General features: G+C 58.8%; 55 protein-coding genes (2 of these 55 running past the window's edge). 29 read left to right on the top strand and 26 right to left on the bottom strand.

Going from position 1 to position 57009, the window contains the following annotated elements; genetic code table 11:
- On the bottom strand, positions 1-52 hold the 5' portion of the coding sequence (locus ACB039_RS12435; RefSeq protein ID WP_218408562.1) for a glutathione S-transferase family protein. It extends 566 nt beyond the left edge of the window; only the first 52 of its 618 coding nucleotides appear in the window; the start codon lies at positions 50-52; the stop codon falls past the left edge of the window.
- A gap of 279 nt (positions 53-331) precedes the next feature.
- Between ACB039_RS12435 and ACB039_RS12430 the strand changes: the two genes are divergently transcribed.
- A complete protein-coding gene (locus tag ACB039_RS12430) occupies positions 332-1090 on the top strand; it encodes a hypothetical protein (protein ID WP_371165783.1) in 759 nt (252 codons plus the stop codon).
- Between the two features lie 16 nt (positions 1091-1106).
- The gene (locus tag ACB039_RS12425) at positions 1107-1784 is read left to right on the top strand and encodes a DUF2987 domain-containing protein (RefSeq protein WP_371165782.1); all 678 of its coding nucleotides are present in this window, start codon (positions 1107-1109) and stop codon (positions 1782-1784) included.
- Positions 1785-1856: 72 nt separating this feature from the next.
- Here ACB039_RS12425 and ttcA read toward each other — a convergent pair whose 3' ends face one another.
- From ttcA to ccoN, 11 genes are all read right to left on the bottom strand, one after another.
- On the bottom strand, positions 1857-2765 hold the full coding sequence (gene ttcA / locus ACB039_RS12420; protein ID WP_042648240.1) for a tRNA 2-thiocytidine(32) synthetase TtcA: 909 nt from the start codon (positions 2763-2765) through the stop codon (positions 1857-1859).
- A 67-nt stretch (positions 2766-2832) separates the two neighbouring features.
- Positions 2833-3780, bottom strand: a complete 948-nt coding sequence (gene uspE, locus ACB039_RS12415; RefSeq protein ID WP_371165781.1) for a universal stress protein UspE — start codon at positions 3778-3780, stop codon at positions 2833-2835.
- 137 nt (positions 3781-3917) lie between these two features.
- On the bottom strand, positions 3918-4673 hold the full coding sequence (locus ACB039_RS12410) for an FNR family transcription factor (protein WP_043131810.1): 756 nt from the start codon (positions 4671-4673) through the stop codon (positions 3918-3920).
- A gap of 68 nt (positions 4674-4741) precedes the next feature.
- Positions 4742-5428: a sulfite exporter TauE/SafE family protein gene (locus ACB039_RS12405; RefSeq protein WP_041205801.1), complete on the bottom strand. Its 687-nt coding sequence runs from the start codon at positions 5426-5428 to the stop codon at positions 4742-4744.
- A complete protein-coding gene (gene ccoS / locus ACB039_RS12400) occupies positions 5412-5600 on the bottom strand; it encodes a cbb3-type cytochrome oxidase assembly protein CcoS (RefSeq protein WP_005329639.1) in 189 nt (62 codons plus the stop codon). Before ccoS ends, ACB039_RS12405 begins: the two co-directional genes overlap by 17 nt.
- Positions 5601-5735: 135 nt before the next feature.
- Positions 5736-8120: a heavy metal translocating P-type ATPase gene (locus ACB039_RS12395; RefSeq protein WP_371165780.1), complete on the bottom strand. Its 2385-nt coding sequence runs from the start codon at positions 8118-8120 to the stop codon at positions 5736-5738.
- An 89-nt stretch (positions 8121-8209) separates the two neighbouring features.
- Positions 8210-8698: a FixH family protein gene (locus ACB039_RS12390; protein WP_005329637.1), complete on the bottom strand. Its 489-nt coding sequence runs from the start codon at positions 8696-8698 to the stop codon at positions 8210-8212.
- A 125-nt stretch (positions 8699-8823) separates the two neighbouring features.
- Positions 8824-9801, bottom strand: a complete 978-nt coding sequence (gene ccoP / locus ACB039_RS12385) for a cytochrome-c oxidase, cbb3-type subunit III (RefSeq protein WP_042648242.1) — start codon at positions 9799-9801, stop codon at positions 8824-8826.
- On the bottom strand, positions 9801-9980 hold the full coding sequence (locus tag ACB039_RS12380; protein WP_005329633.1) for a CcoQ/FixQ family Cbb3-type cytochrome c oxidase assembly chaperone: 180 nt from the start codon (positions 9978-9980) through the stop codon (positions 9801-9803). Before ACB039_RS12380 ends, ccoP begins: the two co-directional genes overlap by 1 nt.
- An 11-nt stretch (positions 9981-9991) precedes the next feature.
- Positions 9992-10606, bottom strand: a complete 615-nt coding sequence (gene ccoO, locus ACB039_RS12375) for a cytochrome-c oxidase, cbb3-type subunit II (protein WP_005329630.1) — start codon at positions 10604-10606, stop codon at positions 9992-9994.
- 18 nt (positions 10607-10624) lie between these two features.
- On the bottom strand, positions 10625-12049 hold the full coding sequence (gene ccoN / locus ACB039_RS12370; RefSeq protein WP_005329626.1) for a cytochrome-c oxidase, cbb3-type subunit I: 1425 nt from the start codon (positions 12047-12049) through the stop codon (positions 10625-10627).
- A gap of 281 nt (positions 12050-12330) precedes the next feature.
- Here ccoN and ACB039_RS12365 point away from each other — a divergent pair, with 281 nt between their 5' ends.
- The 14 genes from ACB039_RS12365 to rmf all read left to right on the top strand — a co-directional run bounded on the left by ACB039_RS12365 (position 12331) and on the right by rmf (position 32826).
- Positions 12331-12789, top strand: a complete 459-nt coding sequence (locus ACB039_RS12365; protein ID WP_042648243.1) for a hypothetical protein — start codon at positions 12331-12333, stop codon at positions 12787-12789.
- A gap of 111 nt (positions 12790-12900) precedes the next feature.
- Complete coding sequence (locus tag ACB039_RS12360) at positions 12901-13359, top strand: GAF domain-containing protein (protein WP_005329612.1); 459 nt, start codon at positions 12901-12903, stop codon at positions 13357-13359.
- A 101-nt stretch (positions 13360-13460) separates the two neighbouring features.
- On the top strand, positions 13461-14102 hold the full coding sequence (proQ, locus tag ACB039_RS12355; RefSeq protein WP_371165779.1) for an RNA chaperone ProQ: 642 nt from the start codon (positions 13461-13463) through the stop codon (positions 14100-14102).
- A gap of 8 nt (positions 14103-14110) precedes the next feature.
- Entirely contained in the window at positions 14111-16123 is a 2013-nt protein-coding gene (prc, locus tag ACB039_RS12350) for a carboxy terminal-processing peptidase (RefSeq protein WP_041205797.1), read from the top strand.
- A 138-nt stretch (positions 16124-16261) separates the two neighbouring features.
- Positions 16262-18886 (top strand): aminopeptidase N, encoded by a 2625-nt coding sequence (gene pepN, locus ACB039_RS12345; RefSeq protein WP_371165778.1) that lies wholly within the window; start codon positions 16262-16264, stop codon positions 18884-18886.
- Between the two features lie 63 nt (positions 18887-18949).
- Entirely contained in the window at positions 18950-19171 is a 222-nt protein-coding gene (locus ACB039_RS12340; protein WP_005329605.1) for a DUF2835 family protein, read from the top strand.
- Between the two features lie 457 nt (positions 19172-19628).
- A complete protein-coding gene (locus tag ACB039_RS12335; protein ID WP_371165777.1) occupies positions 19629-24491 on the top strand; it encodes an NAD-glutamate dehydrogenase in 4863 nt (1620 codons plus the stop codon).
- Between the two features lie 46 nt (positions 24492-24537).
- Positions 24538-25548, top strand: a complete 1011-nt coding sequence (gene pyrD, locus ACB039_RS12330; RefSeq protein WP_371165776.1) for a quinone-dependent dihydroorotate dehydrogenase — start codon at positions 24538-24540, stop codon at positions 25546-25548.
- Positions 25549-25633: 85 nt separating this feature from the next.
- Positions 25634-26170: a cell division protein ZapC gene (locus tag ACB039_RS12325; RefSeq protein WP_371165775.1), complete on the top strand. Its 537-nt coding sequence runs from the start codon at positions 25634-25636 to the stop codon at positions 26168-26170.
- Between the two features lie 283 nt (positions 26171-26453).
- On the top strand, positions 26454-28625 hold the full coding sequence (gene rlmKL, locus ACB039_RS12320) for a bifunctional 23S rRNA (guanine(2069)-N(7))-methyltransferase RlmK/23S rRNA (guanine(2445)-N(2))-methyltransferase RlmL (RefSeq protein ID WP_371165774.1): 2172 nt from the start codon (positions 26454-26456) through the stop codon (positions 28623-28625).
- Entirely contained in the window at positions 28625-28855 is a 231-nt protein-coding gene (locus ACB039_RS12315; protein WP_323981223.1) for a glutaredoxin family protein, read from the top strand. The genes rlmKL and ACB039_RS12315 overlap by 1 nt, the downstream gene beginning before the upstream one ends.
- Before the next feature lie 68 nt (positions 28856-28923).
- A complete protein-coding gene (locus ACB039_RS12310) occupies positions 28924-30834 on the top strand; it encodes an ABC transporter ATP-binding protein (RefSeq protein WP_043131835.1) in 1911 nt (636 codons plus the stop codon).
- A gap of 8 nt (positions 30835-30842) precedes the next feature.
- The gene (locus ACB039_RS12305) at positions 30843-32489 is read left to right on the top strand and encodes a DUF3466 family protein (protein WP_371165773.1); all 1647 of its coding nucleotides are present in this window, start codon (positions 30843-30845) and stop codon (positions 32487-32489) included.
- Between the two features lie 157 nt (positions 32490-32646).
- The gene (gene rmf, locus ACB039_RS12300) at positions 32647-32826 is read left to right on the top strand and encodes a ribosome modulation factor (protein ID WP_005315693.1); all 180 of its coding nucleotides are present in this window, start codon (positions 32647-32649) and stop codon (positions 32824-32826) included.
- An 83-nt stretch (positions 32827-32909) separates the two neighbouring features.
- On the opposite strand, the gene fabA is transcribed toward rmf, so the two are convergent.
- The 3 genes from fabA to ACB039_RS12285 form a co-directional block, all read right to left on the bottom strand.
- A complete protein-coding gene (gene fabA, locus ACB039_RS12295; RefSeq protein WP_005329590.1) occupies positions 32910-33470 on the bottom strand; it encodes a 3-hydroxyacyl-[acyl-carrier-protein] dehydratase FabA in 561 nt (186 codons plus the stop codon).
- A 78-nt stretch (positions 33471-33548) separates the two neighbouring features.
- On the bottom strand, positions 33549-35525 hold the full coding sequence (locus tag ACB039_RS12290; RefSeq protein WP_202045767.1) for a Lon protease family protein: 1977 nt from the start codon (positions 35523-35525) through the stop codon (positions 33549-33551).
- Between the two features lie 80 nt (positions 35526-35605).
- Positions 35606-35968, bottom strand: a complete 363-nt coding sequence (locus tag ACB039_RS12285) for a helix-turn-helix domain-containing protein (RefSeq protein WP_371165772.1) — start codon at positions 35966-35968, stop codon at positions 35606-35608.
- A gap of 125 nt (positions 35969-36093) precedes the next feature.
- On the opposite strand from ACB039_RS12285, the gene ACB039_RS12280 reads away from it, so the two are divergent.
- The 9 genes from ACB039_RS12280 to ACB039_RS12240 all read left to right on the top strand — a co-directional run bounded on the left by ACB039_RS12280 (position 36094) and on the right by ACB039_RS12240 (position 42599).
- Positions 36094-36345 (top strand): hypothetical protein, encoded by a 252-nt coding sequence (locus ACB039_RS12280; RefSeq protein WP_290028176.1) that lies wholly within the window; start codon positions 36094-36096, stop codon positions 36343-36345.
- On the top strand, positions 36332-37801 hold the full coding sequence (locus ACB039_RS12275; protein ID WP_371165771.1) for a replication initiation factor domain-containing protein: 1470 nt from the start codon (positions 36332-36334) through the stop codon (positions 37799-37801). Before ACB039_RS12280 ends, ACB039_RS12275 begins: the two co-directional genes overlap by 14 nt.
- Before the next feature lie 27 nt (positions 37802-37828).
- Positions 37829-38149, top strand: a complete 321-nt coding sequence (locus tag ACB039_RS12270; protein WP_223949935.1) for a hypothetical protein — start codon at positions 37829-37831, stop codon at positions 38147-38149.
- A gap of 298 nt (positions 38150-38447) precedes the next feature.
- On the top strand, positions 38448-38660 hold the full coding sequence (locus ACB039_RS12265; RefSeq protein ID WP_371165770.1) for a Flexible pilin: 213 nt from the start codon (positions 38448-38450) through the stop codon (positions 38658-38660).
- Between the two features lie 192 nt (positions 38661-38852).
- Complete coding sequence (locus ACB039_RS12260; RefSeq protein WP_371165769.1) at positions 38853-40049, top strand: hypothetical protein; 1197 nt, start codon at positions 38853-38855, stop codon at positions 40047-40049.
- 3 nt (positions 40050-40052) lie between these two features.
- Complete coding sequence (locus tag ACB039_RS12255; RefSeq protein WP_111896847.1) at positions 40053-40367, top strand: DUF2523 family protein; 315 nt, start codon at positions 40053-40055, stop codon at positions 40365-40367.
- Between the two features lie 3 nt (positions 40368-40370).
- Positions 40371-41573, top strand: a complete 1203-nt coding sequence (locus ACB039_RS12250) for a zonular occludens toxin family protein (protein WP_371165768.1) — start codon at positions 40371-40373, stop codon at positions 41571-41573.
- Between the two features lie 50 nt (positions 41574-41623).
- On the top strand, positions 41624-41893 hold the full coding sequence (locus ACB039_RS12245; protein WP_371165767.1) for a hypothetical protein: 270 nt from the start codon (positions 41624-41626) through the stop codon (positions 41891-41893).
- A 538-nt stretch (positions 41894-42431) separates the two neighbouring features.
- Positions 42432-42599: a hypothetical protein gene (locus tag ACB039_RS12240; protein WP_371165766.1), complete on the top strand. Its 168-nt coding sequence runs from the start codon at positions 42432-42434 to the stop codon at positions 42597-42599.
- A gap of 227 nt (positions 42600-42826) precedes the next feature.
- Here the strand turns inward: ACB039_RS12240 and ACB039_RS12235 are convergent, their stop codons facing one another.
- The 4 genes from ACB039_RS12235 to ACB039_RS12220 form a co-directional block, all read right to left on the bottom strand.
- Complete coding sequence (locus tag ACB039_RS12235; RefSeq protein ID WP_371165765.1) at positions 42827-43225, bottom strand: hypothetical protein; 399 nt, start codon at positions 43223-43225, stop codon at positions 42827-42829.
- Between the two features lie 111 nt (positions 43226-43336).
- Positions 43337-43687 carry a DUF3653 domain-containing protein gene (locus ACB039_RS12230; RefSeq protein WP_371165764.1) on the bottom strand — a complete coding sequence of 117 codons (351 nt, stop codon included), beginning with the start codon at positions 43685-43687 and terminating at the stop codon, positions 43337-43339.
- 186 nt (positions 43688-43873) lie between these two features.
- Complete coding sequence (locus tag ACB039_RS12225; protein WP_197069610.1) at positions 43874-45124, bottom strand: site-specific integrase; 1251 nt, start codon at positions 45122-45124, stop codon at positions 43874-43876.
- Positions 45125-45440: 316 nt separating this feature from the next.
- On the bottom strand, positions 45441-45746 hold the full coding sequence (locus ACB039_RS12220) for a YebG family protein (protein WP_139750698.1): 306 nt from the start codon (positions 45744-45746) through the stop codon (positions 45441-45443).
- A gap of 224 nt (positions 45747-45970) precedes the next feature.
- Between ACB039_RS12220 and ACB039_RS12215 the strand changes: the two genes are divergently transcribed.
- From ACB039_RS12215 to rsmF, 4 genes are all read left to right on the top strand, one after another.
- The gene (locus tag ACB039_RS12215) at positions 45971-46615 is read left to right on the top strand and encodes a paraquat-inducible protein A (protein WP_371165763.1); all 645 of its coding nucleotides are present in this window, start codon (positions 45971-45973) and stop codon (positions 46613-46615) included.
- The gene (locus tag ACB039_RS12210) at positions 46593-47201 is read left to right on the top strand and encodes a paraquat-inducible protein A (protein ID WP_139750696.1); all 609 of its coding nucleotides are present in this window, start codon (positions 46593-46595) and stop codon (positions 47199-47201) included. The genes ACB039_RS12215 and ACB039_RS12210 overlap by 23 nt, the downstream gene beginning before the upstream one ends.
- Positions 47202-47256: 55 nt before the next feature.
- Complete coding sequence (locus tag ACB039_RS12205) at positions 47257-49809, top strand: MlaD family protein (protein WP_371165762.1); 2553 nt, start codon at positions 47257-47259, stop codon at positions 49807-49809.
- Positions 49810-49938: 129 nt separating this feature from the next.
- Entirely contained in the window at positions 49939-51369 is a 1431-nt protein-coding gene (rsmF, locus tag ACB039_RS12200; protein WP_139751744.1) for a 16S rRNA (cytosine(1407)-C(5))-methyltransferase RsmF, read from the top strand.
- A gap of 195 nt (positions 51370-51564) precedes the next feature.
- Here the strand turns inward: rsmF and ACB039_RS12195 are convergent, their stop codons facing one another.
- The 7 genes from ACB039_RS12195 to pabC all read right to left on the bottom strand — a co-directional run.
- On the bottom strand, positions 51565-51822 hold the full coding sequence (locus ACB039_RS12195) for a RepB family protein (protein WP_139751745.1): 258 nt from the start codon (positions 51820-51822) through the stop codon (positions 51565-51567).
- Positions 51823-52034: 212 nt separating this feature from the next.
- Positions 52035-53063 (bottom strand): site-specific integrase, encoded by a 1029-nt coding sequence (locus tag ACB039_RS12190; protein WP_371165761.1) that lies wholly within the window; start codon positions 53061-53063, stop codon positions 52035-52037.
- A gap of 287 nt (positions 53064-53350) precedes the next feature.
- On the bottom strand, positions 53351-54130 hold the full coding sequence (locus ACB039_RS12185; RefSeq protein WP_371165760.1) for a TatD family hydrolase: 780 nt from the start codon (positions 54128-54130) through the stop codon (positions 53351-53353).
- A gap of 18 nt (positions 54131-54148) precedes the next feature.
- Positions 54149-55096 (bottom strand): DNA polymerase III subunit delta', encoded by a 948-nt coding sequence (gene holB / locus ACB039_RS12180; RefSeq protein ID WP_005329570.1) that lies wholly within the window; start codon positions 55094-55096, stop codon positions 54149-54151.
- Positions 55081-55722: a dTMP kinase gene (tmk, locus tag ACB039_RS12175; RefSeq protein WP_041205780.1), complete on the bottom strand. Its 642-nt coding sequence runs from the start codon at positions 55720-55722 to the stop codon at positions 55081-55083. The genes holB and tmk overlap by 16 nt, the downstream gene beginning before the upstream one ends.
- Positions 55722-56723, bottom strand: a complete 1002-nt coding sequence (mltG, locus tag ACB039_RS12170) for an endolytic transglycosylase MltG (protein ID WP_005329567.1) — start codon at positions 56721-56723, stop codon at positions 55722-55724. The genes tmk and mltG overlap by 1 nt, the downstream gene beginning before the upstream one ends.
- Positions 56713-57009, bottom strand: the 3' portion of a protein-coding gene (pabC, locus tag ACB039_RS12165) for an aminodeoxychorismate lyase (RefSeq protein WP_371165759.1). It continues 510 nt past the right edge of the window; 297 of the gene's 807 nt are visible here — the last part of the coding sequence; its start codon lies off the right edge, out of view — the gene reads right to left on this strand; the stop codon is at positions 56713-56715. Before pabC ends, mltG begins: the two co-directional genes overlap by 11 nt.

Raw genomic sequence — 57009 nt, 5'->3', positions numbered from 1 at the left:
GCACCGCCATGGCACAGGTACCGGGGGCGAGATAGAGCGTCAGTTCGGACATTGCAGCTTTCCTTGTATGGGTTATCCGGGATGGACTGCGCGAGAGTGCGAGTCTGTCGAGTCTTGGTCATCCATCCTACGCCCATGCCGGGCGAGGGCCAAGCTAGGCAACCACGGGGCACGAATACCGGGCTGGCGACAGTGCCCTTGTCTGTGAAATCAACAGCTTTCTGAACGGAAGATAACAGGAAAAACGACTACGCATGCCCGGTCAAACCGCTATAATGTGCCACCTTGGAACAGTCGTATTTGAATGTTGGATAGTCAATTGAGTAATAGAATGCGGATCGGTGGAACCCTCGAACAGTCCCTCAGCCAGGGATACCGTCTGGAGCTGCAAGGGGTGTTGAAAGAGGCCTGGCAACAGACTCGCCGCACCGGTTTCGGTCTGGCGCTGGCCATCGCCGGGGTCATGGCAATCTGGATCCTGCTGAGCAACACCCTGCTGGCCCCCTATGTCAGCCAAGAAGGGGGTGACATGGACATGGCCCTGATATTGAGCCTGCTCATCACCGTCATCATGTCTCCCATGACCTCTTCCCTCGACATGCTGGGACTGCAGCAGTCGGTGGGCGTGCGGGCCCGTCCTAACCAGGTGTTCGACTTCTTCCGTCACTTTCTGCGTCTGGGCTCCCTGAGCCTGCTCGGCAGCCTCATCACCAGCCTGTTTGGCCCCCTGTTCGAGCTGCTGGGGCTGCCGGTGATGCTGGCTTTTGTTCCTTCTGCCCTGGTGGGCATGGGGCTGGTGTTCACCGTGCCTCTGGTGCTGGAGCGCGGTCTGTCGCCGGCCCAGGCCATCCTGGTCTCCCTCAAGTTGTTCGCCCGAGGCTGGCCCAGCATAGTGCTGCTGCATGGCGTCATGCTGGCGCTGTTCTTCCTGGCCCTCATTCCCATGGGCATAGGCCTCATCTGGGTGGCCCCCCTCTATTTCAACCTCAAGGGGATCCTCTATCGGGATCTGTGCGGGGTTGCCGTGGAGGTGACCGAAGTGGCGGACAATGCCGCCTCCGGGCAGGGGCCCGATCATTTCAACGCGTGATGCAAAAGGATGGCATATGAAGCTGGTTCGACATGGCATGGCGGCAAGTCTGCTGATAGTGCCGGCGCTGTGCGTGGCGGCGCCCTCGCTGGATCTGCAATACAGCACCTTCTACAGCCAGATGAAGACCTTTGCCAAGGGCGAGTTTGGTGATGCCAGGCTGGGGTTTTATCTGACCGATCCGCAAAGTGGCCAGCGCTGCGGGCTCGCCTCGGCAAGGGTCTCGACCCTGGATCGGGATGTTGCCGCCGAGGTGACTATCGACAGCGAGCTGCGTCTGCCCTATGACGACGATCTCAATCTCGACAAGGCGACCGTGGTGGTGACGCTGACCGAACCACATGCCACCTGTGACATGTCGGTGCAGGTGATGGCCGATGCGCCCCCAGCGTCGGATAGCCAGGGGTTCAGGGTGAGCGAGGTGGTGACACGCCAGCAGGAGATGCAGTCGCTGCTGGACAAGCTGGCAGGCATGGTGGGCAAGTACTTCCTGCCGGAGATGGCGGGGGTGCGGGTGACCCTGGTGCAGCCGAGCGGCACCGCCTACCTCATCGATGGAGCCCGTCAGCAACCACTCCCCTGGCAGGATGGCCAGCTGCTGCTTCGCAATGAGCAACTCGCCGATTTCGCGGCGGGCAGGTTGCAGCTTGCGGGAGAGATACTGCGACTGACCCCCTGGTTGCACAAGGGCTGAAAAAGCCGGGTGAAAGACAGATAAAGAAAAGGAGCGCATGGCGCTCCTTTTTCGTGGTGGCTGGCAGGGCGCTCAGCGCACCTCGATCACATCCAGCACGTCCATCTCGTCGATGTTGAGCAGGGGCGCGGTCGGCAGCTCGGGGGGATCGAATGCCTTGTCGCCGCCGTCGATGATGCCGGAGTCGCGGTTGATGCTCTTGAAGTCAAACAGCTTGTGATCGAGCAGGTGGCTCGGGATCACGTCCTGAATGGCGGTGAACATGGTCTCTATCCGGCCGGGGAATCGGCGATCCCAGTCCTGCATCATCTGCTTGATGGCCTTGCGCTGCAGGTTCTCCTGCGAGCCGCACAGGTTGCACGGGATGATGGGGAAGGCCTTGACCTCCGCATAGCGCACCAGATCCTTCTCCTTGCAGTAGGCCAGGGGGCGGATCACCACGTTCTTGCCATCGTCGCTCACCAGCTTGGGGGGCATGGACTTGAGCTTGCCGCCGTAGAACATGTTGAGGAACAGGGTCTCGAGGATGTCATCCCTGTGGTGGCCGAGGGCAATCTTGGTGCAACCCAGCTCTTGGGCGGTGCGGTAGAGAATGCCGCGGCGCAGGCGGGAGCAGAGGGCGCAGGTGGTCTTGCCTTCCGGCACCTTGTCCTTGACGATGGAGTAGGTGTCTTCCTCGACGATCTTGAAGTCGACGCCGAGGGTGGCCAGGTATTCCGGCAGCACGTGTTCGGGGAAGCCGGGTTGCTTCTGATCCAGGTTGACGGCCACGAGATCGAAATGGATGGGGGCGCTGGCCTTCAGGCTCATCAGGATGTCGAGCATGGCGAAGCTGTCTTTGCCGCCAGACAGGCACACCATGATCTTGTCACCCTCTTCAATCATGTTGAAGTCGGCGATGGCCTGACCCACGTTGCGCCGCAGGCGTTTCTGCAGCTTGTTGAAACTGTATTTCTCTTTGGCGTTAAGCTCTTCTAGCATGGCCTCAAACCCGGGACAAAAATAAGCGGCTTATTATAGCCATGTCCCGGGGGAGGGCAAGAAACGCTTATGCAGGATGACGCTTGTCATCCACCGGGCAGCTGTAATCGTCCGGTTTGAGGATCAGGATGTCGCAGTCGAGCCGATCGACCACATGCTCTGCCGTGTTGCCGAGCAGGGCGGCGGAGAGGCCGGTACGGCCGACGCAACCCATGATCATCAAAGTGGCCTTGAGCTCGTCCGCCATGTCAGGCAGCACCTCCTCCGGTAATCCTTCCGCCACCTTGGTCCACATGTGATTGATGCCGAAGTGATCGGCATGTTCTCGCAGCAGATCTTCGTGATGCTTGCGGATGGCATCGTTGTAAGCGTTGGGATCGAACTCGGGCAGCTCGATGGCCACATTCACCGGTGTGCCGGGGTAGGTGTTGACCAGATAGAGGTTGGATCCAAGCAGATCGGCGATGGCGACGCCTTCGCGGGTGATGCGCTCATTGAGGACTTTCTGCTCCAGGTCATCGCTCGAGCAGTTGATGGCGGCGATGATGTTGCCGCCCCGCTGCCAGTGACCCTCTTTGACCAGCAGGACGGGACAGGGGCACTTGCGCAGCAGGTGCCAGTCGGTCGGGGTGAAGATGAAGGTTTGCAGGAAGGAATGCTTGTGGGTCGCCTTGACCACCAGATCGTGGCGATGCTCCAGCACTTCCTGGATAACACACTCGAAGGGACGATTGTGCCACAACACCTTGATCTCGCACTCCAGGCCTCTGGCGCGATAGGGTTGGAGTATCTCGTCCAGCCACTCCCGACGCTGGGCAATGACGCCGTGGCGCATCTCTTCCCGCTCATCCACCGACAGCATGGCTGTCATCTCGTACGAGAAATCGTAAATCGTCAGGAGCAGGGTCAGCTGGGCGCCCTCGTCCAGCTCGGCGACCTTGACCGCGCGCTCGAGCGCGATCTGGCGCACCTCCTCCGGGTTGATCACCACCAGAATATTTCGGTACTTGACCATGTTCTCCTCCTTGGCAAAAACGCCAATGATGGCAACTCTTTAGCCATTACAGCTTAGCCCAAGGGGGGAGACGGGAAGGTGTGCCGGATCAAATTTCAGGGTGAACCGATCCGGCAATACAGTGGGAAAGGGCGTGATCAGCCGCAGGGAGGGCGAGTGGCACCGGCCATGACGCCGAGGGCCACGTGATCCAGCACGGTAATGTATTTGCCCTTGACACTGATGAGGCCGGACTTCTGGAAACGACCGAGCAGACGGCTGATGGTCTCGACGGTGAGGCCGAGATAGTTGCCGATGTCGCCACGGGTCATGGAGAGACGGAACTCCTTGGCGGAGAAGCCGCGCTCGGAGAAACGTACCGACAGGTTGTGCAGGAAGGCGGCGAGGCGCTCTTCCGCATTCTTCTTGGAGAGCAGCAAGATCATCTCCTGATCCCCCATGATCTCGTTGCTCATCAGTCGCATGATCTGCTGGCGAAGCTTGGGCATCTTGCCGGAGAGATCGTCGAGTACATCGAACGGGATCTCGCACACCATGGCGGTTTCCAACGCCTGGGCGAAGGAGGGGTGCGCCTGCTTGTGGATGGCATCGAAACCGACCAGATCCCCTGCAAGGTGGAAGGCGGTGATCTGCTCATCGCCCTGCTCGGTGATGGTGTATGACTTGATGGTCCCGGAGCGGATGGCGTAGAGCGATTTCAGTTCATCGCCAGCCTTGAACAGTTCCTCACCCTTCTGGATCGGCTTCTTGCGCTCGATGATGCTGTCCAACTGATCGAGCTCACTGTCGTTCAGGGTGAAGGGGATGCAGAGCTGGCTGATGCTGCAATCCTGGCAATGAATTGCACAGCCACCGCTCTGAACACGTCTGCCAGGTTTCTTGTCCGGGATCATAGGCTCATATGAATAATTGATTTATATCAAACAAGTTTACCACCAACTCATCCGTTTTGGATAGGGTTTCAAAAGGACGCCAGCCCGATCCAGAGGGTATGCAGCCCATAGGCAATGAGCAGCAAGGCTCCACCCAGACGCAGGCTGCGCAGGGTCAGCCAGTAACGCAATTTGTCTGCCAGCCCGCCCAGGGCAAACAGGGTCGGCAGGGTCCCAAAACCAAAACTCAGCATGATGAGCGCCCCGTCGCCAGCGGAGCCCGCTGCCGCGCTCCAGGTCAGCATGGAGTAGACTAGGCCGCAGGGCAGCCAGCCCCACACCATGCCAAAGGGGAGCGCCTGCCAGGCCGACGTAAAGGGAATGAACTTGCCCGCCAGCGGCTTGATGAAGGGCCACATCTTGGCGCCGAGCCGCTCCAGCAGCAGGATCCCTTGCCACCAACCCGCCAGATAGAGGCCGAGGGCTATCATCAGCAGGGCTGCAATGAGGCGCAAGCCGGCGATGGCATGCTTGCCGGCCCCGAGCTCGCTGGTGGTGGCCAGTAGCCCGCCTACCAGAGCGCCAGCCAGCACATAACTCAGGATCCGGCCCAGGTTGTAGTTGAGCAGGTAGCCAAGGCGCCCCCAGAAGTGCTGTTTCTCGGCGGGGATGGCCATGGAGAGGGCGGCAGAGACGCCACCGCACATGGCGATGCAGTGGCCTGAACCTGCCAGCCCCACCAGCAGGGCCCCCATCAGGTCAAGGCTGCTGGTCATCGCGCGGCTTATCCTTGCTCTTGGTGGCGGGTTGCTCCTCGTCAAACAGTATGTTGGAGCCCTGGCGGTCGAGATCCTCGAACTGCTCCGAGCGAATGGCCCAGAAGAAGACGGCCCCCGCGATGATGACGAACAGGATGGCGATGGGGATGAGGACAAAAATGATGTTCATGGAAACTACCTTGACATTTATCCGTGGCAATCGACCCCCATGGTAACCCTGTTCGGGCAGGGGGCCAGCCGCTATCAGTGAGAAATGTGGCCTGAATCGGAGGCAGGCCACATGTTCAGCGTTTTCCCTGCTTGCTCATCGATTGAGACGCATCGAGTTGGTGACGACTATGAGGGAGCTCAGGGACATGCCTGCCGCTGCCAGATAGGGGGGCAGCCAGCCGCTTGCCGCGAGTGGCAACACCAGCAGGTTGTAACCGATGGACCAGGCAAAGTTCTCCTGGATGATCCGGCGGGTGCGCAGCGCCAGGGTGCGCGCCGTCAGCAGGCGGGAGAGGTCATCGGCCAGCAGGATGGCGTCGGCGCTGTTCTTGGCCAGATCCGTGCCGCCTGCCATGGCGAAGGAGGCATGGGCACCGGCCAGCACGGGGGCGTCGTTGATGCCGTCGCCCACCATGATGCTGATATCCCCGGCCGTTTCCCGCGCCTTGAGGTACGCGAGCTTGCCATCTGGGGTGACCCCTTTCACCAGCTCATCGACCCCGAGTTCACGGGCAACAGTGTCGGCCTGAGGGGAGCTGTCGCCGGTGAGAATGGTGGTTTGCAGGCCGGCCGCCTTGAAGGCCTGGATCAAGGCCCCTGCATCCGCACGCACGGTATCGGCCAGGGTGAAGCGGGCCAGCGGCCTGGTCTCGTCGGCCAGATAGATGGCCAGCCCCTGAGCGGCATTCTGTTTGTCACTCAGCCCGAGCCAGCGGGCACTACCGATGCGGTAATGTTTGCCTGCGATCCTGCCCTCGATGCCGTGGCCGATGACGGGCGTCACCCCGCTGGCTGCCAGCAGCACGGCATCGTCAGCTCCTTTGCTGCGAAACGCGCGGGCTATGGGGTGTTCGGAGTAGGCTTCCAGCGCGCGGGCGATGGCCAGGCACTCGTCTTCGCCAAGCTCCGCCAGGGGCTGGACGCCCACCAGGCTGATATTGCCGGTGGTCAGGGTACCTGTCTTGTCCATCACGATCCGGTTGGCCCGGGTCAGCACATCCAGCACGTGGCCGCGGCGCAGCAGGATGCCGCTGCGGGTCAGGTGGGCGGTGGCCGAGGTGAGCGCCGTCGGGGTCGCCAGTGACAGGGCGCAGGGGCAGGTGGCCACCAGCACTGACAGGGTGACCCAGAAGGCCCGCTCCGGGGCATGGAAGTGCCAGAAGGTCCAGACCGCGGCGGCGATGAGCAGCAGCACCAGGATGAAATGGCGGGAGAGCACATCCGCCAGCTGGGCGATGGCGGGTTTGTCATCCAGCGCGCTGTCCTGCAACCGCATGATCTGGGCGAGGCGCGACTCTTCGATGGGGTGGTTGACCCGGATCTCCAGCGGCGCATCCGTGCTGATGGTGCCGGCGAAGACGGGATCTCCCGCCTGCTTGAGCAGGGGCAGTTGCTCGCCGGTCAGCATGGCTTCGTTGAGGCTGGCCTGCCCCTGAGTGATGATGCCGTCTGCGGGCAGGGTGGCACCGGCCAGCACCCGGACCCTGTCCCCCACCCGCAGTGTCTTGGCGGGCACCTCGTGTTCGCCATCTGCATCGATGCGGGTGGCCATGATGGGCACCAGCCGTGCCAGGTTGGAGCTGGACTCGGACGCCTTGCGCCTGGCCCTCAGCTCGAGCAGGCGCCCCAGCAGCAGGAAGAAAACGAACATGGTGATGGAGTCGTAATAGACCTCACCCGTGTTGAAGACGGTGGCCCAGATGGAGGCGACGAACGCACCGATGAGGGCCAGCGACACAGAGACATCCATGGAGAGGTGGCCCTGTTTCAGGCTGCGCCAGGCGCCCACGTAAAATGGCTGGGCCGAGTAGATCATGATGGGGGTGGAGAGCAGCAGGCTTATCCACTTGAAGTAGATCATGAACTCCTCTTCCACGCTGATGAAGAAATCCATGTAGAGCGCCACGGCGCACATCATCACCTGCATGGAGCCAAGACCAGCCAGCGCCATGCGGAACATGTAGCTGCGCACCTCGCGGGCGTAGAGGGCTTCTTGCTGATGAGTCTGGAAGGGGTAGGCGCGGTAGCCTATCTTGGCGAACCCCTTGAGGATGTCGCTTAACGAGAGCCTGTCCGGATCCCACTTGATGCGGGCGCGGTGGGTGGTGGTATTGACGTTGACATAATGCAGGCCCGCGAGCCCCATCAGGTGGCGCTCGATGAGCCAGGCGCAGGCGGCGCAGGTCAGCCCTTCCACGCTGAGCTGGATTTCCCGCAGCGTGCCCGTCTCGGTGACGAACTCCTGCTGCACTTCGGCCAGATCGTAGTGGGTGAGGGCCGCCAGCTCGCTCGGCACCAATTCCCCCTTGATGCCGGGGGCGGTGCGGTGCTCGTAGTAACTGGCAAGGCCGCATTCGAGAATGGTCTGTGCCACGGCCTGGCAACCAGGACAGCACATGGGTTGCACTATCCCCTTGATCTCCAGGGTAAAGTCACTGCCAGTGGGAACCGGTTCACCACAGTGAAAACAGCCGGTCATGGTCATTATCCCTCTTGGAAGCTGCCCGCGTGGGCGAGAAAAGGGAGGACGCCGTCATGCCTGGATGAACGCTGCCGCTCATTCCGGGTTCAGCGTCCCCTGGGATCGAGTTCCACCGGGGCCTTGGTCGGCAACTGCGCCGTCTCTTGCAGGCGCCACTCGTGGTTGAAGGCATCGACCCGGATGTGCCACTTGCCGGTGAGGGGCTTGTCCAGCATCAGGCGATAGACTCCCTTGCCATCGGCAGTGAGCAGATGATCGCTGTCCAGACCGGCCAGGGTCGGGTGGAACAGGGAGAGGTGCAGCGCCTGACCGGCGGGGATCTCACCCGACAGGGGCTTCAGGGTCAGCTCCTTGTCGCTGACCGAGAGCTCGACGCGGATGCCGAGGGCCTCGGCGCGATCGAACTTGCTGAGATCCTGATTAATCTCCTTGCCCTGCTTGTAATAGTCTTCCGCCACCAGGTTGACCCCATCCTTGCTGGCGATGATGGCGGTGGCGATGCTGCCTACCACGGCGGCGCAGGGGAGGGCGATGATGAACCAGGGCCAGAATTGGCGATACCAAGGTTGAGTCATGGTGCTACCGAAACAAATGGTTAACGAAATGGAGGGATTCTAGCCAACACAAGATAACAAAAAGCCTCGAAGAGTCGAGGCTTTTTGCTGCGTAATCACGTGCTTATCACATGTTACTGCTTATTTTACTGCGCCTGGTGGGACAAACTATAGACATAGGACGCCAGCAGGTGGACCTTGTCTTCTCCCAGGATATCCTTCCAGGCTGGCATCACGCCGTGACGCCCATGGGTGATGGTCTGCTCGACCACCTGACGGGAGCCGCCATACAACCAGGTGTTGTTGGTGAGATCCGGCGCGCCGAAGGCGATGCCGCCCTTGGCATCCGGGCCGTGACAGGCGGCGCACATGGCGAAACGGGCTTCCCCCTTCTTGGCTTCCACCAGATCCACCTTGCGGCCGGAGAGGCTCAGCACGTAGGAGGCCACTTCCTTGACCCCGTCCTGACCCAGGATCTCGCCCCAGGCGGCCATGATCCCCTGACGACCGCCCATGATGGTGGTCTTGATCTGATCCGGCGCTCCGCCCCACTGCCATTCGCTGTCGGTCAGGTTCGGGAAACCGCGACCACCGCGGGCATCGGAGCCGTGGCACTGGGAGCAGTTCTGCAGGAACAGACGCTGACCCACTTTCAGGGCTTCCGGGTCCTTGGCGATCTCGGTGATCTCCTTGTAGTTCTTGCCGTCGGCCTGGTAGGTCAGCTCACGGAACTTGGCGCCATAGACCTCGTCGGCCTTGGCCAGTTCCCGATCATACTCCACCGCGCGCCCTTCGTCCTTGGCAGAGGCAGCCGCCGCCTTGGATTCGGCCAGGGAGCGAACGTCCTGGTTGGAGCTCTGCCAGCCCAGCAGACCCTTGAAGTTGCCCAGACCCGGGAAGGCGAGCAGGTAGATGAGACCGGTGACGATGAAGAAGAGGAACATATAGGACCACCACTTCGGCAGGGGATTGTTGATCTCCTCTATGCCGTCGAAGGTGTGCCCCATGGGCTTGCCCTCTTCGGTCCCCATCTTGTCCTTCATGCACCACATCAGCAGCAGGAAGCAGCCGAGTATGGTGCCCAGACTTATGACGGTCACAAAAATGCTAAACAAAGTGCTCATTATTGCTTCGCTCCTGCGTTCTTGTTATCAGCACTGGGTTGCTCGTCATCGGCAAAGACCAGGTTGGCAGCCTCATCGAAGGAGGCCTTGCGGCGTTTGCTGTATGCCCAGACGATGATGCCGATCATGATGATCATCAGCAGCAGGGTGTACAGGCCGCGAAATGTGCCGTAATCCATATCCCGACTCCTTATTTCAGGGCATGACCCAGTGATTGCAGATAGGCCACCAGGGCATCCAACTCGGTCTTGCCCTTGACTGCCTCAGACGCACCCTCGATGTCGGCATCGGTATAGGGCACCCCGAAGTGATCCCGGAACAGCGCCAGCTTCTTGCCGGTCAGCTCACCGGTCAGGACGTTGGTCTCGAGCCAGGGGAAGGCGGGCATGTTGGATTCCGGTACCACGTCGCGCGGGTTGATGAGGTGGGCGCGATGCCAGTCGTCGGAGTAGCGGCCGCCGACCCGGGCCAGATCCGGACCGGTACGCTTGGAGCCCCACAGGAAGGGGTGCTCCCACACGCTCTCACCGGCGACCGAGTAGTGGCCATAGCGCTCGGTCTCGGCACGGAACGGGCGGATCATCTGGCTGTGGCAGACGGTGCAGCCCTCGCGGATGTAGATGTCGCGTCCTTCCATCTGCAGGGCGGTGTAGGCCTTGAGGCCCTCCACCGGCTCGTTGGTCTGCTTCTGGAAGAACAGTGGCGTGATCTCGACCAGGCCCCCCAGGCTGATGGCAAAGATGATGCCTATCACCAGCATGGGGACGCTCTTTTCAAAAATTTCGTGACGGTTATTGTTGCTCATGCTTTAAACCCCTTCAGATCAGGCTGGCTGTGCGACGGGTTCCAGGGAACCCTTGGGCGCAGTGACGGTGCGATAGGCGTTGTAAGCCATCAGCAGCATGCCGGTGACGAAGAAGCAGCCACCCAGGAAGCGCACGAAGTAGAAGGGATAGGAAGCTTGCAGCGCCTCCACGAAGCTGTAGGTCAGGGTGCCGTCATCATTGACCGCACGCCACATCAGACCCTGCATCACCCCAGAAATCCACATGGAGACGATGTAGAGCACTGTGCCCACGGTCGCCAGCCAGAAGTGGACGTTGATCAGGCGGATGCTGTACATGCGGCCCTGATCGAACAGGTTCGGGATCAAGTGATACACGGCGCCGATGGATACCATGGCAACCCAGCCCAGGGCACCGGAGTGGACGTGACCTATGGTCCAGTCTGTGTAGTGGGAGAGGGCGTTGACCGTCTTGATCGCCATCATGGGGCCTTCGAAGGTGGACATGCCGTAGAACGACAGGGACACGATCAGGAAGCGCAGGATGGGGTCATAGCGCAGCTTGTGCCAGGCACCGGACAGGGTCATGATGCCGTTGATCATGCCGCCCCAGGAGGGGACGAACAGGATGAGGGACATCACCATGCCCAGGGACTGGGCCCAGTCAGGCAGCGCGGTGTAGTGCAGATGGTGCGGACCGGCCCAGATATAGAGGGAGATCAGCGCCCAGAAGTGCACGATGGAGAGGCGGTAGGAGTAGACCGGACGCCCCGCCTGCTTGGGCACGAAATAGTACATCATCCCCAGGAAGCCGGCGGTGAGCAGGAAGCCGACCGCGTTGTGGCCATACCACCACTGCACCATGGCATCCATGGCGCCGGAGTACATGGAGTAGGACTTCATGCCGGAGAGTGGCACTTCCATGTTGTTGACGATATGCAGCACGGCCACCGTGATGATGAAGGCACCGAAGAACCAGTTCGCCACATAGATGTGGGAGGTGGTGCGCTTGACCAGGGTGCCGAAGAAGACAATGGCATAGCTCACCCAGACCACGGCGATGGCGATGTCGATGGGCCATTCCAGCTCGGCATACTCCTTGGAGGTGGTGTATCCCAGTGGCAGGCTGATGGCGGCGGCGAGGATGATCGCCTGCCAGCCCCAGAACACGAAGGAGGCGAGCGGGCCGCCAAACAGTCTTGCCTGGCAGGTGCGCTGTACCACGTAGAAGGAGGTGGCCATCAGGGCACTGCAACCAAACGCAAAGATGACCGCGTTGGTATGCAGGGGACGCAGGCGACTGTAGGTCAGCCAGGGGGTATCAAAGTTGAGGGCAGGCCAGATCAACTGGGCTGCGATCAGTACACCAACCGACATACCGACAATTCCCCAGACAATCGTCATGACGGTGAACTGGCGCACAACGGTGTAGTTGTACTCAGGGTGGTTTGTTGTATGGCTCATCGTTGTATTCCGCTTCCGATGCTGTTGTTTGTTTTTCGCCCGGTAATCGGGGCCATTTTCACCCCTGATTTGCAAAATCCTCTCGTTAACATCTGTTAATAAAAGGAAAAGCAAAAGGTGGTTAAATGAAAATTCATTGAGAATGATACTGAACTGACCGGTAAAATAACAGTACAAACAGTGATATATTTGGCTCCAGCGGGTCTGGTGCCCGCCAGTTTTTACCTTGCGCAAGATCACGAAAATCGCATTTTTAAAGTACCTTACAGGGCTGTTTTTTCATGAAAGAGAGACTCACTTCACGCAAAATCGTGCACTTGACGATCGTTTTGGCCATTTTGCTCTCCCTGATGGCCTATCGGACCTGGTTTTCGGGCCCGCCGAGCGGGGAGGCGAAGGCAACAAATGATCAGATTTGTGATCTGTCCCACAGCAGTTGTTCCCTTCTCGTCGGCGATCAGCCCCTGACGGCCAGCGTAGACGGCTTGCCGATCCGCCCTGAACATGACTTTGTGCTGCGTCTTCAGGGAGGTTCTCCCGCCATCACCCCCATCAAAGCCTGGCTGGAGGGCAGAACCATGTTCATGGGACGCATTCCCGTGCAATTCGAGGCGAAGGAGGGAGGCTGGCAGGGGGCCGCTCAGGTGGGGAGTTGCACCACTGAGACCATGGAGTGGCTGCTCAATATCGAGTGGAGCAATGGCCAGCGCCAGCAACTGACACTGGGAATTTCCCCCTGACAGGAGGCTGACGTTTGTGGCCCAGGAGGGGGGATAAGTGAAATTTGATTTGAATTTTTCAGGCAGGTCGGTACCTTGCATTCATTATCAAGGAGTGAAGTTCATTTAATCATGATTGAAAAACAAGCATTTTATCGCACCCTCAACCAACAGGCCCAGGCGCTGCTGGAGGGTGAACCCGACCTGATTGCCAACCTGGCGAACCTGTCTGCCCTGCTCAATCAGGAGCTGGCTGACATCAACTGGGTCGGTTTTTATCTGTTGCAAGGGGAAACCCTGGTACTCGGCCCCTTCCAGGGCAAGCCGGCCTGCGTGCGCATTCCGGTGGGCCGCGGCGTCTGCGGCACGGCGGTGGCCGAGGGCAAGACCCAGCTGGTGGACGACGTACACCAGTTCACGGGTCACATCGCCTGCGACGGCGCCAGCAATTCGGAAATCGTGATTCCGCTGCGTCGTGGTGGTGAGATCATCGGGGTGCTGGACGTGGATAGTCCGATTTTTAACCGTTTCGACCAGGAGGACCGGATTGGCCTCGAAGAAACGGTGCAAATTTTGGAAAGCATGCTCTAAGTCATTGCTAGATGGTTCGCAAAAGGTCCCAAGCTCTCTATAATAGGGCCTTTGTTGTGTTCGGGCATGCCCGTGCGTCTATATGAAAGCCAAGGTTATACATGGAAAACACTGAAAAGCTGAAGAACAGTAAAGAGATCGTTGCCTACCTGGTCGAGAAATTCCCGGCCTGCTTCATCGCTGAAGGAGAGGCCAAGCCACTCAAGATTGGCATCTTCCAGGATCTGGCCGCGCGTCTTGCTGATGACGAGAGAGTCTCCAAGACCATGCTGCGCTCTGCTCTGCGTCAATACACCTCCAGCTGGCGTTACCTGCATGGCCTCAAGGCTGGCCAGGCCCGTGTCGATCTGGATGGCAACCCCGGTGAGCTGCTGACCGAAGAGCACATCGAGCATGCCAAACAGGCGCTCAAGGAGAGCAAAGAGCGTGTCTTTGCCAGCCGCCGCACCAACACCAAGGAGAAGGAAGACAAGCCCAAGCAGCCGCGCCGCAACGCGCCGCGCAAGGCCGATTCGCCCCGCTCCGACAAGCCCAAGTCTGCTGCCCCCAAGGCCGCACCTGTAGCCGATGCTCCCCTGGTCAAAGTGGATGCCGCCACCCTGAAAGTGGATCAAGGCGTGCGCGTCGTGCTGGGCAAATCTCCCGTGCCTGCGACCATCAAGGAAGTGACCAAGGATGACGTACAGGTTCAATTGCAGACCGGCATGATGTTGCGGGTCAAGTTCGAGCATCTGGTTCTCTAAGGAGACGAATGTTGAAGCATGGCGTGATTCGTTTTTCCCTCGTTGCCTGTAGCCTGGCGCTCGCCGGACTCGCACAGGCCATCGAGCCGGTGCTCAAGGAAAGTGATTTGCCTGTGTTGGCTCAGGAGAGCCAACATGCTACGGCCAGCAAGCGAATTGCCAATCTGTTTACCCGCTCTCATTACAAACAGTTCAAGCTGGACGATGCCTTTTCCTCCGTGATTTTTGACAAATATCTGGAGAATCTGGACTACAGCCGCAACCTGTTTCTGGCCTCTGACATCAGCCGTTTTGAAAAGTACCGTACCGGTTTTGACACCGACCTCGAGAGAGGGCGTCTGGCTCCGGCCTACGAGATGTTCAACCTGAGTCAGCAGCGGCGTTACGAGCGGTTCGAATACGCCCTCAAACTGCTCGACACTCCCCTGGATTTCACCCAGCCCGACAATTACATCTTCGATCGGGAAGGGGCTCCCTGGCCCAAAGACGAGGCTGAGCTCGACGAGCTGTGGCGTCAGCGGGTCAAGTTTGATGCCCTGAGTCTCAAGCTCAGCGGCAAGGAGTGGCCCGAGATCAAGGAGCTGCTTGGCAAGCGTTACAACAACGCCATCAAGCGGATGTCCCAGACCGAGAGCGAGGATGTGTTCCAGCTCTTCATGAACTCCTTCGCCCGTGCCATCGAGCCGCACACCAGCTACCTCTCGCCGCGCAGCGCCGATCGCTTCAACACCGAGATGAACCTCTCGCTGGAGGGCATAGGTGCCGTGCTGCAGGCGGAAGATGACTTCACCGTCATCCGCTCCCTGGTGCCCGGCGGCCCGGCAGCCAAGTCCAACCACCTCAAGCCCGATGACAAGATCACCGGGGTGGGGCAGGACGACGGCAAGATTGTCGATGTGATCGGCTGGCGTCTCGATGATGTGGTCGAACTCATCAAGGGCCCGAAAGGCAGCAAGGTGAAGCTGGAGATCCAGCGCGGCAAGGGCGCAACCGCCAAGACCGAGCTGGTTGAGCTGACCCGTGACAAGGTGCGTCTGGAAGACAGGGCCGCCAAGTCCAAGGTGATCACCGCCGAAGGCAAGAAGATAGGGGTGCTCGAGGTCCCGAGCTTCTACGTCAATCTCCATGACGACGTCATCAAGGAGCTCTCCAGCCTCAACAAGCAGAAGATCGATGGTCTCATCGTCGATCTGCGTGGCAACGGCGGCGGTGCCCTGACCGAAGCCTCGGCCCTGAGTGGTTTGTTCTTCGCCAGCGGTCCCGTAGTGCAAATTCGTGATCACATGGGCCGTATCACGGTCAATGGTGACGACGACGGCAACGTCTACTACGGCGGCCCCATGTCGGTGATGATCGACCGTTACAGCGCCTCGGCCTCCGAGATCTTCGCCGCCGCCATGCAGGATTACGGCCGCGCCCTGATCCTCGGTGAGAACTCGTTCGGCAAGGGCACGGTGCAGCAGCATCGCAGCCTCGCCAAGGTCTACGACTTCTACGAGCAGCCGCTGGGTCACGTGCAGTACACCATCGCCAAGTTCTACCGGATCGATGGTGGCAGCACCCAGAACAAGGGGGTGGCACCGGACATCGGCTTCCCGACCGCGGTTTCGCCGGACGAGACCGGGGAGAGCCGGGAGTTCAACGCCTTGCCCTGGGACAAGATAGCTTCGGCCAGTTACGACAAGCTGGGGGACTTCTCCAGTCTGCTGCCCAGGTTGAAGTCGGCTCACGATGCGCGGATCGCCAAGGATCCTGAATTTGCCTACGTGCTGCAGGACATCAAGGAGTATCAGGCGGATCAGGACAAGAAGTCGGTCTCTCTGAACGAAGCCGAGCGACTGGCGGATCAGGCCAAGCAGGACGAGAAGGCGCTGGCGCGAGCCAACGAGCGACTGACCCGTCTTGGCAAGCCGACGGTGAAGAGCCTGGATGAACTGCCGACCGATTTCGAGGCCCCTGACGAGTATCAGATTGAAGCCGCGAACATCACGGCGGATCTGGCAAGGCTCAGCAAGGGCTGAGAATCCAGGGTGCATCAGCATGAATACAAGGGCGACTTCGGTCGCCCTCTCTTTTGGCGGAATGCAAACTATTTGACCCTGCCGAATCGTTGTGACAGCCTCTGACACGTCAATAACAAAGCGTGGAAGCACACAATAATGACCGATCACTCCCAGGCCATGACGGCCAAGTATCGCCAGGATTACCGGGCGCCCCTCTACTGGATCGACAGCATCGATCTCGATTTTCAACTGCAGGAGCCCCTGACCCGGGTCACCGCCATCTCCCGCCTGCGCCGCAACGGCGAGCACAACGAGCCGCTGGTGCTGGATGGGGAAGGATTGGTCTTGCACAGCGTCAGCGTGGACGGTGTCCCCTTCACCCAGTTCGAGCAGGGGGAGAGCAGTCTGACCCTGTTCAACCTGCCTGCCGAATGTGTGCTGACCATAGTCACGGATCTGGATCCCGCCGCCAACACGGCGCTGGAAGGGCTCTACAAGTCCGGCGACGCCTACTGCACCCAGTGCGAGGCAGAAGGATTCCGGCGTATCACCTATTACCTGGACCGGCCCGACATCCTGGCCCGTTACAGCACCCGGATCACCGCCGACAAGGCGAAATACCCCTATCTGCTCTCCAACGGCAACAAGGTTGCAAGCGGCGAGCTGGATGGCGGTCGCCACTTTGTGCAGTGGCAGGATCCCTTCCCCAAGCCGAGCTACCTCTTTGCCCTGGTGGCAGGTGATTTCGACGTGGAGCGGGGTAGCTACGCTACCCGTAGTGGCCGCAAGGTGGCTCTGGAGATCTTCGTCGACAAGGGGAACCTAGATCGCGCCGGTTTCGCCATGGAGAGCCTGATCAACGCCATGCGCTGGGACGAGCAGCGTTTCGGCCTCGAGTATGACCTCGACATCTACATGATCGTCGCGGTGGACTTCTTCAACATGGGCGCCATGGAGAACAAGGGGCTGAACATCTTCAACTCCAAGTTCGTGCTGGCCAACCCGGCGACCGCCACCGACAGCGACTACCACGGCATCGAGCGGGTGATCGCCCACGAATACTTCCACAACTGGACCGGCAACCGCGTCACTTGCCGCGACTGGTTCCAGCTCAGTCTCAAAGAGGGGCTGACGGTGTTCCGGGATCAGGAGTTCTCCTCTGATCTGGGCTCACGCGGCGTCAACCGCATCAACAACGTGCGTACCGTGCGCGGGCCGCAGTTCGCCGAAGATGCCGGCCCCATGGCTCACCCCATTCGCCCGGATGTGGTGATCGAGATGAACAACTTCTACACCCTGACCGTCTACGAGAAGGGCTCTGAAGTGATCCGCATGCTGCACACCCTGCTGGGTGAAGCTGCCTTCCAGGCCGGTATGCGTCTCTACTTCGAGCGTCACGATGGCTCGGCCGCCACCTGCGATGACTTCGTGCAGGCGATGGAGGATGCCTCCGGTGTGGATCTCGGCCGTTTCCGCCGTTGGTACAGCCAGTCCGGTACGCCCGAGCTGACCGTGACCGACGACTACGATGCCGAAAGCGGCGTCTATCGCCTGCACGTGCGCCAGCACACGCCGCCGACCCAGGATCAGCCGCAAAAATTGCCGCTGCATATCCCCCTCGACATCGAACTCTATGACGAGCAGGGTGACGTCATTGCGCTGCAGTACCAGGGCAAGGCCATCGGCAACGTGCTCGACGTGCTGGAAGAAGAGCAGACCTTCCTGTTCGATCGGGTTCAGGCCAAGCCGGTGCCCTCCCTGCTGCGGGACTTCTCCGCCCCGGTCAAGCTGCACTATGACTACAGCGACGAGGCCCTGGCCTTCCTGATGCGCCATGCCCGCAACGAGTTTGCCCGCTGGGATGCGGCCCAGATGCTGATCAACAAGGCGGTCATCGACGGGGTGGCACGGGTGCAGCAAGGGCAGGGGGTTGAGCTCTCCCCAACCCTTCTGGCGGCCTTCGTCGCCATTCTGGACGAGGCCGAGCTGGACTCGGCCCTCAAGGCGGAGATCCTGGCGCTGCCTGGTGAGGCGACCCTGGCCGAGCTGTTCGAGGTGGCCGACATCGATGCCATCCATCGGGTGCGGGATGCCATCCATGGCCAGCTCGCCGAGGCCTTGGGCGCGCATCTGGCGGCTACCTATGAGCGCCTGCGGCTGACGGGGTACAGGGTGATCCATGGCGACACCGCCAAACGTGCCCTCAAGGGGGTGGTGCTCGGCTATCTGGCGGCGCTGGATGCAGAGCAGGCCGATGCACTGGTGCGCGAGCAGTACGCAGCGGCCGACAACATGACCGACACCCTGGCGGCGCTGCAGGTGGCCAACGGCTATCTGCTGCCATGCCGCGCCGCACTGATGGCCGACTTCGAAGGCAAGTGGGCCCATGATGGCCTGGTACTGGACAACTGGCTGCGGCTGGTGGGCAGCAAGCCTGCCGCCGACGTGCTGGATGAGGTGAAACAGGCGATGAGCCACCCCACCTTCAGCATCCGCAACCCGAACCGGCTGCGGGCGCTCATCGGCAGCTTCGCCATGAACAACCAGGTGCAGTTCCACGCGGTGGATGGCAGCGGCTATCGCTTCCTGACCGACCTCTTGATCGCGCTCAACGAGGTCAATCCCCAGGTGGCGTCCCGCCTCATCACCCCGCTCATTCAGTTCAAGCGACTGGATGAAGGGCGCAAGACGCTTATCCGCGCCGAGCTGACCCGTCTGGCCAACCTCGAGGGGCTGGCGCGGGATCTGTTCGAGAAGGTAAGCAAGGCACTGGCGCAGTAAGGGTGCAGGTCACGGGCAGGGGAGCCAGGCTCTCCTGCCCGTTTTTCATCAAGAGGAGGGGGAATGAGGCAGTACACCTTTCGGCTGGCCCTCAGCCGCGACGAGATCATGCTGATGTACCAGGGCCAGGCCAGACGGCTGGTGGTGCGCACCGAGCAGGGGTTGACCATAGAGTTGGGCCTGGAAAAGATCCGCTCCTTCGTCAGCGTCAACGGGGTGCACGGCTACTTTCGGCTGGTCACCCAGGAAGATCACCGCTTTGTTCGCCTGGAGAGGCTCTCCTGAGGTACCGCTCACTATCTAAGAGAGCTGTGTTCTTCTTGGATCATTCCGTAGGTTTCTGCCTCGAAAGGGTCGCTTGCCGTAGTCGAACCACTCGTGTGAGCTTCCTATATAGGGGAATACGCCTGCTTGCGACGCCAAATACAGGACGATGAACGCCTGGTTAGCCCGAAACGCATAAATTAACAAAACATGAACACAATTCCGGGTAAATATCTGCTTTAAGTCACTATCTATCCGGTTAATCGACTAACAGCCAGTGCGATTTTCTAAATTTTAGCGACTTGGCAAAATTTATCACAACCCAAGCCGTGATCTGCCCCTTGTTTTTAACATCCCGTTATCACCTTTGCTCGCCTTCCTTGATCCAACTCATTACACTTCGCAGCAACTCTGTACCGGCGCACATCCTGGGTGGATGTCGCCGTGTCTGTGATGTCGTCCGATAAGGAAACTAGCAATGGCATTGAAAGACGCCCCTACCTCAGTTCTGCTCGAAAACGTTCTCAGCCTGATCCATCAGAAATTGCCCAAGAACAGCGCCTCCCTGGTCGAATGCTTCGTCGCCAAGTTCTACGGCAACATGGCGAGCACCGACCTGCACGATCGCAATGACAGCGATCTCTACGGGGCGGCGCTGAGCCTGTGGAATGCGCTCAACCAGCGCACCAGCACAGAGCCCTATATCCGGGTCTACAACCCCGAGCTGACCCGCCACGGATGGCAGTCTCCCCATACCATCGTCGAGATCATCCTGCAGGACTCCCCGTTCCTGGTGGATTCCATCCGCATGGCCCTCAAGCGTCGGGGCATCACGGCCCACATGATGCTACACCAGCCGCTGCACCTCATTCGCGGCAGCGAAGGCAAGATAGGCGCCATCCTGGATCTCGACAACACGGCTTCCCAGACCTCGGTCGAGACCGCTTTCCTCATCGAGATCGATCATCTTACGGATGAGGAACAGATGGATGCCCTGACCGCCGAGCTCAACTCGGTGGCGAGGGAAGTGGCCCTGGCGGTGGGGGATTGGCAGCCCATGCTGGGTCGTCTGAACGAGATCATCGAGGAGTTGCCCAAGCGCAAGAACCCGGTCAGCCAGGCCGAGGTGGACTCCTGCGTCGCCTTCCTCAAATGGGTGGCTGCTCACAACTTCACCCTGATGGGCTATCGCCGTTATGACGTCAAGGCGGTGGAGGGGGATCACGAGATCCTGCCCCAGCCGGAATCCAGCCTGGGTCTGATGAAGAACTCCATCAAGGACGAAGGCCAGCGCCTGGGCAACATGCCCGCCAGCGCCCGTCACGCGGCCCTGAGTTCTGACTTGCTGATCCTCACCAAGTCCAACGCCAAGTCCCGGGTACACCGTCCGGCCTATGTGGACTACATCGGCATCAAGCGCTTCGACGAACACGGCAAGGTGGTGGGGGAAGACCGCTTCATCGGTCTCTACGCCTCCTCCATCTACAACACCAGTGCCACCCAGATCCCCCTCATCAGCCACCGCCTCGAGCGCATCATGGCCGCCTCCGGTCACGAGAAGGGCTCCCACGCCTACAAGGCGTTGCTCAACGTGCTGGAGACCTATCCCCGCGACGAGCTTATTCAGGCCCGTGAAGAGGAGCTGCTGGCCACCGGCCTCGGCGTGCTGGAGATGCAAGAGCGTGACATGCTGCGCCTGTTCGTGCGTCGCGACGTCTACGGCCGTTTCTTCTCCTGCATGGTCTATGTCACCAAGGAGCGCTACAACACGGCGCTGCGGGTCAAGACCCAGCAAATTTTGCAGAAGTATTTTGGCAGCAGCTTTGATGTGGAGTTCAACGTCTACTTCACCGAAGGCGTGCTGGCACGGACCCACTACATAGTGCGGGTCAACAACAACAACGTGGATGTGGATGTGAACGAAGTACAGAACAACCTGATTGAAGCGGCCCGCAGCTGGGACGACCGCCTGGACTCCGTGCTGCTCTCCCATTATGGGGAAGCCCGAGGCAACGAACTGCGCCGCCGTTTCAGTACTGCCTTCCCCCGTGCTTACAAGGAAGACGTGCTGCCGGGCTCTGCCGTGGCCGACATCATGGCCCTCGATGGCCTGAGTGAAGCCGAGCCGCTGGGCATGCTGTTCTACCGTGCCCAGGAAGAAGAGAACGATCGCCGGGTGCGTCTCAAGCTGTTCCACCGCACCGAACCCATCCACCTCTCCGACGTCTTGCCCATGCTGGAAAACATGGGGCTGCGCGTCATCGGTGAGACGCCCTATCAGGTGCGCACCCCGAGTGGCGAGATCTTCTGGATCCTCGACTTCTCCATGCTGCTGCGCGGCGATCAGCCATTCGATCTGGCCCAGAGCCAGCAGCGCTTCCAGCAGGCCTTCGCCGCCATCTGGAACAAGACCCTGGAAGATGACGGTTTCAACCGCCTGGTGCTGGGGGCCGGTCTCACCGGTCGCCAGGTCTCTGTGCTGCGCGCCTATGCGAAATACATGCGCCAGACCGGCGTCTCCTTCAGCCAGTCCTATATCGAGGAGACCCTGACCCGTTATCCCGACATCGCAGAGCTGCTGTTCACCCTGTTCGAGCAGCGACTCAACCCTGCGATCAAGCAGGATGCCAAGGCGCCATCGCAAGATGCCAAGGCATTAGCCAAGCTGCACGAGCAGCTCGCCGCCAAGCTGGATCAGGTGGCGAACCTGGACGACGATCGCATCATCCGCCGCTATATGGAGATGATCGACGCCACCCTGCGCACCAACTACTACCAGCCGGATCAGGAGGGTCAACCCAAGCCCTACATCTCCTTCAAGCTGGCCCCCTCCAGCATCACCGACATGCCGCTGCCGCTGCCGAAATTCGAGATCTTCGTTTACTCGCCGCGAGTGGAAGGGGTGCATCTGCGCTGGGGCAAGGTGGCCCGTGGCGGCCTGCGCTGGTCCGATCGCAAGGAAGATTTCCGCACCGAGGTGCTGGGGCTGGTCAAGGCGCAGCAGGTGAAGAACACCGTCATCGTGCCGGTCGGCGCCAAGGGCGGTTTCTATTGCAAGCAGATGCCGGTGGGCGCGCCCCGCGCCGTCATCCAGGAAGAGGGCAAGGCCTGCTATCGTCTCTTCATCCGCGGCCTGCTTGATGTCACCGACAACATCATCAAGGGGGAGGTGATCCCGCCGAAATCCGTGGTGCGTCACGACGAGGATGACTACTACCTGGTCGTGGCCGCCGACAAGGGCACCGCCACCTTCTCCGACATCGCCAACGAGATAAGCCAGGAGTATGGCCACTGGCTGGGCGATGCGTTCGCCTCCGGCGGCTCGGTCGGTTATGACCACAAGAAGATGGGCATCACGGCGCGCGGCGCCTGGGAGTCGGTCAAGCGTCACTTCCGGGAGATTGGCGTCAACTGCCAGACCACCGACTTCACCTGCGTGGGGATAGGTGACATGGCCGGCGACGTGTTCGGCAATGGCATGCTGCTCTCCGAGCACACCCAGCTGGTGGGCGCCTTCAACCACATGCACATCTTCATCGACCCGACGCCCGATGCGGCCAGGAGCTTCGTCGAGCGGCAGCGGCTGTTCGAGCTGCCGGGTTCGAGCTGGGATGACTACAACCGGGAGCTCATCTCGGCAGGGGGCGGCATCTTCCTGCGCTCCGCCAAGTCCATCAAGTTGAGCCCGCAAATTCAGACCCTGCTCGGCACCGACAAGGCCAGCATGGCCCCGAACGAGCTGATCAAGGCGCTGCTCTGCCTCAACGTGGACCTGCTCTGGAACGGCGGCATCGGCACCTATGTGAAGAGCGCCCGCGAGAGCGACGCCGACGTGGGGGATCGCAGCAACGACGTGCTGCGGGTCAATGGCCGTGACCTGCGTGCCCGCATCGTGGGAGAGGGCGGCAACCTTGGCTTCACCCAGCTCGGCCGGGTGGAGTACGCCAGCCAGGGCGGTCACATCAACACCGACTTTACCGACAACGTGGGCGGGGTGGATTGCTCCGACAACGAGGTCAACATCAAGATACTGCTGAACCAGCTGGTGGCCGCAGGCGACATGACCCTCAAGCAGCGCAACCAGATGCTGTACGAGATGACCGACGACGTAGCCCAGATAGTCATCACCAACGCCTATCGCCAGTCCCAGTCCATCTCGGTCACCGCCTTCCGTGGCGCCGAGCAGTTGAAAGAGCAGCAACGCTTCATTCAGGGGCTGGAGCGCGAAGGCAAGCTGGACCGTGCGCTGGAGTTCCTCCCTTCCGACGAGGAGCTCTCCGAGCGGATGGCGGCAGGGCAGGGGCTGACCCGTCCCGAGCTGGCGGTGCTGGTGGCCTACGGCAAGATGGTACTGAAAGAGCAGCTCAACTGCCCGGAAGTGACCGAGGAGCCCTTCCTCGCCAACATGCTGGTCACCAGCTTCCCGGCCCAGTTGCAGCAGCAGTTCGGTGCCGAGCTGGCTCAGCACCCGCTGCGAGGTGAAATCATCGCGACCCGGGTGGCCAACATGCTGGTCAACGACATGGGGCTCAACTTCGCCAGCCGGATGAAGGACGAGACCGGTGCCTCGGTGGCCGAAGTGGCTTGCTGCTTCGCCATGGCCCGGGAGGTGTTCGGTCTGGGTACCCTGTGGCGCGACATCGAAGGGTGTGACAACCTGGTGAGTGCCGAGACCCAGCTCGAGCTGATGTTCTACAGCCGCCGCATCGTGCGCCGGGCCACTCGCTGGTTCCTGCGTGCCCGCAACCGCAGCTGGAGCATCGGCGAGAACATCGCCTTCTTCCGCCCGGCCTTCGAGACCCTGGGGGAGCACCTCTACGAGGTGATGGACGAGAGCGAAGTGGCCGAACATCGCCAGGCCGTCGCCGCCCTGGTGGCCAAACAGGTGCCGGAAGCCATCGCTCGTCAGGTGGCCCACATGAGCAGCCTGTTCTCCAGCCTGGATCTGGCGCAGATTGCCGCGGAGCACAAGACCGACATCCTGCGCGCCGCCAACGTTTACTACCGCCTCGGCGCCAAGCTCGATCTGCACTGGTTCCTCGAGCAGATCAACCATCAACCGGTGGGCAACCACTGGCAGGCGATGGCCCGGGCCTCCTTCCGCGAGGATCTGGACTGGCAGCAACGCAGCCTTACCTCAGTAGTACTGGAAGGGTGCAAAGAGCAGGGAGAATGCGCTACCATACTGGCCGACTGGATTTCGGAGCATGAGCAACTCTTGTCCCGTTGGACCCACATGTTGGCCGACTTCAAGACCACGAGCACTCACGAGTTCGCCAAGTTCTCGGTGGCCTTGCGAGAGTTGAACCTGCTCCAGTTGAATTGCCGAACCTCGGCATAACCCCAAAAGCCCCGGCCAGTTGCCGGGGCTTTTTTAAGGAGCAAACATGCTGTACCCCCTCGCCAGGCATTTTCTGTTCAAACTCAATCCCGAACAGGCACACGATCTCTCCATCAAGTATTTGCCCCGCCTTCTCGGTACACCGCTCGATTGTTTCTTCCGTCATTCACTGCCCCAACGCCCCGTCACTGTCATGGGGCTTAATTTTGCCAATCCGGTGGGACTGGCGGCCGGTCTCGATAAAGACGGGGAGTGTATCGACGCATTTGGTGCCATGGGGTTCGGTTTTATTGAAGTAGGCACTGTGACCCCCAAGCCCCAGAGCGGAAATGACAAGCCGCGGTTGTTCCGGGTAATTCCGGCGGAAGGGATCATCAACCGGATGGGATTCAACAACAAGGGTGTCGATCATCTTGTGGCCAAGGTGAGAGAGGCCAAATATCAGGGGGTGATCGGCATCAATATCGGCAAGAACAAGGACACCCCCATAGAGCAGGGCAAGGACGATTATCTGATCTGCATGGACAAGGTTTATGATCATGCCGGTTATATTGCCGTCAATATCTCTTCCCCCAACACCCCGGGGCTGCGTTCGCTGCAATATGGAGAGGCGCTGGATGAATTGCTGGCTGCCCTCAAGGTTCGCCAGCAGGAGCTGGCCGCGCAATATAAGAAGTACGTGCCGCTAGCCGTTAAAATTGCCCCCGACCTCAGCCTGGATGAAATTAATCAGGTCGCCGCCTCCTTGATCAAAAACGGGATCGATGGCGTCATCGCCACCAATACCACTCTTGAGCGCGACATGATTTATGACATGCCCCATGCCGGTGAAGCAGGGGGCCTCAGTGGTCGTCCGCTCCAGCACAAGAGCACCGAGGTGATCCGCCTGCTGGCCAAGGCCCTCAATGGGGCTCTGCCTATCATAGGGGTGGGTGGTATTGACAGCGCCATGGCCGCTCGGGAGAAATTAGCGGCGGGTGCCAGTCTGGTCCAGATTTACAGTGGCTTTATTTATAAGGGCCCGAGTCTGGTCAAAGAGATCGTTACCCATATTTAAAAGATAACCGGTTGCCCTTATTTAAAGTTGCTCAAATTCTCGACATGGAATAAAGTCGAGGAACGGCTTAAGTAAGGGCAACTCCATGTGTATCCAACCCAATGACAATTGGCAGTGGCATTATGATGCTCAGGATGACCGTCTGATGCTGGATTTATCCGATCGCATGATATTCGCCACCGAATATAAGGGGCGACAGCTCGTTCCCAGCTCCTTCACGACCCAGCCTTTTTGCGTGGACGATGCCGCCCTCTATTACCAGCTGATGGACAAGGCCGCCGAACTCGATTGGAGTGTTCCCCATCAGGTTCAGCTGGTACTCAATGCCATCGCCGTCAGCCGCTTTTATAAACCCCTGATGCCACAAAGCTGGTTCTTTCATGAACAGCAGACTCACTTTATTCCTGATATGGGCTCCCTGGTGTGGATGGAGACTCCCCATGGGCGGGGAGAGTTCATGGTCATCGAGGCCGGCGATCAGGCGAGCGTCTGCCTGAACCTGACCGAGGAACTGGTGCTGACCGCCAGCAAGATCCTGCCAAGGTTCGCGGTGATCAAGGTGATGAATAACCGGATGCAGACCAGGACTCGTGCCCAGGCACAATATCGACAGGTCAGCTGATACTGCCTCTGCTCGTTATTTTTGGTTGATATTCATACGCCCTCGAAATAACCGACAGCGGTTATTTATCGCTCGTCTCTCCCATACCGTTGCGGCACCTTCCTTGAGTCAATTCGTCGCCGTTTGGCGCATGCCCTTCTGCGCTGGATATTGCGTTGCATCGTCTTGCCCGCGCCTCTGTGCCGGCGACAAGAGCAAGAACGGAGGGGATTGCGCCGGCCAGCCCCTTTATATTCGCGCGAACCCCAAGGTTCGGATGCCGAGTGCGGGCCGATAAGGTATAATGCGGCACTATTTTTATGGCATCCCCGTGAGCGTGATGAAAGAATTTTTTGCAACCTGCCCCAAGGGGCTGGAAAACCTGCTGGCCGTCGAGCTGACCACCCTGGGCGCGGAGCAGGTCCGTGAGACCGTGGCCGGCGTCCACTTCAAAGGCGAACTGGCCATCGGCTACAAGGCCTGCCTGTGGAGCCGTTTTGCCTCCCGCATCGTGCTGGTGCTCTCCGAATTCCAGATGAACGACGATCTGGATCTCTATCTCGGCGCCCACACCATTCCCTGGGAAGAGCACTTCCCCGGTACCGCCACCATCGCTGTGGACTTTACCGGTACCAACCCGGCCATTCGCAACACCCAGTACGGCGCGCTCAAGATCAAGGATGCCATCGTTGACCGCTTCACCAAGCGTGGCCATGTGCGCCCGGACGTCGACAAGAAGTCGCCGGACATCCGCATCATGGCGCACCTGGGCAAGGGCAAGGCAAACATCACCCTGGACCTGTCCGGCCCGGCGCTGCACCAGCGCTTCTACCGTCAGGGCACAGGCGAGGCGCCGCTCAAAGAGAACCTGGCCTGCGCCATGATCGCCCGCAGCGGCTGGACCGGCGAGCCCATGATGGACCCCATGTGCGGCTCAGGTACTCTGCTCATCGAAGCGGCCTTCATCGCCGCCGACATGGCGCCTGCCCTGCGCCGCGAACGCTTCGGTTTCGATCGCTGGCTGCAACACGATGGCGAACTGTGGCAGAGCCTGATGATGGAAGCCCAGGTGCGCGCCAAGCGCGGCATGCAGCGCTGCGAAGCCAAGCTGTTTGGCTGCGATGCGGACCCCCGCGTGCTGATGAAGGCCCGTGACAACGCCAAGGCGGCCGGTGTGGCCCACCTCATCACCTTCAAGCAGGCCGATGTCACCGCGCTGGAAAACCCACTGCCGATGCCTGCTGTGGAAGGGGAGGCCCGCGAGATCGGCATGCTGATCTCCAACCCGCCTTATGGCGAGCGTCTTGGCGAGTTCCCGGCGCTCCTGGAAGTGCATCAGGCCCTGGGCGATGCCCTGCGCCGCAGCTTCCAGGGCTGGAGGGTCACCATTTTGTCTGCCTCCCCTGAGCTCTTGAGCTGCTTGCGCCTGCGGGCCGACAAGCAGTATCGCCTGTTCAACGGGGCGCTCGAGTGTCAGCTGCGCAACTACCAGATTGCGCTCGACTCCGTGGCCTCCCAGAAAGAGGTGGCCCAGGACTTTGCAAACCGCCTGCGCAAGAATCTGAAGACCCTGGAGAAGTGGGCCAGCAAGGAGGGGATCGACTGCTATCGCCTCTATGACGCCGACTTGCCGGAATACAATGCTGCCATCGACCGCTATCGGGACTACCTGGTGGTGCAGGAGTATGCCGCGCCCAAGGACATCCCCGCCCAGAAGACCCGTCAGCGTCTGCTCGACATGGTGCAGGCCGCCATCAAGGTGACCGGCATGGACGGCGAGAAGGTGATCCTGAAGGTGCGCGAGCGTCAGGAAGGCAAGCAGCAATACCAGAAGCTGTCTGAAGAGCAGCACCGGATGGAGGTGCAGGAGTACGGTGCCCGTCTGTGGGTCAACCTCTACGACTACCTGGATACCGGCCTCTTCCTCGACCACCGTCAGACCCGTCGCATGCTGGGTCAGATGGCCAGGGGCAAGCGCTTCCTGAACCTGTTTGCCTATACCGGCAGTGCTACCGTGCACGCAGGTCTTGGCGGTGCGAGCGAGACCACCACGGTGGACATGTCCCACACCTACCTCAACTGGGCGCAGGACAACATGCGTCTCAACTCGCTGGTGGGCCGTCAGCACAAGTTCGTCCAGGCCGATTGCCTGAAGTGGCTCTCCGAGGCCGAGGATCAGTACGATCTCATCTTCATCGATCCACCCACCTTCTCCAACTCCAAGCGGATGGACGAGAGCTTCGACGTGCAGCGGGATCACCTGCTGCTGATGCAGCACCTCAAACGCCTGCTGGCGGCGGACGGCACCCTGGTGTTCTCCAACAACAAGCGTCACTTCAAGATGGATCTGGCCGGTCTCGAGGCCGCAGGCCTCAAGGCCCAGAACATCACCAGCAAGACACGGCCGAAGGATTTTGAGCGCAACCAGCATATCCACAACTGCTGGATCATCACTCACGCCGAGACGCAGGCCTGATGCTGACCCTGTTTCACACCGACGGCTGTCACCTGTGCGAACAGGCCTGGGCGCTGGTGGAGGAGGCTGGTTTTGCCGCCAATACTCGCCAGTGTGACATCCTGGAGGACGAACAGTGGCTGGCAGCCTACCGGGTGCGCATCCCGGTGCTGCGGGATGACGCTGGCCGCGAACTGGGCTGGCCCTTCACCCTGGCACAGCTCAAGGGCTGGCTTGCCCGTCAGGGGTGAGACTGATTTGACGATGAGACGGGGGCAGAGTCTGCCGCCCGTTTTTTCATAAGTAACAAGGAACAAACATGGCACTTTTGACATTGCACGGCGCTTGTCTGTCGTTCAGTGATTTCCCGCTGCTCGACAACGCCGAGCTGACCATAGAGCGCGGCGAGCGCCTCTGTCTGGTGGGCCGCAACGGGGCGGGCAAGTCCACCCTGATGAAGGTCATCGCGGGCGAGCTGTCTCTGGATGACGGCCGTCTGGTGTTGCAGCAGGACTTGAAGGTGACCCGTCTCGAGCAGGATCCGCCCGCCTCGAGCGAGCTGACCGTGTTCGACTATGCCGCTGAAGGGCTGGCCGGGGTGGGGGAGCTGCTCAAGCAGTACCACCACATCTCCCTGGAGCTGGGTCACGATCCCTCCGACGCCAACATCCGCAAGATGAGCGAATTGCAGGAGCAGCTCGACTACCAGAACGGCTGGCAGCTCGAGACCCGCATCAATCAGGTGTTGACCCTGCTGGGGCTGGATCCCGACGTGACGCTCGACAGTTTATCCGGTGGCTGGCTGCGCAAGGTGGCCCTGGCCCGTGCGCTCGCCTGCGACCCCGATCTGCTGCTGCTGGACGAGCCGACCAACCACCTGGACATCGACGCCATCAACTGGCTGGAAGAGTTCCTCAAGGATTTTCGCGGCGCCATCGTCTTCATCTCCCACGATCGGGAGTTCATTCACAAGCTGGCGACCCGGATCATCGATCTCGATCGGGGCGCCATCACCTCCTGGCCCGGCAATTACGATCAGTACCTGCAAGGGAAGGAGGAGTGGCTGCGGGTCGAGGAGCTGAAAAACGCCGAGTTCGACCGCAAGCTTGCCCAGGAAGAGGTGTGGGTACGCCAGGGCATCAAGGCCCGCCGCACCCGCAACGAAGGCCGGGTGCGCGCCCTCGAAGCAATGCGCATGGAGCGCAGCCAGCGCCGTGAGCTGCAGGGCAAGGCCAAGCTGCAGATGGACGACGTCAACCGCTCCGGCAAGCTGGTGTTCGAGACCGAAGGGCTGGGCCTGGACTTTGGCGATCGCACCCTGTTCCAGGGGCTGGATCTGCAGGTGCTGCGAGGCGACAAGATTGCCCTGGTCGGCCCCAACGGCTGCGGCAAATCCACCCTCATCAAGCTCTTGCTGGGTCAGCTCGAGCCGAGCCGCGGGCGGGTCAAGGGCGGCACCAATCTGGAAGTGGCCTATTTCGATCAGTACCGCGAGCAGCTCGATCCCGAGCAGACTGTGGTGGACAACGTGGGGGAGGGCAAGCAGGAAGTGATGGTGCGCGGCCGCTCCCGTCACATTCTGGGCTACCTGCAGGACTTCCTGTTTGAACCCAAACGGGCGCGGACTCCGGTCAAGGCCTTGTCAGGGGGCGAGAAAAACCGTCTACTGTTGGCCAAGTTGTTCCTCAAACCCAGTAACTTGTTGATTCTGGATGAACCAACCAACGACCTGGATGTCGAAACGCTGGAACTTTTGGAAGAACTGCTGACCGATTATCCAGGTACCCTGCTGCTGGTCAGTCATGATCGTCGCTTCATCGACAATACGGTGACCGGCTGCTGGCTGTTTGAAGGGGATGGGCGGATCAGCGATTATGTGGGCGGCTATGCAGACATGATGGCCACCCGCGCCCTGCAGAGTCAGCAACAGGCGGCCAAGGCAGCTGCGGCCAAGGTGGCAGAGCCTGTCGCGTTGGCGGCGGAGCCGGCGAAAAAAACACGCAAACTCTCTTACAAGTTGCAACTGGAGCTGGATAATCTGCCAGCCCGGCTGGAGCAGCTGGAAACGGAACTCGATGCCCTGCAGGCTGAGATCAACCATCCCGGGTTCTTCTCCCTGCCAGCGGAGCAGACCCAGTCCAAACTCGATGCATTGCATGCGGCAGAGTCCGCATTGGAACACGCCTTCTCCCGTTGGGAGGAGTTGGAAGCGTTGAAACATCAAGACTAAGGAAGTAGATGAAAAAGCAATTATCCATGCTGGCCATCCTGGTCGGCGCCAGCCTCAACGCGCAGGCGGCACAAAGCTCCTTCTTCACCATTGTCGATGACGAAGTCAAAGGATATGCCAGCGGGATCAGTGCCGATGGCAGCGGACTCATCGGGATCAACACCAAGAACAACATGGCCGAGTACTTCTCGACCGTGCGCTCTGCCGACTTCCTGGTCGATCGTTTCCGCTTTGAGCAGGGCTGTTTCCTCTCAAGCTCCGTCTGTGACTCCTTCTGGAATGACAACCCCGGGTTTGCTTACCAGTGGCGCCGCGATTTCCTCGATGGTGTCGATCAGCGCAGCGGCGTCGGTTATGTCGTCAGCAGTGAGACAGATGGTCTGGTGACGGCACTGGGTGAGATACCGGACACCCAGGTGGGCTACAAGATGAATGGCAAACTGCGCACCGCCTTTGCGGTCGCGGGGGATGGCAACACGGTTGAGCTGAAAGATGCCGCCAGCACCCACAGCCTGAGTGTCCCGACCAGCATCAAGAAACTGGACAACGGTCAGTACCTGGTGACCGGGACGGCCGCCAGCGGCAAGTACCGCCACAACGTGGGGGGTGACTTCTATAACTGGTGTTTCGCAGGCAATGACGACGAATACGGCGACTTCCGTTACTGCCCCGGGGTCGATACCCAGGCCAGCTTCTGGCTGCTCAATGGCTCAGGCGGTTTCAACAAGCTGATGCAGGCCAGTACCTATGGCCGTCAACGCGACGAAGTGCTGCAGACGGCCTCTGCTTTCGGTGCTGCGACGTTCAATGGCGCCCTGTACGGCGTGGGCTACAGCTCCACCGGTGAAGTGGGTTCGGGGGATCTCGACGGCCGCAACCTGGCCAGTTACTGGACCCTGGACCTCGATGCCGGCACTGTGGGTACCACCAAGATAATCCCGCTGCCCGATGGCGAGCCGGGTAAGGATGACAGTGTGCTGCAAAATAGCTGGGCGGTGTCTGTCAACGAGAATGGTTATGTGATCGGCAACCAGCGTTACAGCATCAACAAGGGTCAGAACCGTCCGACCGAGATGTTCCTCTTCAATCTGAACAATCCGAGTTCGGCGGCAACCATACCCTTGCAGGACAAGCCGCTCTCCGGCTCCGGCTCCGAGGGCGCGGCCATCAACGATCACAACATGGTGGTCGGCTGGCGTGACTCCCGTCATCAGACCCAGCCTGTGGCCAACGGCACGAACCGCATGCAGGAAGCCTTCCTGCTCAATGCGGCCTCCCCGAACAACAACTGGTACCTGAACGACCTGATCTGTGGTCTGGATGATGCCGGCGCCAAGCAGTGTGCCCAGAATGGCAAGTATTACCATATCGCTTACGCCAGCGGTATCAGCAGCGATGGCACCATAGCCGCCACCGCCTATCGCTATAACAGCGAGAGCGATCTGAACCTGCGTACCAACGCGACCGTGGTCGCTGTCAAGCTGACGCCGACCGTGGCGGACTATCAGGGCAACACACCGGCCAACTATGTGGTCAGCAATGCGCCGGTCAACAACCAGACCGGTCAGGATGGTGAAGATGGCGGTGGTGGCAGCTTGTTCTGGTTGACACTGCTGGCCTTGCCCTTCGCCTGGCTGCGCCGTTACCAGCGATAAAAAATGCGTCATCAAAAATTAATGCAGTTCAGTATCTTGTGTCACAACGTCTGAATAGCATGGAATTTTTTGTTTGACCCTGCTTCCCCCCTGGGGTAAAGATGAAAGCGACCGATGAAAACTTGGTCGCTTTTTTGTTCCACGAAGAGGGTCGTAGATGATGAAGAGACAGAAACGGGACCGTCTGGAGAGAGCTCGCGCTCGTGGTTATCAGGCTGGCGTAGTCGGCAAACAGAAAGAAGCGTGTCCGTATCAATGCCTGGATGCCAGAGGGCACTGGCTTGGTGGTTGGCGCGACGCCATGGAGGGGCGAGGCTCAGGCCTCTTCATGAAGTAACCGAAACTTCATCACTCATTACAAAAGGAAAGGGGCCATGGCGGCCCCTTTACGTTGTCACTATCTGACCGGGTCAGAGCAGATCAGAATGCGGTGGTGTCTTTGAACAGGCCCACTTTCAGGTCGGTCGCGCTGTAGATCGGACGACCATCCACCTCGACCACGCCGTCTGCAATGCCCATCACCAGTTTGCGGTTGATGACGCGCTTGAAGGTGATCTTGTAGGTCACTTTCTTGGCGGTCGGCAGGATCTGGCCGGTGAATTTCACCTCACCTACGCCCAGAGCGCGTCCCTTGCCCGGACCGCCTTTCCAGCCCAGGAAGAAACCGACCAGTTGCCACATGGCATCGAGCCCCAGACAGCCCGGCATGACGGGGTCGCCAGGGAAATGGCAGTCAAAGAACCAGAGATCCGGAGTGATATCGAGTTCGGCCAGGATTTCGCCTTTGCCGTGCTCACCACCGTTGTCATTGATCTTGACGATGCGATCCATCATCAGCATGTTGGGGGCGGGCAGTTGGCTGTTACCCTCACCAAATAATTCGCCACGGCTGCAGGCAAGCAGCTCTTCACGGGTAAACGACTCTTTACCTTGTTCACACAGGGAGAGGCGGGGATTAGTGGTGTCGTTATCTAGGGTCACGCTGTTTATCCTTCATATGGGTCAAAGCCGGGTCAATTTAGCTTACAGTTGTTCGCTAAACAACTCCGATCACTTTATTTAGAGGCCGAATAGACGGCCCAGCAGGTTGCGCAGCACGCCACTCTTGGGTGCAGTGCCATTGAGTTCATCCAGTCTGTCCTGGATCCGGCCAAACAGGGTGTCCGGCATATCCGGCTCTCCGGCCACACAGCCGGTCAGCAATTCGATGGCCTCTTCCACATGATCCACCGGGTGGATATGGAACTGACCCGCTTCGACGGCGGCAATCACCTCATCGGAGAGGTTGAGCTGCTGGGCGTTGGTACCGGGCAGGATAATGCCCTGCTTGCCGGTGATGCCATGGATCTTGCACACCCGGAAGAAGCCTTCGATCTTCTCGTTGACGCCACCCACAGCCTGCACGTTGCCGAACTGATCGACCGCGCCAGTCACTGCGAAACGCTGGGAGATCGGTTGGCGGGCGAGGGCAGAGAGCAGGGCGCACAGACCTGTCAGAGAAGCGCTGTCGCCGTCAATCTCGTGATAGGACTGCTCGAACACCAGGTTTGCCGAGAGCGGCGAGGGGTTCTCTGCGCCGAACTTGTTGGAGAGATAGCCGTGGATGATCATCATCGCCTTGGCGTGAATGTGGCCGGCGAGCTCAGCCTTGCGCTCGATGTCGGCCACGTCGCCATCTCCCAGATGCACAGTGGCGGTCAGTCGCACCGGTTCACCGAAGTCATAGGGATGACCGGCCACCTGGATGACGGAGAGGCCGTTGATCTGGCCCACCTCTTCACCGTCGGTCTGCAGCAGGATCTGGCCATCGATGACCCCCTGATCGGATTGCTCCACCAGGTAGTTGAGACGGTAATCCTGCTCCTCCAGGGCGAGCAGTATATGCTCGTCGGTCACCTTCTCCGCCTCCAGCTCCCGAGCCAGGCTGTCGGCCATGCGCATGATGGCGCTGAGCTGCACCTCCGAGAGGGAGAGCCACTCCTGATGGTCACAGAGACGACTGGCATGGCGACACAGGGCGAGGAGGGCACCCGGAGTGAAGTCCAGCAGGTTCCAGCGTAGCCGCAGCCAGGCCAGGTATTGCAGGAACTCGGGCAAGTCCTCTTCGATGTTCACCTCGGACACCAGATCGGCGCGCAGGAAGATGCGCTCGGACATGTCCCTGTCCAGCATCTGGAACTCGGCCACATCCAGCCGGTCGCCCACCAGGATCAGTTTGAACCGGATAGGCGTGGCCTCTGGGGTGAAGAAGGGGGTCAGGGTCTTGCCTTCCTGATAGGCATTCCAGTCCAGCTCGCCTTTTTGCATGGCGTTCTTGAGCTTGAACCAGAGATGGGGCTGATCGAGCAGCTCGTCGAGTTGCAAGATGAGGTAGCCGCCGTTGGCTTCCCGCAGCAGGCCCGGCTCCAGCAAGTGCTGATTGGCATAGACGGAGCCTTGCTCGGTCTGGTAGTTGATGGAGCCAAACAGAGTGTCCCAGTTCAAGTCCCGGCCATAGATGACGGGGGCTTGCTGCTCTTCGTGATGGATCAGCAGGTTGATGAGCACCGGGTGCTGGAATTCGAGCCCCTGGGCCACGTGCGCCGCCAGATCGGAGAGAAAGTCCACGATCTTGGGGTCATTTTCCTGCTTGCGGATGATGCGGGTGACCAGGCGCTCGGCATCCAGATGATGGCTCATCAGCTTGAGCAGTTCACCAACCATCTCGCAGAATTCAAACCCGGTACCGGGTTGCAGGCGTAGCCAGATGGGCTTGAACGGGTTGTTGAGGTTCTCGGTGTAGCAGAGATCGAACAGGTCGCCATCCTTGCCATTGGAAGAGGCGATCAAGGTCTGGCAGACACTCTCATAATCTGCACCCGGGAATCCGTTGAGCAACATGACCGGGCAGTCACCATCAAAACTGGCCAGTCGCTTGATGCCAGAAATGGCTCTGGGTTGCAGGGCGGCAAAAGGGATGGGTTCGAGCTCGCTGAGCGTGGGGAACTGCTCAATCGTGAAAGCGGGTTTTAATTGTTCTGATGTTAATTCAGCCACTTAAGACATCCGGTCGGGGATAGGATCAATTGTTTCCATTATACACAGTTCAATTGGCGGTAACAGGAATCAAGCATACATCATTTAACATAATATACATTATGCGCGGTTAGGTCAGGCCCGTTCACAGGAGACAGAAACACAGCCGCTGCAAGGGCTACAGCCGTGCCTGCACCTTTCGAGTACTTCGCCAGGATGTCGTACCAAGCCTGTTTTAGCTCGGGATCGGTGGCCCTGACCGCCGCCAGACTTATCAGCACTTCTTGGACGTCCAGGCCGATTTCCTGGGCAATCTTTTTTGCAGTGGCATCAGTAAGTTGCATCTTGCCTGTGGTCAGGCTGGAGATATGCGACTTGGTAAAACCAAGCTCGGCAGCGACTTGCTGATACTGGCTAAACTTTTTGGCCCTCATGTAGGCTTGAATCAGCGCTTTAGAGTCCATGTTTCTGTCTCCTGAGTGGTTAGACAATCGGCCCATCATACTCATTTTCTGCCCAAATGCCTCGGTTGTCAGTGCGCTAATTAACTGATCTAATCCAATCAGTTCATTAGCTTGCTGACTAACCTATGACCCACTCTAGCCCACAAAATCAGGATCTGCCCGCGCTCATCGAGCGCAAGGTCTATTGGCAGGCAGAGCCGACTGGCGATTACTCCGCCTGCATCGCGGGTCAGGTCGAGATGTTCCGTGATCTGCATGAGCTGCGGGTCTACCTGTCGATGACATACCCCGACACCGTGTTTGACCTGGTAGAGGTCACCGAGGATACGTGGCGCGACTTCTATGACCAGGGAGTGTTCTTCGATGACTGGTCATAGCTCCGTGATGCCGATAAATAGGGTTATCGGCGCCAAAACCCTGATCGACTATCTGTCCTTTACCTGGGCACCTGACGAACTGCGCCGGATGACCGACTTGGCCAAGCAAGGCGCACTGCTCAAAGCCATCCCGCGGTTCGACACTGCCAACAAGGCTATCCAGGCGGCCTTTGCTGCCCCTGCGGTGGAAGGCTTGCGCTACCTGTGGAAGCGTCCGGTTGGCTTCGCTCCCCTCGCCCGCTTTGACAAGGTGACTGAGCGCTTGTGTGAGAAAGCCTCGCCCAAGCCCTTGGCCGTGAAAGCCCCCTCCCCTGTGCTCACGCCGTCCATGACCGACATGATGGAGCAGGCCTTGCACTCTGGGTACAAGTCCCGCGCCGACATGCGCCAGGAACTCAAGGCCGTCTGCTCTGCCCTGCTGGAGTTCTCCGAGTTTGAGGTTGTCCAGGGTGCCAGGTATTGGGAAGCGTACAACGACTTGATCGACTGCTACGGTGTCCAGTTCCTGGATGCCCTCTGCTGCAATGAGATCGAGCTGTGGCTCGAAGAGCTGAATGCCCGCATCGGTGTCCCTATCCCTGAGCCGCGCTTCACCATGCGCCCTCGCCGCTCCGGTCTGCATGGCTACGCCAACTCGGCTGACCTGCTGTGTGATGGCCTCCCCTGCGGCCTGATTGGCTGGGGTGCGGCGAACCATGGTTGCATGGTGAGTTTTTCCGGTGTGGGTTGTGCGGCCCTGGACTTCCAGGCTTTGCACGATGTTATCTCTCACGTTCCAGGTGTGCGCATCACTCGGGTGGATCTCGCCCTGGACGATTACGGCGGCGAGCACATTACCTACCAGGGCGCCATTGCCGGCGCTGAAGCCGGCGCCTTCCATCCCCAGCGGGGCCGCGCGCCGTCCTGGATGAAGATTGAATCGGGCGAGTTTGTGATCACCGAGCTTGCCAAAGGCATCGCCAAGCGTTTCGGCATGGTGCCGACCAAGGGCTGCTCCTTCTACGTGGGCAGCCGCATCAACGGTAAGTGTGCTCGGATATACGAGAAGGGAAAACAGATGCAGTCGGCAGAGTACCCGAACTGGGTACGCGCCGAAGGCGAATTACACAACAAAGACCGGATTATTCCGCTGGATGTCCTGGTAAACCCAGACCCCTATTTTGCGGGGATGTATCCGCAGTTTGCCACATGGTTGGCGGCTGTTCAGCAGTCTGAAATAACACCCGTCAGACTGACCACCTTTAAAAACAAGTTCAAAACGTCCAGGGACAACGCTGTATTTAATATGTCCAGGATGGCAGGCCGCCTTGTTAATTGGTTAGCGAACATCGAAGGGCTATCCCCTGACAAGATTGTTAACCAATTAACTGCGCACCTGGAAGAAACAGATATTCCGGCGCGATTAAGAATGCCGCTCCCTCCTGACCTGGACGAGCTGCCACTATTTTCGACCTAACTAAGGTTCTTCAACGAGGTAATAACTATGTCTATTCTGTCCGGTGTTCTGGTCACTCGCGTGACCCATGGCTATGGTGTTTCCCGCAAATCTGGTGCTCCGGTGCCTTATGACTTCGCTCAGGTGGAATACCTGGCACTGGCAAATAACGTCAACAAGCCGGAGTGCAATATCACCTCCTGGGGCTATGAGGTACGCCAATTGGCCCTGCGCAATGATGCCGCTACGATTAAAGAGCTGGCCGACTGTCCGAAATTGGTGGCTGTGGATCTTGTCCTGGAAGCCGATCCCCAGAATCCGACCCGTAACGTTGTTGTTGGTTTCCAGCCCACTAAAAAGCCGCTGTAACCACCGCGCAACGAGGAGGAGGAGCGAGAGCGCGCAGCGAGCGACGACGAGGGCGCGATAATGCTTTGTCTAGATATTACCTCTGAGGGATATACCCGCCTTGCCGAGGGGGATGCCTGTAAATATGTGCTCCTGACTGTCCAGGAGCACACCAAATTAACAGATATATCCAACTGGTTTCAGTTGGATGTAACACAAATCGGAATTGCCTTTAGTTCAGGGATTGTTATCTGGGCTTTGGGTTTAAAACTGGGCGCAATTGCCCGAATCATCGTAGGTGCAAAGAGAGGATAAAAATATGCGTAACTATTTCCGTAATGGCTCCATCGCTCTGGTGGGTTCCCTGGTTGCCGCTGGTGCCAATGCTGAAACGGGTGGCATCGCTGCCGCTGCGGGTGCGGCCCTGGATTCGGCCCAGTCTGACGTCACGATCACCGCGCCCAAGGTCATGATGGTCGTGGCCACGGTCGTCGGTGTCGGCATCCTGATTGGCCTGATGCGTAAAGCCTAAGCCATGTCCCTGCTCATCGGGACACTGTGGTTTCTGTTCTTTGTCGAAGGCTACAGATCATCGTTTTCGATATGACATAAGGCGGCTTCGGTCGCCTTTTTTATTGGGGGTCGTGTGAGAGTCCTTTATTTGCTGTTCCTGGTGCCGCTGGGGGCGTTTGCGAGTTGTCCGGCTGGCCTTAAGCTGTCCAACGTGCCGATTAGTACCGCGCTGCCCTATTGCGTCAAATGGGAGTCATCCGCTCTGGGCGGCTGTCAGGTGGCGTGTCCTGGTGTCTGCGTTGAGTTTCCTAATGAAGGCACCAAGGGGCCTATCGAGACGACGGGGAGCGAATGCTCTTTGGGTGGTGGTACGGGTGGTGATGGCGGCACTGGTGGCGACGGTGGGACAGGTGGTGATGGTGGTGCTCCGTATTATTACCCGTTTAAAAATCAGGTAAGCCCTATTGGCGTTGGTGGTCAATATCAAGAGGCTACTACAAGAGCGTTAAAACAGATTGACGAGGATATTCGTTGGTCTGCCATTAAGTTTTATGAACAGGGTGAGGCTTCGCTCGCCACATTTAAGGATTTTAGTAAAGACCTGAGAAAGGTTACTGATGCGCTAAATACTCAAATTATCGGCTCTGAGCAAGTGGGCTTAATTAATAATCAGATGCTTTCGACGCTTAATCGGTCTGAGGATTGGCTTCAGGAATTAACCCTCTGCATAACTAGACCCCTTGATTATAATTGCGGGCATTTGGCTGGTTCGAGTGGTGGTGGTTCATCTGGTGATACCAAGGCCCTTGTATCGATGATGGGTAGCGCAATGGGGATGTGGGCGTCTACTCAAGGTAATACGTATTCAACCAATGATACTCTAGGCTATGTTAATCGAGAGTTGGGGGCGTTTAGGGATCAGTCAACAACAATAGCTCGTGAACAGCTTGGCTTGCAAAAGAATATCGCCGAGAATTTGTCTGATATTGAGGGCATATTGAGAGATTCGCATGCAGGGGGTGGTGAGGGTACGGGCTCTGAGATGGATTATTCGAAAATGCCAGGTGCAGCGGGTAATCCATTGCATGTGGCAGAGTCAAAATACGAATCTAATTTGTGCCTAGAAGGTGATAGCTGTGCTTTTGACCTGGGCAAAATAAATAAACAGTATGATGACAAGAAAACCGAGTTGAAAGATAAGTACGGGGCGATAAAGGATGAAGTTTCCCAGGTGTTTAAATTCCAATTCAGCGGTTCGGCATCGGCACCTAAATGCTTTGATATGTTTTCTCTGTTTGGCAAGTCCTATTCAGTTTGTCCAGAGGCCGATGGGTATTGGGAAACCCTGGCGGCTATCATGATGTTTATTTTCTACTTCATCGCGTTAATGATCGTTGCCAGGAGGTGATATATGGAATGGTTGGGTGATTTGTTCGGTGGGTTGTTTAACGATATATATAATCTTGCTGTCCAGGTAACTGCCTGGATTTCGGTCAAGTTGGCGATTCAATGGGTTGAGTTTAAACTGTTCATGCTGATGTTTTCCTGGGACGTTGCCAGGGAAATCCTGATTAACCTGCAATTCAGCGATCTAATTTCGCAGTCATTTAATAACCTGCCTGCTTCGGTGAGAGATATTTTGCTCTATCTGCATTTTGATAAAGGCCTGTCCGTTATTACCCAAGCGTTTGTGACGCGCTTCTTGCTGAATATGTTCGGGTGGTGATGCATGTCGATTAAAATCCATCATGGCGCTCCTGGTTCCTATAAATCCAGTGGGGCCATTCATACCGATGTGATCCCGGCCATCAAGGCGGGTCGCTACATCATCACCAACGTGCGGGGCTTCTCGGTTGAGCGCTGCCGTGAGGTGCTGGGCAAGGATGTGCCAGACGGCTTTGAGGTGCTCTATGTCGAGACTGAATCCCAGGAGGGGCGCGATCATCTGGCACGGTTCTACCACTGGGCGCCCAAGGGGGCGTTCTTCCTGGTCGATGAAGTGCAGCGGGTATTTCCGCCAGCATGGCGCCAGAGTGATTTAGACCGCCTCGATTATCCAGGTGGGCCGGATAAGGCCAAGGAAGATGGCCGACCTGAAACCATCGACGTGGCATTTGATATGCACCGTCACCATAACTGGGACTTTGTATTAACCACCCCGAACATCAAAAAGGTGCACCAGGTAATTAGGGCTGCGGCTGAAACGGCCATTCGTCATACCAATATGGCGATATTGGGTATCGGTGGCCGTTATAAGACCGTGCTCCACCTCTCCGATAATTCCGGCACGTCGCTTTCTGATGTGCTGCAAGCCAAGCCATTCAATAAGGTGCCCAAGTATGTTTTCAAGCTTTATGACTCGACTACAACCGGTAAGGTCTCGGATACAATCGCGGGTAGCTCGATGCTGCGAGATCCTAAAATTCTATTTCTTCTGGCGGTGTGGGGACTCTGTGTATTCTTTGGCTTCATCAAGCCTGAATATATTGATGCTCCTGCTAAGGCCTCTGCGCCCGCTTCTGCCACTGCTCCGGCTCCTGGGGCGGTGGGTGCTTCGCCCACTGCTGATGTACGTCCTGGTGGCGCTCCTGCTGCGTCTGCTGATGGCGTCCTTGCTGTAGGGCCGTTCGCTGGATACCGCCTGATTATCAACTGCCATGTGCTGACCAAAAGTGATCGAGACGTCTACAACGTCGAATACTGCTTTGCGCTGCGCAAGGGCGACGACGAGCAAGCCATCTATGCCGAGGAGTGGCCGCAGTATTTCGTGGGTGTAAAGGCCATGACGGCGTGCCATGCGGTGATCCAGTACCAGGGGCAGCCTGTGGACGTGTATTGCGACCCTGACGGGGATGCGCTGCGCAAGCGGATAAATGCTGCCCTCTTCGCGGGTAGGGATAGCGAAAGTGCACCAACCGATGACCGGACATAAAAATATGGGTGTCCGGGTATCGAAACTGAAAGCGCGCAACGCTGTTTTTTATGTTAAATAGCATTCATCTGGAGGTCTATATGATTGGTATTGTTGCTGTTTTTCTTGATATTGCTATCTTGCTCTCGATTGGGAGCAACCCTGATTACTCTGCCGAAGAGCGTTTGGCTTGCTTTGCCCTGGTAGCCCTGTTCTCGCTGCCTCCCCTGCTCTGGCTGTTTGGGGGGCATCTCATGGCGCTGGAGGTTAAATGGCGGCACCATTGCCGCGCTAAACGCCGCGCTCGCGCTGCTGCCGCCCGTCTCAAGGCTGGCAACTGAACCCCAGGGGCGCCAGCCCCTATAAGCCGCCCTCTGCTGCTGATGGTGCCTCCAGGCGTCTCGCGGCGAAACACGCCCAACTTGCCCTGAACCTGGGGCCACCCCCTTCCCTGCTAAACCCGTCTTTAATGCCCCCAGTCAGAGCGACCAGCCGAAGGCTATGGGGCGCGTGTGGTGACTTCTTGGGCCTCCTGTCGCAGACAAGCTGCTCTTAAGGTCTTCGCCTATCGAGGCTCATCAAGTCAAAAACCAACTGGATGAGCCATTGCGTTACTTTTCATGGTTTATTTTCATATTTAATAGGTTTAAATATTCCATTTTGGAATTTACCCCCAACCTCCTTTTTCTCCTTATTTTTGTAAAAAGTCAGTATTCGCAAGCCTTAGAGTTGGGGATGGAGAATCCTCACACTTATGGCTAGTTGACAAAAATTGCATGAATATCAGTTAGTTGACACTATCAGTGGTTCTCTTTGCGCTTTTTTTATACATAGCTATATGGCATGATCCCTATACCAATTCAGTGCAAGAGAATCGTTATGAACAAAATGAAAATTGATATTACAGCCGAGCAAGTTAGGGCTGCCGAAATTGATATCTTAGATATTGAGAGGCGTCTTTTATCAGGAGATGCACTGTCTCAGAAGGAGAGGGAGTTTTATGAGCAAGTAAAACAAGCCGAGGAGTTAATCCTTACGCAAATCTAATAAGTATTTTCAATGTTTATTTTTAGGTATTGAGGGCACCTTGGTGTGCGCGTGCTCCCCCCCCGTGTAGTAATACGGGGGGAATTCTATGCACAGAGCCTGATGACACCATGGATCACATCTTTAGTGGTTTGTGCTGCAAAGCGGCGTACCTGGTCAAACTTTCACGACACATTATGCTGCGGGTATGAAGTAGGGGGTCTGCGCCCCCTCTTAGTCTGAATCTACTACTCGGCTAGATCTAGCTGGTCGGTCAGCCAAGCCATGGCATCCTCAATGTTTCTGAATGTTCGTGCCTTCTGGTGTTTTATCTGTGGTACTCGCTTTATTGCGATGTCATGCAGTACCTGGGATGTGATGACATGTGCCTTAGCAATGAGTCTCTGGTGGTTAAGCCAGCGGTTGAAATCATTGGCAATACTAAGGGCATCATCAGTACCCCCTCTGTAATCTCTTGTGTCGATAAGCATGCAGAAGGGCTTGTCTTGAAGGCCTCCAATGAGAGATTTGACGCTGTTAACCCAGATGCTGCATCCCTCAGAATTGAAAGAGCCTATCAGTTTGCTTTCGATAATTTGCCCTGAGATGCTAGCTGTATGCTGTCCATGAGCCTTTTCCAGCCCCATTGACCCTCCCCACTGTTGCTAATGTGCAGACGAGTTGATAATGCATTTACGATCAATGCGTTACAAGTATCTCATTGTGATTACAAAAAGAGGGCTTTCGCCCTCTTCAGTCTAGTTGATGCCTAGCTTTTTCCTCCAGTAGAAGGTTTCCTTTTGCTTGTCTGACCGTTCTGCATGGATGACGGCTAATGCCTCTATCCTTCTCCTGTCGAACGTCACACCGTTAGGGGCGACAAGGCAGTCATTCTTCATCCGCCAGCCTTCCCAGTCTTTGAAGATGGTGGGCAGCTCTCGCCCTGATGCCATCCGCATCAGCCGCTTACAGACAGGCGGGATCTCTTTACCCTTGTCCCATTTTGTGACTTGCCTCACAGAAACGAAACATAAATTTGCCGTCTCTTCCTCAGATAAACCGCACTCGAACCAGCGAAAAATGAAGTTTTTGGTCAACTCTCGTTCCATCCAAGTAAATACCTGATAAACCAGCAAAATTGCGTGGGCTGGCTTATCGGCAGGTTTCAGATGGGCATTTAACAAAACCGGACATTATGCGCGGTTTAGTTGAGAGGTGACTGGCAGGCATATTTTCCCGCAATCTGGCACTTGGCCGATACACTGATGCTTTTTGCGCAGTCTGCGTACCGGCACTCATTCATGCAGGCTATTCAGAGGCTTATGGTTGGCACTCTCGTGCCGCTCGATGTTGCCGGTGTGCAGGTATTTGGAGGTGGTGTCTATGCTGTCGTGTCCGGCGTCGGCTTGCACGTGTGACAGCGGCCGGCCATGCAGATTGATGTCGTGGGTAATGCCGGTATGGCGGATGGAGTGTGGCGTCAGGGTGCGCATCTCGGCGGCATCCTGAGCAAAGCCATCCTGCTCGGCCAGGTTGGCTGCTTGCTCGAAGACCGCCATCACCAGGTCCCGCAGTTGGCGGATACCGAGATTGGCATTGAGCTCGCCTTGCTCACGGCCATGGGCGGCCGCCTTGTGGCGCACGAAGAGCGGCGTCTGTTCGCCTGGGGCTGGCAGCGGCGAGAGCCCAAGAAAGGTGCGATAGCGTGCCAATGCATCCAGCAAAGCTTGTGAGACGGCTACTGTGCGGCGTTTGCCACCCTTGCTGCGCGGTATGTCATAACCCCAGACCCCGGTCTTGCTGTCGCGGCGAAACTGGCTCATGACGGGGCTGAAGCCCGGTCTGGCCGCCACCTCGGAGATACGCAGATAACAGGCGTACATGAGGCAGATGAGAAATCGGCTGCGTTCATGCTGGGCCGGGCATTCGGTTGCCAACTGTTCGGCAGCCTGCATCACATAGGACCACTGCAATTCGGTAAAGGACTGGGCCTCTTCACCGGCGTCCTGGCTGTCCGGCCGCTTGACCCGTTGCAGCAAGAGTGCAGGATTGAGGTCCATGTACTCCTCCTGGATCAGGAATTGAAAGAAGGCCGACAGTATGGCGAGCTTGGTTTTCATCGCCTGCTCGCTCAGGCGATATGGCAGCTCGCGGCCCAGTTCCCGCTTGCCGAGAAACGGTCGCCACAAGGGGTTGGGCAGCCGCTCTCCCCACTCCTTGTCGAGTACGAACTGGGCTACGTTTCGGTATGCGATCAGCGCCTGTGGCGGTGCCTGGCAGTAGTCGAGGTAGCGCATCATGATGCGCCTGGTGAGATCCTTGGGGCTGATGGCCACTTCGCAGAAACACCAATGCAGGAAGGTGGTCAGCTCGCTGCGGTAGGTCTTGTAGTTGTTCTCGCTGTGGCGCTGCTCCAGCAGCCAGTCGACAGCCAGCTCATAGACGAGGCCGGCATCGGGAACATTGCCCAGGCTGAGAGTGGCCAGATACTGGTTGACCTGGGGATTGCCCGCCTCCAGATGGAGCAGATTGTCGAACAGCGGCATGGCGGGCGGCAGTGACGGATGATTCATGATGGTGCTTGTGAGTCTTGCTGAGTGAGGCTGGCCCGGTGTCGCGCAATCCTGATGCCGATAAATGGGGTTATCGGCATCAGGAGATGCCAGATGGTCCGGGGATGAGTCTTCAAGGCTTTCCCTGGCGGACACAGCTCAGGATAGAGCATGGTTTTTATTCAATGAATATGCACTCTTGTTGGAAACTCATAGGGGTAAATAGCGACAAGAGTGACTGGAAATGGGCCCTGCATGAATATTGTGGTGCGGGGCCCAGGGCTGGATGCCCTGCCCCGTCCTTTCCTTGTCAGGCCACACTCTTGAGGGATTTTCCCTTGGGCTTCTCGGCGTCCACCTTGTCTTCCTTGGGGCTGATCCCCTGCCCCTTACCACCGCGCAGCACGTTTTGCAGCAGATCCCGCTGCTCGGCCAGGTAAAAGGCCAGGCTCTCCTGCTGCTCGGGCGCCAGCTGGACAGGCGCTCCGGCCAGCAGCGTCATCAGTTCATCGGCGGTATCCAGCAGCTTGTCATAGGCATCCGCCTCTTTCTTGCTGGCAAAGGTCATCTTCTCCACTCCCCCACGCACGACAACATACTTGATCTCAACGGCCATAGTGGCGTCCTCCTCATGATAGTGACTGCAAGTATATGTATGAATATACAGTGTTGCAAATATCACTCAGGATCCGCCAACGCGCCCTCTGTCCCGTGTTTCTTTCTATTGCCCTGGGAGTTGGCAGGCCGGGCCATCTTTTCTTGGCCAGAGACGGAGCTCCGGCAAGACAGCGAAGGCGTTTTAGGGTAAATTTTATCAATTCCTTCAACAGGTTGAATCGTATGTCGGATCCCCACTCCGTGATCGTCTGCCAGGCGTGTGACTTGCTGATCGAACGCAAGCTGTTGCCCATGCGTCGTCACGCCCATTGTCCTCGCTGTCACCAGCATCTCTATGGGCGCTATGCCTTTCGTCCTTCCCAGTTGATGGCCCTCACCATCACCGGCTTCCTGCTGCTGCCCTCCACCCTCTTCGAACCCCTGCTCTACCTGCGCCTGGCCGGTGTCAATTCCGATGCCAACCTGCTCAAAGGCATTCTGATGCTGTTTGGGGAGGGCGAACTCTGGGTGGCGAGCCTGGTGCTCTGGTGCGCCGTGCTGGCGCCAGTGGGGCTGCTGCTCGGCATCTTTGCGCTCGCCTCCGGCCTTGCCAAGCGCTGGCACATGCTGGCCCCGACGCTCAAGGCCGTAGAGGTGTTCCGGCATTGGGCCATGCTGGAGGTCTACATCGTCAGTCTGATGGTCGCCCTGTTCAAGCTCATTGACATCGCCGACGTGCGTCTGGGGGGTGGCCTGCTCAGCCTGGGAATCTTGATGCTGCTCAACATGACGCTGCTGATCCTCTTTGATCCTGCCCCCTATTGGGAGCGGATACCGCTGCAAAACGCCTCGCAGGAGCTGGATCATGATCCCGACCAGTGCCCGTGAACTGGGGCTTTGCCGCTGCCACACCTGCGGCCTGCTGGTGCGTTACCAGAACGCCATGAGTTGCCCCCGCTGCCACAGCCCTTTGCAGATGCGGATCCCCCATTCGCTCGCCTGGTCATGGGGGCTGCTGGCGCTCGCCACTTTCATGTTGCTGCCCGCGAACCTGCTGCCCATCACCCACTTCTACAACAAGGGATTACTGCAGTCCGATACCATTTTCAGCGGTATCATGGCGCTCTATCGCAGCAAGATGTCGGGCATCGCCACCATAGTGCTGACCGCGAGCATCATAGTCCCCATCGGCAAGATACTGGGGCTGGGCTGGATCTGCTGGCAGTTGCAACGCAGCAAACCGGTGCGGCGCAAGCGTCAGCTCATCATGTATCGCATCATCGATTTCATCGGTCGCTGGTCCATGCTGGATCTGTTCGTGATCTCGCTGATGGTGGCTCTGGTGGACCGCGGGGTCTTGCTCAACGTACGGGCCGGACCTGGGGCAACCGCCTTTGCCGGCGTGGTGATCCTCACCATGATGTCGGCCCGGATGCTAGATACCCGTCTGTTATGGGACAAGGCGGCCCGTTAATGCATTTTTTCTGTATCGGATGTGCTGTGCATCACAGCCAACTTAAGGAGTCGGTATGATCGGGGCTGAACCCGTCATTGAGAAACGTCGCTGGTTATCTCCAGTCTGGCTGTTGCCCTTCATCGCCCTCTTGCTGGCAGGGGGGTTCATCTACCAGCAGTGGACAACCAGTGGTCAGCTCATTCGCATCAACTTTGCCCAGGGTAACGGCATCTTGCCGGGCAAGACCCAACTGCGTTATCAGGGGGTGGCCATCGGGGTGGTTCAGGAACTGGAGCTGGCTCAGGACGGTCGCAAGATAGCCGTGCTCGCCAAGGTCGACAGCCGTGCCCGCCCGCTCATTCGCAAGGGTTCTGACTTCTGGCTGGTAAGCCCCAAGGCCTCCCTCACCGAGATCTCCGGTTTAGATACCCTGGTCTCCGGCAACTACATCAACCTGCAACCCGGCCGGGACAACAACCCGCTGGAGGATGAGTTTGATGCACTGGACGGCCCTCCCCCCGGTTATCAGGCCCAGGGGCGTACCCTGCACCTGACCGCCGACTCCTTGGGCTCGGTCGGCATCGGAGCCAGGATCTACTTCCGCGGGATCGAGGTCGGCAGTGTCATCAATACCCGCCTGGGAGAGGACAACCAGAATGTGATCCTGGATCTGGTGATAGAGCCGCGCTTCGAGCACCTGGTCAAGGTGGATACCCGTTTCTGGAACATCAGCGGCATCAAGGGCTCCTTCAGCCTGGCTGGCGTCAGCGTGGAGGCAGGTAGCCTCACCTCCATCCTGAGCGGCGGCATTGCGTTCGACTCCCCCAAAGCGTCGCCTGTCGCGCAAAAGGGGCTCAATTTCACCCTTTATAAAGGGCTGGCCGAGGCGGCCCGGGGCGAGCGCATCACCATCCAGGCGGGCTCTCTGCCCGTCAAGGATGGCATGCCCATCCTCTATGAAGGGATCGAGATTGGCAGGATTGATCCCATTCGCCTGACCGAGCAGGGCCGGGTCGTCACGGCGCTGATCAACCCCGAGCAGGCATTTCGCATGACCGGCAAGAGCCGCCTGGTCTGGGAGACGGTCTCCCTCTCCCCGGCCGGGCTCAAGCACGCGGATCGCCTGCTGACCGGACCGGCCATCCGCCTCGATTATGTCGCGGGCGAGCAGGTCAAGACCATGACGCTGGAGAGCCAGGCCCAGATCAGCGGGATCAAGCTCACCCTGCAGGCGGACGATCTCGCCGGGTTGAACGAGGGTGCCCCGCTCTGGTTCAAGGGGTTGCAGATAGGCCAGCTGGGGGTACTGACCCTGGATACCAGTGGCAATGCCAGCGTCAGCCTGGTGGTGAACGAGCGCTATCAACATCTGCTGAAACGGGCCCGTTTCTATCGCGCATCCCCTCTGCAGGTCCAGGCCGATCTGAGCGGCGTCAAGGTGGAGACCAGCCCGGCAAGTGCCTGGCTGGCGGGTGGGATCAAGCTGGTCCAGGCTGCCGGGGGGGATCGTATCGACCGCCTCTATCCGAGCGAGGAACTGGCCCTGCTCGGTAGTCGCAACGCCCAACCCGAGCGCTGGACACTGCACGCCGAGCAAGCAGACGGGATTGGCGTGGGTTCCCCCGTCTTCTATCTGGGGTTGGAGGCGGGCAAGGTCAAGGCGTTGAAAGCCGAGGAGCGCGGGGTGGCCATCACCCTGGAGATCGACGCCGTCTATGCGCCCCTGCTCAGGCAGCAGCCCCAGTTCTGGAAGAAGGCGGCCATCGAGGGCAAGATCCGGCTCGACGGCGTGCAGGTCAAGATGGGCAACCTCGCCACCCTGCTGCGGGGTGCCATCGAGTTTGACCTGCTCGGCACCGGCCGCAGCAGCCATCAGCTGTTTGACAGCAAGGCGCAGGCCAGTACCCAGGTCCGCACCCTCACCCTGACCGCCGACAGCAACCCCGGACTCGGAGTGGGCAGCCCCATCCGTTATCGCGGTGTGGACATCGGCAAGGTGGAGCAGATCGAGCTGGATCCCACCCTGGGCCAGGTGCGTTTCAAGGCCGAGCTGGATGGGCAGTATGCCGCCCGTTTCCTGCAGAGCGGAGCACGCTACACCCTAGTGCAGGCCAAGCTCGGGCTGGGGGGCGTCTCCCATCTGGACACCCTGATCAAGGGTGCCTTCGTGGAGGCAAGCCCGGGCCAGGGCGCGGGCAAGGAGCACTTCCCCTTGAGTCTGAGCGCCCCCATCGGATTGGCCCTGACCCTCAAGAGCCCCTCCGTGAGCGGCATCAGCGTCGGCAGCCCCCTGCTGTTTCGCAAGATGGTGGTGGGTAGCGTCAGCGGTGTGGCGCTGGCCCGTGATGGCAGCGAGGTGCTGATCGAGGTGAACATCGACAGGAATTACGCTCACCTGGTGCGCGCCAACAGCCGCTTCTGGAACGTATCCGGGGTCAAGGCAGACATCGGCCTGACCGGCGGCACCATAGAGGTGGAAACCGTGCAGAGCCTGCTGACCGGCGGCATCGCCTTCAACACCCCGGAGCGGGAGATGGGGCCGACCGTCAAGGCCGGCCACAGCTACCCGCTTCATGGCAAGGCGGAGAAGGAGTGGCTGGAGTGGAGCCCCCGCATCCAGCCCTGATGCTCCCCTGACCCTTTGACCCAAGCCCGGCCCAGTGCCGGGCTTGTTCGTTTTACCCATCGCCCATTCAGAATATTCCGACCCCTGTGGTACTATGTCGCCCCTCTTTTGGGTCAGCGAGACGGCACTGTGCACGACAATACCTACCTTCCCGAACACTTCCTGCGTCATATCGCGGACATCATGCCGACCCACCTCTCCATGGATGCGTTCGTGGCGAGCTGTCGGCGGCCGCTGCGGCGCAGCATCCGGGTCAACACCCTCAAGATCTCCGTGCCCGACTTCGTGACACGCATGGCGCCACTGGGCTGGCAGCTGGATCCCGTGCCCTGGTGCGAAACCGGCTTCTGGCTGACCCGGGCCGACGAGAGCGTGCCCCTTGGCAACACTGCCGAGCACCTGTGCGGCCTCTTCTACATCCAGGAGGCGAGCTCCATGCTGCCGGTGACGGCGCTCTTTGCCAGCGAGCGGATAAAGCACGATGGCATGCTGCTGGATGCGGCGGCGGCGCCCGGCTCAAAGACCACCCAGGTAGCGGCCCTGATGAACAACCAGGGCATGCTGGTTGCCAATGAGTTTTCCAGCAGCCGGCTCAAGGTGCTGAGCGCCAATATCCAGCGCTGTGGCGTGACCAATGTGGCCATGACCCATTTCGATGCCAAGGTGTTTGGCCAGTGGTTGCCGGAAACCTTCGATGCCATCCTGCTCGATGCCCCCTGCTCGGGGGAAGGCACGGTGCGCAAGGATGAAGATGCCCTGCGCAACTGGAGTCTCGAAAGCATCGAGGAGATTGCCGCTGTGCAGCAAGGGCTGCTGGAGAGCGCCTTCCACGCCCTCAAACCCGGTGGCGTGCTGGTCTACTCCACCTGCACCCTGAGCCTGCAGGAGAACCAGGCGGTCTGTCAGTCGCTGCAAGACAAGTTCGGCGACGCCCTGAGCGTCGACTCCCTGGCCTCTCTCTTCCCCAGTGCCGGGCAAGCCTGCACCCCCGAGGGTTACCTGCATGTCTGGCCCCAAATCTTCGACAGCGAGGGCTTCTTCGTCGCCAGGATCAGCAAGCACCACTCAGTGCCCAACACCATGTTCAAGCCGGGCAAGCTCGGCAAGTTCCCCTTCTCCCCTCTGCCGGCGAAAGAGGCCGAGCCCATGTTGCAGGAGATAGAGGCGAGCTTCGGGGTCGCTGCGCGGGGTCAGCTGTTTGGTCGCAATGACGAGATCTGGCTCTTCCCTCACGCCTTTGAGCAGGTGCAGGGCAAGCTGCGCTTCGATCGCATCGGCATCAAACTGGCGGAAACCTTCAAGAAGGGTTATCGCCTCACCCACGAATGGGCGCTGGCCTACGGCAGCGTGGCTACCCGGGGGTGTGTCGAGCTGGATGCCGCCAATGGGCGTGAATTCATGATGGGACGGGATGTCTGGCCCGAGCTGGCCCCGGGAACGGGGGAAGTGATCGTCCGTTATCAGGGTCACCCGCTTGGTATGGGGAAATGGGTGGGGAGCCGCATCAAGAATGCCCTGCCCCGTGAGCTGGTGCGGGACAACAACCTGTTCAATGAGTGAGGTGCCGGTGGCCAGTTCATGCTGAGACACCTGTTCGAGTCTGGAAAACCCACACTCTGGTTGAACTTTTAGTCACTTCTTGAAATGCCTCGCACCTTGTCTAAGCTTAAGGCAATCCGCATATCAATTAGCGCACGGCTCTGCAAGGAGCCAATTCCCCTATGCCAGGTACAAGGAATTCGTACCTGGCTTTTTTTATTCGCTGATCTCCGTGAGTGCTTTCTCCGGTCGCCCCTGGGGCACCAGCTCGTGCTGGTAAAGCAGATCGATCGCCTGCTCGATGAGGGAGGCCTGATTGTCTTCCAGGTGCAGACCGAGTTCTTGCAACCGCTGGGCATGGCGATTGCTGATCCAGCATTGCAGCCTGCTGTGGGTTTCCTGCTTGCGTTTCACGTGTTGGCGTTGCCGCTCGGCATTGTCTTGCGCCACATTCATCTTTATTTCCTGGCTCATATGACCTTGCTAACTAAGAGTTCCTGGTTTGTTATCTCTCATTCTATTCGGCAGGATGAGACTCTCCCCTGCCAGGGGTGAGAGCCGCCGTCTGTGCCTGGCTCTTTCCCCTTCATGGTGACCCTTCACCGGCACTGCGTCGGAGTACGACAAATATATCATCAAATCAATCAGATGGTATTTAACATAAAAAACAACGTGGCGCGGTTATCTTACAGTAATCCTGCGAGGGCATGATCGGAGAACTTGTGCGCATCGTCGAAATACTCCTGCAGGGTACGCATGTCCTTGTGCCGTGTCACCTCGATGATCTTGTTCATAGGCTTGCCCGCGGTCACCGCCGAGGTGATGAAACCTCGGCGCAGACTATGACCACTGACATAGAGATCGTCGATGACCTGGCCGGTTCGCCGCTTGATCATCAGGTTGATGCCTTGCGGGCCCAGGGGATCTACGGTGAGCTGCCCCCAGCGGGTCATGCGGCGAAACAGCGGGCCCTGGTTTATGCGGCTCGCTTTCAACCAGCGGCCGAGGGCGGTTACCGGGCAATACTGCTTGCCGGGAATGAGCGCGATTTCGGTTTCATGGAGTTGATGCTTGCTCGGCTTGAGCCGAAGCCGGATCCCCTGCCCCACGAAGTCGAGATCGCTCACCTCGATACGAGCTGCTTCTGAGCGGCGCAGGGCGCCGCTGAACATCAAGAGCAGCAAGGTGTGATCCCGTAGCCCCGCCAGGGTGGAGGTGTCTATCTCGTCGAGCACCCGGGTCAGGGGTTGCAGGGTCAGGGCTCCCGTCTTGCGTTTACGGTTATCCCCAAGGCGCACTATGCCCCGCATCATCTCCTTTATTTCCGCATGCTCGGTCGGCATGGGATGAATGCCCTTCTGCTTGAAGGCATAGCGGATACCGGCGAGCCGCCGCACCAGGGTGGCCGGTTTTCGAGGCTCCCCGTTGCGCAGCTCCCCCTTCCCCTCCTCTTTATCCAGCCATACCCAGTCGGCCAATATACCGTCAGCCTGATCCGCCAGAAAGTTCATGATGTCGTGATGGGTTGTTTGCAGCGGATCCAGCCCATGCAACTGGCACCAGAATACGAAGATACGAGTGTCTGCCTGATAGGCATTGAGGGTGGAATCCGCTTTTGCGCTGCGCAGGAAACGCCGCGCCCGGCTATTGAGCTCAGGATCGAAAACCGTCTGCAGTGACTGATGAGCAGGTGGTGAAATGGTTGGGTAGGCCACGTAAGTCTATGATTCGATATGGAGTTTAAGAGGATCTTACAGGATCTTACAGATCCATCAAGTATCGATAATGAATATTATCGATACTTAAAGAGTATTGATTCAATGCCTCCAACCTCACGGAGATAATAAACTGGCTTACTCTATATCCGGAGAAAACGTTATCCAGAAGATGGGTCCGTGTCGGATACGTAGTGAGAGATAACGAGGCGGGTGGTTGATATTGCCGTGGGTAATCAGGCTGATGATTTTAAATAAAGAGCCCCGTCTGTCGGGGCTCCTTGGGATTATTTTTTAGCCAGCTTGAATAGCTCAAAGAAATTGTGGCTGGTGGCCTCTGCCAATTCGGCCAGCGATATCTGCCGTAGATCGGCAATAAATTGCGCGACGTCTCGTACGAAGGCAGGCTCGTTCTCCCTCCCCCGGTGAGGAACAGGGGCAAGATAAGGAGAGTCCGTCTCTATCAGCAATCGCTCCAGTGGCAATGCCTTGACCACGGCCTGCAGTGCCGAGGCATTCTTGAAGGTGGCTATCCCCGAGATGGAGATGTAAAAGCCCATCTCCATGGCGGCCTCGGCCATCTCTAGCGATTCGGTGAAACAGTGCAGCACGCCTCCCACCTGATCTGCTCCCTCTTCGCGCATGATCTGCAGGGTGTCTTGCTGGGCATCCCGGGTATGGATGATGAGGGGCTTGTTCAATGCCCGGGCAACCCGGATATGTTCCCGGAAGGAGGCCTGCTGTACCTCTTTGTTTTCCGGCGAATAGAAGTAGTCGAGCCCGGTTTCGCCTATGGCCACCACTTTTTCATCCGCCGCCTGCGTCAACAGCAAGGCGGCATCCACCCCGGGATCCTGATTGAGCGGATGGACGCCACAGGAGGCAAACACCTGGGGATAAGGGGCGATCGCCGCCAGCATGGTCGGGAACTGTGCCTGGGTCACGCTGACGCAGAGAAAATATCCCACATCCAGTTTCGCGGCCTTGGCCAAGACATCGGCCATGTCGGTCTGCTTGCTGCCATAGCTGAGACGGTCGAGATGGCAATGGGAATCAACGAGTAACATAGACAACCTTGTAACTTGTCATAACCAGCGATTGAGCCAGTTCATCAGATGGATGGTGGGATTGGAGAGCTGGCCCGGCTGGCAGGCCGCTTTCAGGACGACGAGCTGCTGCTCCGCCTCCAGCAATCTTTCGCTGGAGTGCAGCTGTGCCAGTTGCTCGCTGAGGGCGGCCAGATCCGGCATCGCCAGCTGGTGATGACCACAGCCCGCCTGGGTCTTGAGAGCATCGCACAGGAAGAGTTGCAACCAGTGCAACCTGATCTGACTCTCCTGTGCCAGCTGGGAGCAGACACTCGCCGCCCGGGTCGGCGTCTGTGACAGGGAAACGAAACTCTCCAACAGATCCCGGCGTGCACTGTCTTGCTGCTCTCCGATATAGCCCAGTACCCGAAGCGGCGCTCCCAGGCAGATCCGTACCTGGGCCTGAGTGGCCTGATGACCCTGTTCACTCAGCCAGCGCAGGGTCTCCCCCTCCGTCGGTAGCTGACAGACATGCTTGTGACAACGGCTGAGGATGGTGGGCAGCAGGCGAGAAACCTGAGATGCGATCAGCAACAGCAGACTGTCGCCGGCCGGCTCTTCCAGGGTTTTCAGCAGGGCGTTGGCGGCCGACTCCGTCATCCGCTCCGCGTCCGGAATGACCACCACCTTGCCGCGCCCCAGCTGGGAAGTGCTCTGCAGGCGGCCGCAGATCTCGCGAATGGCCTCGACCCCTATGCTCTTGCTGTCGGCGCTTATGGTGCCGAGATCCGGATGATGGCCCTTGTCCAGCAACTGGCAGGCGTGGCAGTGACCGCAGGGTTCACCGCGATCTGGCTGCTGGCAGAGGTGCAGGCGCGCCAATCGTTCTGCAAGCTGCTCCTTGCCAAGGCCGGGATCCCCGAGCAGCAGCCAGGCGTGGCCCAGGCGACCTGCCTGGGCCGTCTGGCTCAGGGCATGCCAGTCCGGGATCAGCCAGGGATACATGGGGACTCATCTTTCAGGTTGTCGGCCAGTGCAGCCTCGATGGCGGCCTTGACCCGATCCGGCGTCTGACTCGCATCGATCACCAGGATGGTGTCATCCCTGGCCGCGAGTTCCAGGTAGCGGGCGCGGGTGCGCTCAAAGAAACTGAGTTGCTCCAGCTCAATCCTGTCGAGCTCACCGCGATGGCGTGCTCGTTGCAGACCGAGGGCGGGATCGATATCGAGGTAGAGGGTCAAATCCGGCTTGAAGTCACCGAGTACCGCCTGCTTGATGGCGCCAATGAGCTGGGCATTTATGCCGCGACCGCCCCCCTGATAGGCCTGGGAGGAGAGATCGTGGCGATCACCGACCACCCAGATGCCCTCGGCCAGCGCCGGCTTGATCCGGGTCTCCACGAGCTGCACCCGGGAGGCATACATCAGCAGCAATTCGGCCTCGACGGTGAGGCGCTCGTCGTGCACCTCCTTGACGATGGCGCGCATCCGCTCCGCCAGGGGGGTGCCACCCGGTTCACGGGTGCACTCAATCCTGTCGATGCCGTGGGCATGCAGGTAGTCGGTCACATAGCTTACCGCGGAGCTCTTCCCTGCCCCTTCCAGTCCTTCAATCACGATAAATTTAGACATTAGGGTTTCTTCAATATGTATTCGCGGACCGCCCGATTGTGTTCATCGAGGGTCTTGGAGAAATAGTGGGCCCCGCCCCCCTTGGCGACGAAATAGAGATAGTCGGTCGACTTGGGGTTGAGCGCCGCCTCGATGGAAGCCTTGCCCGGCATGGCGATGGGGGTCGGCGGCAAGCCATCGATCACATAGGTGTTGTAGGGGTTCACATCGGTGAGATCGCTGCGGCGAATATTGCCATCGTAGCGATCCTTCACCCCGTAGATGACGGTGGGATCTGTCTGCAGCTTCATACCAAGGCGCAGCCGATTGACGAACACGGAAGCGATCTGCGCCCGCTCGTCCGGTTGGCCTGTCTCCTTTTCAATGATGGAGGCCATGATGAGCGCCTCATAGGGCGTCTTGTAGGGCAGATTGGCCTGCCGCTTCTCCCAGTTCTCCTGCAAGAAGGTTTTCATGTCCTGATAGGCACGGCGCAGGATGGAGATGTCGCTGGCATGGGTGGTGTAGGCGTAGGTTTCCGGCAGGAACCAGCCCTCCAGCTTGCCGTTGTCGATGCCAAGCTCTTGCGCCAGCTCAGTCTCGCTCTGCTCCACGGTCAGCCGCTCCAGGTAAGGAGCGCTCGAGAGCTGTTTCAACCAGTCTTCGAAACGGGAACCCTCGACAAAGGTCAGGCTGAAATGAAACTCCTTGCCGGAAGCAAACAGGGAGAGGGTCTCCTTGAGTGGGGCCCCTTCCTTGATCTCATAGGTACCAGACTTGATGGCGACCAGTTCAGGGTGGCCACGCAGCCAGAGCCGCACCGCCCAGGGGCTGGTTTCCCCCTCCCCCAGTTCGGCAATCAGGCGCGCCGCATGGGCACCTTTTTCGACGGTAAAGAGGCGCGTCGGCCCCTTGTTGGTGAGCGTCTCCACCTCTTGCCATTTGTAATACACATACCCTCCGGCGACGGCAACGGTCAGGGCTGCCCCCGCGAGCAGGGTGTAGAGCCGATTAAACTTCAATGACCAAACGCTCCTGTAAACGGCGGATCAATACCGGGCTGGGATAGTGCACATCCCCAATGCTGGTGACCGGCACTATGCCCATCAGGGTATTGGTCAACCAGACTTCTTCAGCCTGCCACAGTGACTCCAGCGGAGCCTCCACGACACGCAGTTCAATACCCATCTGTTTAAGCATCATCATCACGCGCTTGCGCATGATGCCATCGATCCCGGCGCGGGCTAGATCCGGTGTGAACACCGTCTTGCCACGGCGCCAAAACAGATTTGCACTGACCCCTTCTAC

It is taken from the genome of Aeromonas sp. S2(2024) (genome assembly GCF_041402505.1).
Classification (GTDB): Bacteria; Pseudomonadota; Gammaproteobacteria; order Enterobacterales; family Aeromonadaceae; genus Aeromonas; species Aeromonas media.
Note: the sequence above shows the minus strand (reverse complement) of the source record. Positions and strands in the feature narration are given on the sequence as shown.

Excerpts from the sequence above, each read along its gene's own strand:
- ACB039_RS12285 (WP_371165772.1), bottom strand. The coding sequence starts at position 35,968 with ATGGACTCTAAAGCGCTGATTCAAGCCTACATGAGGGCCAAAAAGTTT.
- holB (WP_005329570.1), bottom strand. The coding sequence starts at position 55,096 with ATGTATCCCTGGCTGATCCCGGACTGGCATGCCCTGAGCCAGACGGCC.
- ACB039_RS12275 (WP_371165771.1), top strand. The coding sequence starts at position 36,332 with ATGACTGGTCATAGCTCCGTGATGCCGATAAATAGGGTTATCGGCGCC.
- ACB039_RS12185 (WP_371165760.1), bottom strand. The coding sequence starts at position 54,130 with ATGTTACTCGTTGATTCCCATTGCCATCTCGACCGTCTCAGCTATGGC.
- ACB039_RS12255 (WP_111896847.1), top strand. The coding sequence starts at position 40,053 with ATGGAATGGTTGGGTGATTTGTTCGGTGGGTTGTTTAACGATATATAT.
- ACB039_RS12315 (WP_323981223.1), top strand. The coding sequence starts at position 28,625 with ATGCTGACCCTGTTTCACACCGACGGCTGTCACCTGTGCGAACAGGCC.
- ACB039_RS12265 (WP_371165770.1), top strand. The coding sequence starts at position 38,448 with ATGCGTAACTATTTCCGTAATGGCTCCATCGCTCTGGTGGGTTCCCTG.
- ACB039_RS12230 (WP_371165764.1), bottom strand. The coding sequence starts at position 43,687 with ATGGAACGAGAGTTGACCAAAAACTTCATTTTTCGCTGGTTCGAGTGC.
- ACB039_RS12335 (WP_371165777.1), top strand. The coding sequence starts at position 19,629 with ATGGCATTGAAAGACGCCCCTACCTCAGTTCTGCTCGAAAACGTTCTC.
- ACB039_RS12340 (WP_005329605.1), top strand. The coding sequence starts at position 18,950 with ATGAGGCAGTACACCTTTCGGCTGGCCCTCAGCCGCGACGAGATCATG.
- ACB039_RS12425 (WP_371165782.1), top strand. The coding sequence starts at position 1,107 with ATGAAGCTGGTTCGACATGGCATGGCGGCAAGTCTGCTGATAGTGCCG.
- rlmKL (WP_371165774.1), top strand. The coding sequence starts at position 26,454 with ATGCGGCACTATTTTTATGGCATCCCCGTGAGCGTGATGAAAGAATTT.
- ACB039_RS12225 (WP_197069610.1), bottom strand. The coding sequence starts at position 45,124 with ATGCCGCTGTTCGACAATCTGCTCCATCTGGAGGCGGGCAATCCCCAG.
- ACB039_RS12195 (WP_139751745.1), bottom strand. The coding sequence starts at position 51,822 with ATGAGCCAGGAAATAAAGATGAATGTGGCGCAAGACAATGCCGAGCGG.
- ACB039_RS12430 (WP_371165783.1), top strand. The coding sequence starts at position 332 with ATGCGGATCGGTGGAACCCTCGAACAGTCCCTCAGCCAGGGATACCGT.
- ACB039_RS12305 (WP_371165773.1), top strand. The coding sequence starts at position 30,843 with ATGAAAAAGCAATTATCCATGCTGGCCATCCTGGTCGGCGCCAGCCTC.
- tmk (WP_041205780.1), bottom strand. The coding sequence starts at position 55,722 with ATGTCTAAATTTATCGTGATTGAAGGACTGGAAGGGGCAGGGAAGAGC.
- ACB039_RS12210 (WP_139750696.1), top strand. The coding sequence starts at position 46,593 with ATGATCCCGACCAGTGCCCGTGAACTGGGGCTTTGCCGCTGCCACACC.
- uspE (WP_371165781.1), bottom strand. The coding sequence starts at position 3,780 with ATGGTCAAGTACCGAAATATTCTGGTGGTGATCAACCCGGAGGAGGTG.
- ACB039_RS12215 (WP_371165763.1), top strand. The coding sequence starts at position 45,971 with ATGTCGGATCCCCACTCCGTGATCGTCTGCCAGGCGTGTGACTTGCTG.
- ccoS (WP_005329639.1), bottom strand. The coding sequence starts at position 5,600 with ATGAACATCATTTTTGTCCTCATCCCCATCGCCATCCTGTTCGTCATC.
- ccoN (WP_005329626.1), bottom strand. The coding sequence starts at position 12,049 with ATGAGCCATACAACAAACCACCCTGAGTACAACTACACCGTTGTGCGC.
- pyrD (WP_371165776.1), top strand. The coding sequence starts at position 24,538 with ATGCTGTACCCCCTCGCCAGGCATTTTCTGTTCAAACTCAATCCCGAA.
- ACB039_RS12220 (WP_139750698.1), bottom strand. The coding sequence starts at position 45,746 with ATGGCCGTTGAGATCAAGTATGTTGTCGTGCGTGGGGGAGTGGAGAAG.
- pepN (WP_371165778.1), top strand. The coding sequence starts at position 16,262 with ATGACCGATCACTCCCAGGCCATGACGGCCAAGTATCGCCAGGATTAC.
- ACB039_RS12235 (WP_371165765.1), bottom strand. The coding sequence starts at position 43,225 with ATGGGGCTGGAAAAGGCTCATGGACAGCATACAGCTAGCATCTCAGGG.
- ACB039_RS12380 (WP_005329633.1), bottom strand. The coding sequence starts at position 9,980 with ATGGATTACGGCACATTTCGCGGCCTGTACACCCTGCTGCTGATGATC.
- ACB039_RS12360 (WP_005329612.1), top strand. The coding sequence starts at position 12,901 with ATGATTGAAAAACAAGCATTTTATCGCACCCTCAACCAACAGGCCCAG.
- ACB039_RS12280 (WP_290028176.1), top strand. The coding sequence starts at position 36,094 with ATGACCCACTCTAGCCCACAAAATCAGGATCTGCCCGCGCTCATCGAG.
- ccoO (WP_005329630.1), bottom strand. The coding sequence starts at position 10,606 with ATGAGCAACAATAACCGTCACGAAATTTTTGAAAAGAGCGTCCCCATG.
- rmf (WP_005315693.1), top strand. The coding sequence starts at position 32,647 with ATGATGAAGAGACAGAAACGGGACCGTCTGGAGAGAGCTCGCGCTCGT.
- ACB039_RS12395 (WP_371165780.1), bottom strand. The coding sequence starts at position 8,120 with ATGACCGGCTGTTTTCACTGTGGTGAACCGGTTCCCACTGGCAGTGAC.
- ACB039_RS12310 (WP_043131835.1), top strand. The coding sequence starts at position 28,924 with ATGGCACTTTTGACATTGCACGGCGCTTGTCTGTCGTTCAGTGATTTC.
- ACB039_RS12325 (WP_371165775.1), top strand. The coding sequence starts at position 25,634 with ATGTGTATCCAACCCAATGACAATTGGCAGTGGCATTATGATGCTCAG.
- prc (WP_041205797.1), top strand. The coding sequence starts at position 14,111 with ATGTTGAAGCATGGCGTGATTCGTTTTTCCCTCGTTGCCTGTAGCCTG.
- ACB039_RS12270 (WP_223949935.1), top strand. The coding sequence starts at position 37,829 with ATGTCTATTCTGTCCGGTGTTCTGGTCACTCGCGTGACCCATGGCTAT.
- ACB039_RS12240 (WP_371165766.1), top strand. The coding sequence starts at position 42,432 with ATGAACAAAATGAAAATTGATATTACAGCCGAGCAAGTTAGGGCTGCC.
- ACB039_RS12250 (WP_371165768.1), top strand. The coding sequence starts at position 40,371 with ATGTCGATTAAAATCCATCATGGCGCTCCTGGTTCCTATAAATCCAGT.
- ccoP (WP_042648242.1), bottom strand. The coding sequence starts at position 9,801 with ATGAGCACTTTGTTTAGCATTTTTGTGACCGTCATAAGTCTGGGCACC.
- ttcA (WP_042648240.1), bottom strand. The coding sequence starts at position 2,765 with ATGCTAGAAGAGCTTAACGCCAAAGAGAAATACAGTTTCAACAAGCTG.
- ACB039_RS12245 (WP_371165767.1), top strand. The coding sequence starts at position 41,624 with ATGTTAAATAGCATTCATCTGGAGGTCTATATGATTGGTATTGTTGCT.
- ACB039_RS12365 (WP_042648243.1), top strand. The coding sequence starts at position 12,331 with ATGAAAGAGAGACTCACTTCACGCAAAATCGTGCACTTGACGATCGTT.
- ACB039_RS12390 (WP_005329637.1), bottom strand. The coding sequence starts at position 8,698 with ATGACTCAACCTTGGTATCGCCAATTCTGGCCCTGGTTCATCATCGCC.
- ACB039_RS12205 (WP_371165762.1), top strand. The coding sequence starts at position 47,257 with ATGATCGGGGCTGAACCCGTCATTGAGAAACGTCGCTGGTTATCTCCA.
- proQ (WP_371165779.1), top strand. The coding sequence starts at position 13,461 with ATGGAAAACACTGAAAAGCTGAAGAACAGTAAAGAGATCGTTGCCTAC.
- ACB039_RS12410 (WP_043131810.1), bottom strand. The coding sequence starts at position 4,673 with ATGATCCCGGACAAGAAACCTGGCAGACGTGTTCAGAGCGGTGGCTGT.
- ACB039_RS12405 (WP_041205801.1), bottom strand. The coding sequence starts at position 5,428 with ATGACCAGCAGCCTTGACCTGATGGGGGCCCTGCTGGTGGGGCTGGCA.